The sequence below is a fragment of the Martinezella sp. CNPSo 3795 genome (assembly GCF_057784475.1).
The window spans coordinates 974,731-1,018,146 of record NZ_JBXSOQ010000002.1; the positions used below are offsets into that span (position 1 = coordinate 974,731).

Sequence of the window (43,416 nt, forward strand, 5' to 3'; positions counted from 1 at the left end):
TCACGGTAACCTCTGTAGCCATGATAGTAACCCGAACGGTCCTTACCCCGATAGGGCCCCCATCCAGGGCGTCCCGGTCCCCGAGGCGGCATCTTGCGATGAACTTCGTCGGGACGATCGCGATGATGACGGGGCCATTCCTGCGCGTTGGCGAAGGGCGCTGCCAGCGTTACGGCAGCCATGGCGAGAACAAAGATCTTTTTCATTGGGCTTCCTTCCTTTTCATCAGGAAACCTTAGTAATCCTAAGGTGAACAGAACGTTAACGCATTGCTACCTTGAATAGCTGATTGCACGGAATATCTTCCGAGATCCATCCGGCTCGTCGGCCCTCAGAGCATCGTCAAACTGGGCCGAATATGCGCATGCTTCAACCGGATCGGTGATATGGCAAAACCTAGACGCCGGCCGACTGGCGTAACGGTGTGGCCGCTTCCGCATCCCGACGCTTGACTGCCTCGATATCGCGATAGGCATTGGCCGGATGGGTCACCGGCAGATAAGGTCCGTCGCCAAAGAGCTTTTCGCGCAAGGTGCCCGGACGATAGGCGGTAGGATACACTCCGCGCTTCTGTAGTTCCGGAACAAGCAGATCGACCGCCGCCTCGAAGCTGTCCGGTGTCACCGCATAAGCGAGATTGAAGCCATCGATGTCCGTCTCTTCGACCCATTCCTGCAGGATGTCGGCGATAGTCGAGGGCGATCCGACGAATACGGGACCTGTTCCACCGATCCCGCCCCATTTGGCGAGTTCCTCGACTGTCCATGCCCGGTCTTTGCCGCCGAAGTTCTCGATCATCGAGACGATCGCATTGGTCTCGACCTTCTTCAATTCGTCGGTCGGCGCATATTGGCCGAAATCGATGCCGCTCCAGCCGGACATGAATACGAGCGAGCCGTCATAGGAGGCATAGCTCTGATACTCCTCGAAGAGCTGCTGGGCCTTTGCATCGGTCTCCGCGATGATCAGTGTCGTGAGATTATAGATCAGCACCTTCCGTGGATCGCGGCCAGCAGCCGCAGCCCTCTGCCTGATATCGGCGACATAGGCGCGCAGCAGGCTCTTGGTCGGAGCCGCGACGAACACGCATTCAGCATGGCCGGCCGCGAAGGCCTTACCAGGCCCCGATGCGCCTGCCTGATAAAGCACGGGCGTCCGCTGCGGCGATGGCTCGCAGAGATGGTAGCCTGGAACATCGAAATACTTGCCTTTGTGGCCGATCTCGTGGACCTTGGTAGGATCGGTGAAAATGCCGCGCTCGGCATCGCGCAGCACGGCGCCCTCCTCCCAGCTTCCTTCGAAAAGCTTGTAGAGGACCTCCACATATTCGGCGGCGACCTCATAGCGGTTGTCATGGGTCTTCAGGCCGCCCTGACCGACGTTCTTCGCGCCGCTCTCCAGATAGGAGGTCACGATATTCCAGCCGACACGGCCCTTGGTGTGATGATCAGCGGTGGCGAGCCGGCGGGCAAACGTGTAAGGATGCTCGAAAGAGGTGGAGGCGGTTATTCCTATGCCGAGATGTTGGGTCGCAAGCGCGATCGGCGCCGCGAGCTGAATCGGATCATTGACCGGTATCTGCGCGGCCTGCTCGATTGCATGGTAATTCGAGCCCTTGTAGACATCGTAATAGCCGATGACGTCGGCGATGAATATGCCGTCGAAAATGCCGCGCTCCAGCGTCCGCGCCAGATCCTGCCAATAGTCCAAATCCTTGTATTTCCACGACTTATCGCGCGGATGCCTCCATAGCCCCGGGGACTGATGCGCGACGCAATTCATGTCGAACGCGTTGAATCGAATATGCCTTGTCATGCCAGCTCCGGACGAATGAGACCGCCGATCAGGCTAGGGGCAGGAATGCTATTCGAAAAGTAAACGCATAATGTCTATATACTCTATGGAGAAATATTTTTCCCGTCGCTTGCCCGCAATCCGCTATTCAATGCCTGGATTGGTGAGCGATTGGCAGGCTTGATCTAAAGAGCAGCGTTGTATGCAGACCATGTCGGTGGCGCGATCCGGAAACCTCCGGCTCAGACCTGGCCAATGCCGCTTAGCCCGATCAACGCGCCAATGCCCAGAACGATGAGCGGATGGACGCGCGTCGTCGAAAGAACAAATGCGCCGGCTGCCGCTATGGCCGCCAGAATCCAGCCCTGAGTTGATGCCTCGGTGATGACGACCGCGCTGGCGGTGACGAGCCCGGCGGTCATCGGCACCAGCCCGGCCTGGACGATCCTTCGCCACGGCCTGTCCTTGAAACGGTTCCAGAGATGGAGCACCAGATAGGTCAGCACCGAAGAAGGCCCAAACTTTGCCACCGAAGTCACCAGCACTCCAGCCCATCCGGCAACGTGCCAGCCGACCAGGGGCACGACCATTAGGTTCGGACCGGGAGCTGCCTGCGCCAAGGCGAACAGCGCACCGAATTCCTGCGCCGTCATCCAATGCTGCACATCGACGATCTGACGATGCATTTCGGGGAGAATGGAATTGCCGCCGCCGAAGGCGAGCAGCGACAGCTGGGTGAAAATGATTGCGAGAGAAAGCAGGGTCGTGGTCATGCTTCAAGCTTCCAAATGGCGATGATACCGAGAGGTGCCAGAACCAGCATGGTCGGCAACAAGGGCAGCCCGACCACGGCGATGGCGGCAAAGCAAATGGCGGCAATGACCAGGGCGACAGGCCTGCGGCGCAGCGGCAGGATGATCTTGACGGCCATCGAGATCAGCAGACCGGCCGCGGCGGCGGCAAGGCCTGCAAACATGTGCTGGATGCGTGGATCGCTGTTGAACTGATCATACACGACGCCAAGGCTGATCACGATCGCCGTCGGCGCGACAATGAGGCCAAGGAGCGCCGAAAATGCCCCCGCCACGCCCTGAAACTTGGAGCCGATCGCAACCGCCATATTGATGATATTGCCGCCGGGCAGGAACTGACACAGCCCGAGCAGTTCGGTGAACTCCTCCCCAGTCAACCACTTGCGATCCTCGACCACCATGCGGCGTGCGAGCGGCAGAACCCCGCCAAAACCAATGAGGCCGAGTTTGAAAAAGCCGAAGAAGAGCTCCGCGACCGCTGGTCCTTCGCGTTGATCAGCATTGGAATGAGAAATAGCGTCCATGTCATGGCCTGTGTGTTTATGCCGAACAGGCGGTCAAAATAGGCTTTTACCGGTCATGCGTCCAATATATGGATTGAACAGTATCCATATGTTTGAGATATGTCATGATCGAACTTCGACACCTCCGTTATGCCGTAACCGTTGCCGATGAGGGCCATATGACCCGCGCTGCCGAAAGGCTCGGCATCCAGCAGCCACCGCTCAGCCAGCAGATAGCCAAGCTGGAGGCAATCGTCGGAGCCTCGCTGTTCAAACGCCTGCCGAGAGGTGTCGAGCTGACGGATGCGGGGCGGACGTTCGTAGAGAGAGCCAGGACCATCCTCAACGATGTCGATCTTGCGATAGAGGCGACGAGACGCAACGCCCGCGGGGAGGAGGGAAGCCTCGCCATCGGCTTTACCAGTTCAGCGGCCTTTCATCCGCTGGTCAGCTCAGCCGTCCGCTCGCTCGGCGAGGCGTCACCGGATGTCGCGCTCAAGCTTGAGGAAGCCAGTACGCCCGATCTGATCGCCATGCTGCATTCCGGTCTTCTCGACGTCGCACTCGTGCGCTCTCCCGTTGCACAGTCGAGCGGGCTGATAATTTCCCGAATTCTCGATGAAGAGATGCTGGTCGCTCTTCCAGATCGTCATCCTCTGGTGATAGCGAAAGGAGAGAAGCCTCGCCGCGCTCGATTGTCGGAACTCGCAAACGAAGCTTTCATACTTTACCGCCGTCCCTCGGGGCCGGGGCTATATGACAGTATCATAGCGGCCTGCCTTGCCGCGGGCTTCAGCCCAAAAATACGTCATGAAGCTCCCCGGTTGCTGTCGACGCTCAGTCTGGTCGCCGCTGGTCTCGGAATCTCCATCATTCCAGGATCGATCGCAGGGCTGGAGACGAGCGGCATCGCCTATCTGAGGCTTGACCCAGGAGACAATCTCGTGGCTCCGCTTTATCTCGCGCGAAAGGATGAGCAGCCAAGTGGCGCGCTGCAGCTATTCGCCGACATCGTTCAGCACGAGAAAGCCTCGATGAAATAGGGACGCTAAGCCGGCTATCCTCCTGTCAGGAAAGACCGACAGACTTGTGCCTGATCCTCATGTCACACCATTCGACCACACCGATGCCGCCTAGAAGCTCAAAGTCGCATCCTTCCAAAGGCGAAATCCTCCGAGAAACGCATTTTCGTTCTCGCCGATACGGCAGCCGGGGGGCAGTTCCTTGAGCTTTTCGGCATTGCCACCACCAATGACGATTTCATGCGGCAGCAAGGCCGCCCTCAATCTTTCGACGATATCCTCGACCGACTGCCGCCATTTTTTCTTGCCGTATTTTTCAAGGCCCCGTTCTCCGATGAAGTCTTCGAACGTGCCCCGCTTCTTGTAAGGCAGATGGGCGAGTTCCATGGGCAGGCAAACGTGATTGGCAATCATCGCCGAACCCAATCCGGTGCCGAGGCCGAGAAACAGCATATTGCCGTCCTTGTAGTTGCCGATTGCCTGCATCACGGCGTCATTGACAAGCCTGACCGGCTTGCCGAAAGCTGCGGAAAAGTCGAAATCCTGCCAGCCGCTGCCCAGATTGTGCGGTTCCATGGCGGGTCTATTGTTCGAAACCGGGCCTGGGTATCCCATGCCGATAACATCATATCGCCAATCGCTCGTCAGGTCCTTGACGGCCTGGACCATTTGCTTCGCCGACATTGCAGGCCCCGAGACGGCTGCCCGGCGGTCGCTACCGGAGCTGAGACGCATTTTGACATGCGAACCGCCGAGATCGATCGCCAAGACGATAAGCTCTTCTGTCGCAGCTGGTGCGGCGGCTTTCTTCAGTTTTACGTTCGTTTTGCGGCTCTCTAATACCTGACTCATATTCGTCCACTTTCTATCCGCACTGGCACAAATCCTACTAGGGCGCTTCAACGACCGAGACGGAGAAATCTTCTCCTTCCCAATGATCGGTGTCTGGCCAGTAAAAGGTAAAGGTAACCGACCCGCCTTTGGGCAGGTGTTCGCATGAAAGCTCGGCAACATGTATGCCGAAGCCGTTCTGGCTCGTTTCGGTATCGGTGGCGCCGACCCAACCATCAAAACTCCAGCGAATGATCGCGCGCGCCATGACCTCGATCCGCAGGCGTTTGCCAGCTGGAAGCTGCGACAGCTTGTTATTGAAACGCCACGGCACGAAGGGCGCAGTCACCTTGTTGGTCACGTAACGCTCGACACCCTGCGGCGGCATGTCGAAAACAGCCCCATCTCTCAGCGAGCGCAGGAGCTTGATATGCTCGGCGTGAGCCCAGACGAGCGGCATGGCGCTGCCGGAGGGTTTTCCGAGCATAAGCCCCAGCTCCGGCACATCGGGCTGGTCCCACACCTGTTCCGGGAGCAATCCGCCCTGACCGGCGGACTGCTCGAGTGTCTTGAGCAACTGAAGAGCCACGTCCGGACGGCCGGCCGCAAGCTCATAATGGGCGCGTTCGCCCGCAAGCAACGGCCATGGCCGCCCAATGCCCGTGCCGTCGAACGGGCCGCCATCTTCATGCTCACCATAGCCGTCGCCGGTATAGCGATACCATAGCGGCCCTTGCGGCAGGTCGCATTTGAGCTGGGAATCAATCACCCTGACGGTGTCGAGGATGCGAGGATCGTCGGCGGCCCGCAATCCGAAGCGCACCAGCGCCAAAGCATCGGGACTGACGACGCGGGCGGTCGGCAAGAAGGATTCAGCGGGCGGTCTGTTCTTGATCGGCACGAAACCGTCGGCAGGCGAGCTTCCGTCGGCGATCTCAGGCGGCGCGATACGGACATAATAACCCTTGATCCCGAGAGCAGCGCTCTCCGCATCGCTGCTGACATAGGTCCAGCGCTCGATCTGGTCGTTCCAGGCATCCGCGGTCTGCCGCAGATAATCCGCATTGTGCGTTTGACCGGCAATTTCCAGAATATCGGCTGCCGCAAGCAGGGCGGCGATCTCGACCGCCAAAGTGAAGGGAGAAAAGCCGCCATCCTCTTCCCAGCGGTCCTCGCCGGTAACGGGACCGTTGACGACGACGTAGCGTGCCGCGCTTTCGACCATCGGCACGTAAGACAGTAACAGATCGCCAGTGAGGACTCCCTCGCGACGCAGGGCATCGGCGAGCAGGATCGGAAAGGCGCACTCGTCCATCTGTATCCCGGTCCAATAGGGCTCGCCGTCCAGCCAGCAGTTCTGCGGCCAATGTCCATCCTCTTCCTGGATAACGCGCAGATAGGCCAGAATGCGCAGCGCATCCTGCGCGGCGCCCGCAGCCAGAAAGCCACCGGCCGTCTCGACCAGATCACGCGGCCATACCAGATGATAGCCGCCGAGGTCTTCGTCGCCCTTGGCAAAGCCCCATGGAATGGAAAGAGATGCAACAGCCGGTCCTTCGAAAGAAAGAGGCCGATGCGTCGCCAGCACGGCTGTCGAGATCCGATAGCGATTGACTTCGGGCGGCGGCGCTCTCGGTTCGTCCAAAGCCAGCAATCCGTCTTGCCATGTCCGCCAATCGGCAACATAGCTGCGCTCGGCGTTGTCATAGCCGGCTTGCAAGCTGGCAAGGGCATTGTAGCCGGCTTCCTTGGCGTGACTTCCAAAACCGAGCGATACGGTGACGGTGTCGCTGCCGCCGATCAGATCGATCTCACCGGTCAGCGCGACGTTGCCATCGGCGGCACGCGTAAAGGCCGGGTCCAATCGGGCCTCTTTCTGCAATTGCTGCCATCCGTCGGAAATACCGACATAGCCAGCGGATGCCGTCCGCCAACCACCGCTGACGGCAAGAGCCATCGAGACACCGCCCGTGCCCGTCGCAAAAAGCATCGGTGTGCCCTTGTAGTCCTCCACCCAGCCCGTATTGCCGTAACCGGCATTGACCAGATGTGGAGCGGCCAGCAGATAGAGACGATAATCGCGGATCGTGCCTTCCAGCGGCTCGAATGATATCTGCTGTAGCAAGCTGCTGCGCATGGGATCGACGATGATGCGCTTGATGATCCGATAACGGCCGTCGATCGCCGTGTTGATCAACCGATAGGCCGGAACGCCATCCTCGACCGTGGTGACGACGCTCTCCGTATCGCGCTTTTCCTCCGAAAAATAACCATCAGGACCTGTGACGATCAATCCGATGTCGCGGGTGCAAGCACTGTCGACGCGGGGATAATAGATTTCGTTGAGGATGCCGTGGCTGAGAGTGAACCAGATGCGGCAGGCTGGCGAAAGGGCTGTGCCAACTCCGCTCTTTGCACTGGACGTCCAGCGAGGTTCGATACCGTTCACGCTGGGGCCGGAAGCATCGTAAGGCGCCATGCACTATCTCCTCTGTCGCTGCAATCTGCTCCCGCCAAAATGTTTCGGCAAGACGGAACCTATGCGCATTCAAGCCAATACGCCCAGGTTTTACTGCCATTGACAGCCTCCACTCGTCCTGTATTCTGTTATAAAATTCTATATAACATAATTGTGGAACATAATTGGGAGTGTATCGATGAAGTTAGGACTCGGATTCCTGATTGCGGCTGCTTTGGTTGCGGCGCCCTCGCTGCTGATGGCTCAGGAAAAAGGTGGCGTCATCAATGTCGCGACGATCGGCGAGCCACCAACGCTCGATCCCATGACCTCCACCGCCGATCTCGTCGGTATTGTCACCCAACATATCTTCGAAACGCTCTACACCTTCGACAAGGGCTGGAACGTCACGCCACTGCTTGCGGAGAGCATGCCCGAGATCAGCGCCGACGGCAAAACCTACACGATCAAGCTCAGGACCGGCATCAAGTTCCATGACGGCAGCGTCATGACCTCCAACGATGTGGTCGCCTCGCTCAACCGCTGGACCAAGCTGGCGTCGCGCGGCAAACAGGCGGGCGGCTTCATCGAATCCATTACCGCCCAGGATCCGGCGACCGTCGTCATCAAGCTGAAGCAGCCCTACGCCCCCCTCACCTCGCTGCTTGCCTTCAACAACTCCGCCGCCATCATCATTCCAGCCAGCAAGCAGGCGGACACGATGACCGACTTCATCGGCACCGGTCCCTATATGCTGAAGGAGCGCAAGCCCGACCAATATATTCAGCTGGTGCGTTTCGACGGCTACACGCCACGCGATGGCGAAAGCAATGGTTACGGCGGCGCCCGGCATCAATATCTCGACGAAATCCGCTTCGTGCCGGTGCCCGACGCCAATACCCGCGTGGAGGCGGCCATTTCCGGCCAGTATGACTATATCGACAGTCTTCCAGTCGAGTCCTTCGACAAGCTGAAATCCGCTTCGGCGACCCAGCCGCTGCTCCTCAAACCGTTCGGCTATCCGGTTTTCGTCTTCAACACCGCCGACGGCATCACGAAGAATGTCGCGATCCGCAAGGCGATCCGACAGGCACTCAGCATGGAGGACATGCTGGCCGCAGCCTTCGGCAGCACGAATTTCTATACGGTCGACGGCAACATGTACCCTGCCCCCTTTACCTGGAGCACGGATGCCGGCGTCAAAGGGAATTACAATGTCGCCGATCCGGAAGGCGCGGCCACAGCCGCCAAGGCTGCGGGCTACAAGGGCGAACCGATCCGTATCCTGACCAGCCGCCAGTACGAGTTCCATTACAAGATGGCACAGGTCGCGGCCGAATATCTGAAACAGGCGGGCTTCACGGTGGACCTTCAGGTGGTCGACTGGGCGACGCTCACCCAACGCCGGGCCGACAAGGCGCTGTGGGACATCTACATCAGTCACAGTCCCTTCCTGCCGGAACCGGCGCTGATCGGCACGCTGTCGCCGAGCTCGCCCGGCTGGTGGACGACGCCGACGAGCAAGGCCGCGATCGACGCATTCAACACGGAGGTCGATCCCAAGAAGCGCATCGAGCTTTGGGCGAACGTCCAAAAGACCATCTATGACGAAGCTCCCATGATGAAGATCGGGGACTTCAACGCCGTCGCGGCGATCTCCACCAAGCTCCAGGGCGTCAACCCCGCGCCATGGCCCTACTTCTGGAACGCAGCGATCAAAAAATAAGCCTCCCAAGGCGCTCGGGCGCCGGTTGCGGCCGGCGCCCGTTCCCGTCCGTTTGCGGACCTAGAGCAATTCCAGATGCGCAGCGGTTTTCCGTTCGGAGTTGCGAGAGAGCAAAGAAATGGAGTGGCTCCGCGATTCGAAGAAAAGCGGCGCGCTCTGGGGACCGACGCAATGATACGCTACATCCTTCAACGTCTTGCTGGCATGATCGTCGTGATGTTTCTCGTCGTCACGATCGTTTTCGTGATCGTGCGCGTGACCCCCGGCGATCCAGCCGCCGTCATGCTAGGCCCGGATGCGACGGGGCAGGATATTGCCGAGCTGCGTACCCGGCTTGGCCTCGACCAGTCGATCTTCGTCCAATACCTGTTCTATATCGGGCAATTGCTGAAGGGCGATCTCGGCCAGTCGATCTTCCTCAATATCCCGGTCTCCTCCGCACTTCTTGAACGCGCCGAGCCGACCTTTTTCCTGACCCTGTTCTCGCTCCTCATCGCTGGCGTGATTGCGTTGCCGATCGGCATCTATGCCGCCTATCGGCGGGGATCGCTCGTCGACCAGGCTTCGATGGCGATCGGCATGCTGGCGGCGAGCATACCGAGCTTCTGGCTTGGCCTCATCCTGATGCAATTCTTCGCGGTTCGCCTGGGGATGTTTCCGGTTTCCGGCTATGGTGGGCCGGGCACGAGCTTCCTGGATCGCATGTATCATTTGACGCTGCCGGCCGTCGCACTTGGTCTCGTCTCCTCGGCGCTGATCCTGCGCTTCACTCGTGCCTCGATGCTCGACGTGCTTGGAGACGACTATATCCGCACCGCCCGGGCCAAAGGGCTGATCGAGCGCCGCGTCGTCCTCAAACATGCGCTGAAGAACGCGCTGATCCCCATTCTCACCGTTCTGGGACTGACGGCCGCGGTTCTCATTTCCGGCGCTGTCGTCACCGAGACCGTCTTCGGCCTGCCGGGTGTCGGAAGCCTCGTCGTCTCGGCGGTGCTGCGCCGCGATTATCCGGTGATCCAGGGGGCCCTGCTCGTGATCGCCGGCCTCTACGTCCTGATCAATTTTGCGATCGACATGCTCTACCTGCTGGTTGATCCGAGGGTACGCTACTGATGGCCGATATCGCAACCGATACACCAAAGCAGGTGCCAAGCGAGCGAAGCAAGTTCCTTCGCCGGCTTCTGAAGCGCAAGACCGTCGCCGCCGGTCTCATCGTGCTGGCAATCTTCGTCCTGCTCGCCGTGCTTGCGCCATGGATCGCGCCCTATTCGCCTTCGAAACTCTCGATCGTCAACAGACTGAAGCCGCCAAGCGGGGTTTACTGGTTCGGCACCGACGAATTCGGCCGAGATATCTTCTCCCGCACCATCTATGCAGGACGGCTATCGCTGCTCGTCGGAGCAGCCGTCGTGGCGCTGTCGGCGGCGATCGGCGTCACTCTCGGCTTGCTCGCCGGCTTTTTCCAGAAACTGGATACCCCAATCGCCCGCCTGATCGATGCGATGATGGCGTTTCCGGATATCCTGCTTGCCATCGCGCTTGTCGCCGCCCTCGGCCCGTCGCTGACGACGGTCATTGTCGCGCTATCGATCGTCTATTCGCCGCGGCTGGCCCGCATCGTCCGCGCCTCGACGCTTGTCATCCGCGAACTTCCTTATGTGGAGGCGGCCAGGGCTCTCGGCATCTCGACATTCCACATTATGACGCGGCACGTGCTTAGAAACCTCCTGTCGCCGATCCTGGTGCAGGGTTCGTTTCTCTTCGCCAGCGCCATGCTCGCCGAAGCCGGGCTTTCGTTTCTCGGCCTCGGCGTCAGCCCCGAAATCCCAACCTGGGGAACCATGATCGCCGCCGGCCGTCAATATATCGGCCAGGCCGACTGGATGACCTATTTCCCCGGCTTTGCCATCATTCTCTCCGTGCTCTCGCTGCAGATGGTCGGCGACGGCCTGCGGGACATGCTCGATCCAAGACTTCGAAAGGACTTGTAAATGACCGGTGAAAAAGCGGGCAAGCCGCTCCTCCTCACCAATGTGAAGCCCATGGCTTTCGGTGGCGATACCGCCGCCGGCGTCATCGACATCCTCGTCGGCGCCGACGGCAAGATCACCGCTTTCGGTCCACAGCTTGCCGCTCCCGGCGATATCGAGCGCATCGACGGCAAGAGCGCCTGGATTTCTCCGGGCTGGATCGATCTGCACGTCCACATCTGGCATGGCGGCACCGACATCTCGATCCGCCCATCCGAATGCGGCGCCGAGCGCGGCGTCACGACGTTGGTCGATGCGGGCTCGGCCGGCGAAGCCAATTTTCATGGCTTCCGCGAATATATCATCGAACCATCCAGAGAACGCATCAAGGCCTTCCTCAATCTCGGTTCGATCGGCCTCGTTGCTTGCAATCGCGTCCCCGAACTGCGTGATATCAAGGATATCGACCTCGACCGCATCCTCGAATGCTATGCCGAGAACAGCGAGCATATCGTCGGCATCAAAGTGCGTGCCAGCCACGTCATCACCGGCTCCTGGGGGGTCACACCCGTCAAGCTCGGCAAGAAGATCGCCAAGATCCTGAAGGTGCCGATGATGGTGCATGTGGGCGAGCCGCCCGCGCTCTATGACGAAGTGCTCGAAATTCTCGGACCGGGCGATGTCGTCACCCACTGCTTCAACGGCAAGGCCGGATCGAGCATCATGGAGGACGAGGACCTCTACAATCTCGCCGAGCGCTGCGCCGGCGAAGGCATCCGGCTCGATATCGGCCATGGAGGCGCCTCCTTCTCGTTCAAGGTCGCGGAAGCGGCGATCAAGCGCGGCCTGCTGCCCTACTCGATCTCGACCGACCTGCACGGCCATTCCATGAACTTCCCGGTATGGGATCTGGCGACCACCATGTCCAAGCTGCTCTCGGTCGGCATGCCATTCGACAAGGTGGTCGACGCCGTCACCCATGCGCCAGCCTCGGTCATCAAGCTTTCGATGGAAAACCGGCTGTCGGTCGGCGAGCGCGCCGATTTCACCATCTTCGACCTCGTGGATGCGGATCTAGAGGCGACGGATTCGAACGGCGACGTTTCACGCCTGCGGAAGCTGTTTGAGCCGCGCTACGCTGTCATCGGCGCGGAGGCGATCGCCGCCAGCCGCTACGTGCCCCGCGCCCGTAAGCTCGTCCGTCATAGCCACGGCTATTCGTGGCGGTAGTCGAAACATTAAGATCGAATGGCAGGAGCATACGTGAACACGTCCCCAACACAGGCCGCTTCAGCAGCGCAAACACCCTACCAGCGACTGGCTGCGCTCGGCATCGCGCTGCCGCCGCCGCCACCGCCGATCGCTAATTTCGTGACCCATGTCCGCGAAGGCAATGTGCTCTATCTTTCAGGTCAAGGGCCGCGGGAAGCAGACGGCCACCTCCATTCCGGCAAGGTCGGTGGTGACGTGGGCGTCGACCGGGCCTACCAGCATGCGCGGCTAACTGGCATCAACCTGCTTGCTGTCATGCACGGCGCGCTCGGCGATCTCTCCCGGGTGAAGCGAGTGGTCAAGCTGCTCGGCATGGTCAATGCCGTGCCGCATTTCGAGGATCATCCGAGCGTCATCAACGGCTGCTCGGACCTCTTCATCGAAGTCTTCGGCGAAGCGGGCCAACATGCCCGTTCGGCCGTCGGCTTCGGCTCGCTTCCCGGCAACATCACGGTCGAAATCGAAGCGATCGTATCACTTAACGATTAGTTTTTACGCAATTCCGGACGCAAAACCGCGTCGCGCTTTTGCTGGAATTGCTTTAAGGAGGACGAATTCAGTGGTTGCGCCAGCCCATCAGCTTTTCGATTCGCTCGGCGGCCGCGCGCACCTGTTCGCCATAATGGCTGCCGTCGGACACGGCTTTCTGTTCGGGAAGCACGATCGAAATGGTCGCGACACATTGACCATCCCGGTCCACGACCGGCGATGCGATGCAGGCAACCGCATAATCGGACTCCGCCACCTGGATCGACAAGCGCTCCTTAAAGGCCTTGCCCGCGGCCTCGGAAAGCACGGCGGCATCGACCTCGGCCCGACCGGTCGGCGAGGTGCGGGCACAGCGCTTGAAAAGCTCGATCCTTTCGCCTTCCGGCAAATGCCCCACCAGCAGCCGACCCGAGGCAGTCCAGTTGAGCGGCACGCGCGTTCCGACGCGAGAGGCGACCTGAAAATGGCTCGGCCCGTCCGCCATCGCCAGCACCAGCATGGAATCGCCGTCGCGGCCGCAGACTTGCACCGTCTCGCTCGCCTGCCGGCAAAGATCGTGCATTTCGCGGGTGGCGATGCTCATGAAATCGAGCGACCGGGCATAGGCGAGACCGTAGTGGTAAAGACGGGCGCCGAGCCAGACGGAACCGTCGCCATTGCGGCCAAGCATGTTCTTTTCGACCAGATCGTCGATGATCACATAGACGGTCGAAAGAGGCGCTTTGATCCCCTTGGCGATCGCGTAGGCGCCAGCCGGCGCGCCGGTTTCATACAGATAATCAATGACCTGCAGCGCGCGGTCGATGCCGCTGACGCGCGAACGGCGCGCGCCTTTGGTTTCCCCTTCCACGATAGAATCGGCGTCTTCAGGGGGTGCGGCGGGTAGGGTCTTGGCGTCCAAGTCAACGCTCCTCGTGAGATTTCGAGAAGCTATTACATTACTATGGCATAGCTGTCGATGACAATCGGCAGTCGTCACTTTGGAGAGATAGAATGTCCGATGATATCCGTAGCAAGATCGGCCTGAGGCCCGTCATCAACGTATCAGGTACCATGACGAGCCTCGGCGCATCGATCGTCGTGCCTGAAGCCATTGCGGCTATGACGGCGATCCTGCCGCAATTCGTCGAGATCAACGACCTCCAGCGCAAGGCCAGCGCCGTTATCGCCCGGCTGACGGGCGGCGAGGCGGGCTTCGTGACGGCATCCTGCTCCTCCGGCATCAGCCTCGCCGTCGCAGGCGCCATCACCGGCAACAACCTGCTCGCCATAGAGAAGCTACCCGATGCCGCACCGGACAAGAACGAAGTCATCGTGCAGATGGGCCATGTGGTGAGCTATGGCGCCCCCGTCGATCAGGCGATCCGCCTTGCCGGCGGCAAGGTCGTTCTGATCGGTCAAGCGACCTCGACACACCGCTTTCACATGGAAAATGCCATAAGCGAGAAGACGGCGGCAGCCGTCTATGTCGTATCCCATCATGTGGTCGATTACGGCTTGCTGCACCTGACCGAGTTCGTCGAGATCGCGCACGCCAAGGGCGTGCCCGTCATCGTCGATGCCGCTTCGGAGTACGACCTCAGGCTCTTCCTGGCGCAGGGCGCCGACATCGTGCTCTATTCCGGCCATAAGTTCCTCGGCGGCCCCACCTCCGGCATCGTCGCCGGCAAGAAGGAGCTGGTGCGCAACGCCTTCCTGCAGAACATGGGCATCGGCCGCGGCATGAAGGTCGGCAAGGAAAGCATCTATGGCGTGATGGCGGCACTGGAAGCCTGGGAAAAGCGCGACCATGCCGGCATCCGCGAACGCGAGACGGGCTATCTGAACCTGTGGAAGCGAACTCTCGACGGCCGCCCCGGCGTCACCGCCCTGATCGAGCTCGATCCTACCAACAACCCGCTCGACCGCATGCGGGTCATCATCTCTGCGCCGGAGGCGCATATCAGCGCCTGGGATCTTGCGGCAGCGCTTGCCCGCGGCAACCCCCCGGTAATCGTCCGCGACCATGAGGTGGAGCATCACTATTTCTATCTCGATCCATGCAACCTGCATCCCGGCCAGGAGGCCATTGTCGCGACCCGGCTTGCCGAGGAACTCGACAAGGCGCGCGCCTCCAACGAGATCATCGTGACACCGATCGAGAACCGCAGCCGGCATCGCTTCGACGGCGTGCTGAACTGGCCGGACTGAGCTGTGGCAGGGATCGCAAGAAGGGAACAAGCATGAGCACGTCGCAGGCAAAGGCCCCCGAACCCATCCTCTCCGTCGAAAACCTCACCACCTCATTCCTGGTGGACGGTGCATGGAAACCCGTCGTGCGCAATGTTTCCTTCTCGGTCGCGCCGGGCGAGACGGTGGCGATCGTCGGCGAGAGCGGCTCGGGCAAGAGCGTCACCTCGCTCTCGATCATGCGACTGCTGCAGAGCGATTCAAGCCGCATCGAAGGCAAGATCCTGCTTGGCGGCCGCGACCTGCTTTCTCTTCCCGAACATGAGATGCGCAAGGTGCGCGGCAACGACGTGTCGATGATCTTCCAGGAGCCGATGACGTCGCTCAATCCGCTCTTCACCATCGGTGACCAGATCTCAGAGGCCTTGCTCTGCCACAGGGACATGTCGGCTGCGGACGCCAAGGCCGAGACGATCCGGCTGCTCGAAAAGGTCCGCATTCCCTCGGCCGCCTCGCGCTTCGACGAATATCCGCACCGCTTTTCCGGCGGCATGCGCCAGCGCGTCATGATCGCCATGGCGCTCGCCTCGAAGCCGAGGCTGCTGATCGCCGACGAGCCGACCACCGCTCTCGACGTCACGATCCAGGGCCAGATCCTCGACCTCATCAAGATGCTGCAGGACGAGGAAGGAACTTCCGTCCTGTTCATCACGCATGACATGGGTGTGGTGGCGGAAATCGCCGATCGCACGGTCGTCATGTATCGCGGCGAGCAGGTGGAGACGGGCGCGACGGCCGACATCTTCCATGGCGGCCAGCATCCCTATACCCGCGCGCTACTCTCGGCGGTGCCGGTGCTCGGTTCGATGCAATCCTATGAACGACCGCTGCGCTTCCCCGTCGTCGATACGGCAACGGGAGAATCCGACACACCAGCCGAGGTGCCCGATACGGTCGCAAAGGAAAAACCGGCGCTGCAGGTCAAAAACCTCACCAAGCGCTTCGACATTCATTCGGGCCTCTTCGGAAAGCTCAAAGGCCGGGTGCATGCGGTGGAAAACGTCTCGTTCGATCTCTTTGCCGGCGAAACATTGTCGCTTGTCGGCGAATCCGGTTGCGGCAAGTCGACCACCGGACGCGCCATCATGCGGCTGATCGAACCGCAATCCGGCTCCGTCATCGTCGATGGCCGCGACGTGCTCTCGCTTGGTAAACGTGACATGCGCGAGATGCGTAAATCGGTCCAGATGATCTTCCAGGATCCCTTTGCCTCCCTTAATCCGCGCATGACGGTCGGCCAGGCGATCGCCGAACCCTTTCTCGAGCACAAGATGGGAACAGCACGGGAAGCGAAAGAGATCGTCGCCGATATGCTGCGTAAGGTGGGCCTGACCCCTGACATGGCAAGCCGCTATCCGCACGAATTCTCCGGCGGCCAGCGCCAGCGCATCTGCATCGCCCGCGCCCTGGCACTGCAGCCGAAGGTGATCGTCGCCGACGAAAGCGTGTCCGCGCTCGATGTATCGATCAAGGCGCAGGTCATCAACCTGATGCTCGACCTGCAGCAGAGCCTCGACCTTTCCTTCCTGTTCATCTCCCACGACATGGCCGTGGTCGAGCGCGTCAGCCATCGCGTCGCCGTCATGTATCTCGGCGAAATCGTCGAGATCGGCCCGCGCGCGGCCGTTTTCGGCAATCCGCAGCACGACTACACGAAGAAGCTGATGGCAGCCGTTCCTGTGCCGGACCCCGATCGCCGACGCGAAAAACGCATGGCAGCCAGTGAGGAGTTGAAAAGCCCCATCCGGTCCGTCGATTATCTGGTCAAGCCGCGCGCGTATCGAACCGTCTCTTCCGGCCATCTGGTTGCCGTCTGATACAGCAAGCCGGTCGACCGGAAGGTCCTTCGTCATCACCAACAGGCGCCACCATCGGCGAAACCGCGTTTCATCCTCGCGCAGTTAAAGACGCTCTTGCAAAAGCGCGCCGTGTTGATTAAACGATTAATCAAGGAAACCGGAGCGCGCTGTTGGAGAGTCAGACACGCCCTACCTCGATTCGGGAAATCGCAACCAAGCTGGGTGTCTCCACGGCAACGGTCTCGAATGCCCTGCGCGGTACGGGCCGGGTGTCATCAGCCCTTGCGGAGCAGATTCGCCTGGAAGCGGACAGGCTCGGCTATGTGCCTGACCATGCGGCCCGCGCTCTGCGCACCGGCAAGAGCAATACGGTCGGCCTGCTGGTTCCGAATATCGGCCAACCCTTGTTTCCCGCTTTTGCCCAGGCCATCGAGCGAGCCGCCAAGCGGCGCGGTCTTGCCGTTCTCATCGGCGACAGTCAGGGCGACCCGCAGCAGCAGGAATTCGAAATCAGGACCATGATCGCCCGCGGCGTCGATGCACTGATTGTGATACCGACGCGCGGCACGACCATTGCGCCTACGGATGTCCCGGTGCCGGTCGCCGTCATCGACAGCGCCGCCACGGTCGGCAACATCGCTGCCAGCGATCATCGTCAAGGCGGGCGCCTGATCGCACGCCATCTGCTCGAGCTTGGTCATGACAGCATCCTTATCCTCGCCGGCCCGGAAAATTCGCTGGTGGCGCGCGAGCGCGTCGAAGGAATGCGCGAAGTCTTCCGCCAGGCCGGCGTCGAACCCGCATTGCGACACAGCGATGCGACGTTCGAGGCCGGCAGCGCTCTCGGCCGCGAGCTCGATCTGCGGCATTTTACGGCCTGTGCCGCCGCCTATGATGCGCTCGCCGTCGGCTTTGCCATAACCCTCAAGGACAGCGGCTTCAGCATTCCGGAAGACATATCGCTCACCGGCTTTGATGATCTGATGTGGGCTCAAATCGTCTCTCCACCACTCACGACCGTCCGGCAGGATCTGGAAGCCGTGGCAAACCATGCCCTCGCCTTCGTTGCCGGAGAAATCGACATCAGCGGAATATTCCCGACGGAACTCGTCTTGCGGCAATCCACCGCGCGCCCATCCGCTTTCGCCAAGGGAGGCAGACATGCTGAATGAACCCCACGACCTCCATTCACCCGAGCTGCGCGATCGCGCCGTCCGGGCGGCATTGGGCCTTGAGCCGTTCGATGTGCTGATTGCCGGCGGAACGCTCGTCGATGTCGCGACCTCGGAAATGAGGCCAGCCGATATCGGCCTTGTCGGCCCCTTGATCGCAAGCGTCCATGCCTCGGGGACAAGGGAGGACGCAAAGCAGACCATCGACGCTTTAGGACGCTTCATCGCGCCCGGATTTATCGACACGCATATGCACGTCGAAAGCTCGATGGTGACGCCAAGGCGATACGCCGAAACGGTCGTTCCCCAGGGCACGACGACGGTCTGCTGGGACCCGCATGAAATCGGCAACGTCGCCGGCCTCGACGGTATTCGGTGGGCGCTAGAAGAAACACGCCAATCGCCGCTGCGCTTCCTGACCCTGGCGCCCTCCTGCGTCCCCTCGGCACCTGGCCTTGAGCTTGCCGGAGCGGAATTCCGCTCAGGCGAAATGGCAACCATGCTGAGTTGGCCGGAGATCTCCGGTGTCGCCGAAGTGATGAACATGCGAGGGGTCCTTGAGCGAAGCGAGCCGATGCGCGGCATCCTCGAGGCCGGACTTGCGAGCGGCAAGCGCGTCTGCGGTCATGCTCGCGGACTGGAAGGCGCGGAACTGCAGGCCTTTGCCTCCGCGGGGATTCAATCCGATCACGAACTTACATCGGGCGAGGACTTGCTGGCGAAATTGCGGGCGGGCCTTACCATCGAGTTGCGCGGCTCCCATGACTATGTCCTGCCCGGCGTCGTCGACGTGCTGAAAAAGCTGCCGCATCTGCCGCAAACGCTGACGATCTGCACCGATGACGTCTTCCCCGACGACCTCGTGAATGAGGGAGCGATGTCATCCGTTCTCAGACGCCTGATCGGCTATGGAATGAAGCCGATCGATGCCATCCGCGCCGCCACGCTCAACGCCGCCATGTGGCTGAAGCGCCATGATCTGGGACTGGTGGCACCCGGACGCCGCGCCGACATCGTCATCCTCTCCGATCTCGAAAAGATTGCGGTTGACCGTGTCTTTGCATCGGGACGTGAGGTCGCAAGAAGCGGCAGCCTCGTTGGAGCTAGCGAGTGCACGCCCTCGGATGCCTATCGCGACACTGTGGAGGTCGGAAGGCTTTCTGCTACCGATTTCGAGATCGAGCTGCCGGGCATGACTGATGCTCGCGTCAACACGATTGTCAGCCCACGGTTCACGAAATGGGGAGAGGCAACCGTCAAGGTCGAAAATGACAAGCTCGTTGTGCCTGACAATATGCTGCTGATGGCTGTTATTCACCGCCACGGAAGAAAAGAGTCGACACCCGTCATCGGCATCCTCGAAGACTGGGGTCACTGGAGCGGCGCGCTTGCGACGACGATATCGCATGACAGTCATAACCTCACCGTCTTCGGCCGGAACCCCGCGGATATGGCGGCGGCGGCCAATGCCGTCATCGAAGCGGGCGGCGGCATGGCAACGGCGGCCGGCGGCAAGGTCACAGCCCTGCTCGCCCTGCCCGTCTGCGGCTTGCTGTCGGATGCACCCGCAAAGGACGTGGCCGTCGACTTCGCCAGGCTGCGTGCCGCAGCCGATGCAATCGCCGACTGGATGCCACCCATTCGCACCTTCAAGGCGGTCGTCGGAGCAAGCCTTGCCTGTAACCCCGGCCCGCACGTCACCGATCTCGGGCTGACCGACGGAACCACCCAGGACATCAGACCGCTTCTGGCTTCAAGCCAAAATTGAGGTCACCAGCCAAACGGCGGCATCTGCCGACTTAGGAGATATAGACAATGACCTCAACTACGAATGTCGGGCAGCCGGGTGATACGTCAGAGCCGCGGTGGAAAACCTTTTTTCGCATGGGCGAGCGTAAGACCAATGCGAAGACGGAAATCATTGCCGGGATGACGTCCTTCCTGGCAGCGGCCTATCTCCTCGTCGTGATCCCTTCCCTGCTTTCCGCCGGTGGCATCGACCGCGCCGCCGCAACGACGGCAACCATCCTCGTCATCATCGGCGCGACCCTGTTCATGGCGCTTTATGCCAATATGCCCTTCGTGGTGGGGCCGGGCATTGGCGGCTCGGTTCTGGTGGGGCCGACGATGGCAGCCGTGGAGCATATTCCCTGGCAGACTGGCCTTGCCATCTCCTTCTGGTCGAGTGTCGTCTTCGTTCTGCTGACCGTCCTCGGTGTACGCCAGGTCATTGCCCGCATGGTTCCGGCCCAGATCAAGCTCGGACTGGGTGCGGCGATCGGATTGTTCATCGCGCTTCTCGGCTTCAAGAATGCAGGTCTCGTCGATGTCAACGCCAAGAGCCACGCGCTCATGCTCGGTTCGTTCAACTCGGGACAGGCGATCATTGCCGTCTTCGGCATCTTCCTCGCCGTCTTCCTGCGCGGGCGCAAAGTGCCGGGGCCGATCCTCTGGGCGATCCTGGGCAGCACGCTGCTCGGCATTCCGCTCGGCGTGACAAAGGTGCCCACCGCATTCTTCGGAGCGCCGCACGGCATCTCTGAGATCGGACTTCAGCTCGATTTCCTTGGTGCGCTGAAGATCGAATATTTCCCCTATCTCTTCGCCTTCTTCGCATCCGAATTCTTCTCGACCCTGGGCACGACGCTCGCCGTTGGCGCCAAGGCCGGCCTGGTCGATGAGGAAGGCAACATGGCGGACCTGGGCAAGCCGTTCCTCGTCGATTCGATTGCCGCCACGATCAGTCCGCTGCTCGGCATTCCCTCCGCCACGGCGCTGGTCGAGAGCGCGACAGGCGCGGAAGCCGGCGGACGTACCGGTTTTGCTTCACTTGCAACCGCAGCCCTTTTCGCGCTCACTTTGCTTTTTACGCCGATCGCGCTGATGATCCCGGCAGCCGCCACGGCACCCGCCCTGATCCTCGTCGGCATGTCGATGTTCAGCGCGCTGAAGCGTGTCGACCTGGAGAATTTCTCCGACGGTCTCTCTGCCCTGATGATGGTCCTTCTGACCCTGGTCTCCAACAGCTTTGGAACCGGCATCGCCGGAGGACTGCTGTTCTACGTCATCGTCAAGGTCTTATCGGGAGAAGCAAGGCAGGTGTCTATCGGCATGTATCTTCTCGCCATCCCGCTTGCCTATTATTTCTGGACCGTGGCCGCTCACTGAGCGGCCACAAATCCATAAGTTGTGCACCCGCGATCCGGCATGAAACGGCGGGCTGGCGACGTGACCGGCGGTGGCCATCAATACGGTTTGGGACGTCCTCTATTCTGTCACATCCATGTCATGAAATGCGCCGACACCTCATCCCAGATCAAGAGCGGGTATCGACATGGATTATTTCAGACGTTTCAACTTTCTGTTCGCAACGCCAACCTTCGACAATGAGGACCTGGAAGGCGCCCGCTATAATCAGATCGTCGAGGAGATCGAACGCTCAGGTTTCGAGGTGGTGCGCGCGCGCAATCTCGAAGATGCCGAGATCGCCGTGCAGACCGACGCGGCCATCGGCTGCATGCTGGTGGACTGGGGCAAGAAGGGCCTCGAAGGCAAGACGGCCGCCCTCATCAACCTCATGCGCCGGCGCGGCCTGGAATTCCCGATCATCCTCCTGATCCGCCGCAAGCGCTTCGAGGATGTGCCGGTCGAAGTCCTCGATTTCATCGACGGCTACGTCTTCCTCTCCGAGGAAACGCCCGCCTTCATCGCGAAAAGCCTCATCAGCCGGCTGAAGCAATATGCCGAGACGCTGAAGACGCCGTTCTTCGGCGCGCTGGTCGATTATGCCGAAGAGGGCAATCATCTCTGGACCTGCCCCGGGCACAATGGCGGCATCTTCTACAGCCGCAGCCCCATCGGCCGGGTCTTCATGGAGCATCTCGGCGAAGCGGTGTTCCGCGACGACCTCGACAACTCCGTGCTCGATCTCGGCGACCTTCTGACCCACGAGGGACCGGCTCTCGCCGCGCAGAAGGAGGCGGCCAAGATCTTCGGCGCCGAAAAGACCTATTTCGTGCTGAACGGCACCTCCACGTCCAACAAAGTCGCGCTCTCGGCCCTCGTCACCGACGGCGATCTCGTGCTGTTCGATCGCAACAACCACAAGGCCGCCCATCACGGCGCGCTAATGATCTCGGGCGGCATTCCGATCTACCTGCCGACCAGACGCAATCTCTATGGCCTGATCGGTCCGATGGATTTCGCCACCATGGACGAGGACGCGCTGCGCGAGCGCATTCGCACCCATCCGCTGGTAAAAGATCCGGAAGCCTACAAGAAGCCGCGTCCGTTCCGCGTCGCGGTCGTGGAGCAATGCACCTATGACGGCACCATCCACAATGCCGAGATGATCCTAAAGCGCATCGGACATCTGTGCGACTACATCCTTTTCGACGAGGCATGGGCGGGCTTCATGAAGTTTCACCCGCTTTATGCCGGGCGCTTTGCCATGGGCCTTTCGGACCTCGGCCCCGATGCACCCGGGATCATCGCCACGCAGTCGACCCACAAGCAACTCGCAAGCTTTTCGCAGGCCTCGCAGATCCACATGAAGGATAGGCACATCACGGGCCAGAAACGCCGCGTGGAACACCGTCGCTTCAACGAAAGCTTCATGCAGCACGCCTCGACCTCGCCCTTCTATCCGTTGTTTGCCTCGCTCGACGTCGGCGCGCAGATGATGAAGGGCCGTTCGGGCGAAGTGCTTTGGGACGACACGATCCGCCTCGGCATCGAACTGCGCAAGAAAATCCGCGCCGTACGGCGCGAATTCGAGGAGAAGGAACATCGTCCCGAACGCCGCTGGTTCTTCGAGCCCTTCGTGCCGGATCGGGTCGCGATTCCTGATGTGGCAAGCCCCGGTGCTGTGCACGATGTGCCTTGGGAGAGCGTCGCGACCGATCAGCTCGCCACCAATCCCGCCTTCTGGCACCTGACACCCGATGCGGCATGGCACGGCTTTTCCAGCATGGAGCCGGGTTTCGCCATGACGGATCCGAACAAGCTCACCCTGCTTACCCCCGGCTTTGATCGAGCGACTGGAAAATATACGGAACACGGCATTCCAGCGCCTGTCGTTGCGCAATATCTGCGCGAAAACCGTATCGTCGCGGAAAAGAACGACCTCAATTCGCTGCTCTTCCTGCTCACACCCGGTGTCGAAGCCAGCAAGGCCGGCACCCTGATCAGCGGCCTTGTCGCCTTTAAAAAGCTTCATGACGACAACGCGCTGCTGGAAGAGGCCATTCCGGAATTCTACCGCCGCCGTCCCGGCCGTTATGCGGGCGTGCGCCTGCGCGATCTTTGCGCTGACATGCACAATTTCTTTCGTCAGGCCGATGTCAGCGCCCTGCAGACGAAGCAATTTTCCGCAGAACACCTGCCGCCGATCGCCATGTCGCCGCACGATGCCGCGCGCTGCCTGGTGCGCAACGATGTCGACTATCTGCCGATCGACGCCATTGCCGGCCGCATCGCGACGACACCCTTCGTCGTCTATCCCCCGGGGATTGCAACCATCGTGCCCGGCGAGCGCCTGACGGAACAGGCAAAGCCCATGATCGACTATCTCAAAATGTTCGAAACCTGCTTCAACACCTTCCCCGGCTTCGAGGTGGAGATCCAGGGCCTCTATCGCGAGATCGATGCATCCGGCAAAATCCGGCTCTATACCTACGTTGTCGCGGAATAGGCTTGGAAATTCAGGTTCGGACATGAAGCAGGATAAAACAATCATCGTTCGCCCATCCCGGGAGAGCGACGTCGATGCCATGCTGGCTATCTATCGCCGTCATATTCACCGCGGGGTCGAAGCCGGGGTCGATGATAGCGACACGCCGCAGCCGGACGATCTGCGCGAACGGCGCAAGAATTTGAAGGACCGCCGCTTTCCGCATGTCGTCGCGATCGAGGGTGAGAAGGTCGTCGGCTATGCCTATGTGGTGCTGTTCCGCAAGCGCCCGGCCTATCGCTATACCGTCAAGCATTCGATCTATGTGCATCACGACCATGTCGGCCAGGGTGTCGGAAGCCTGCTCATGCGCGGACTGATCGACGCCTGCGCGGCGGCCGGCTTCCGACAGATGATCGGCTATATCGACGCGGACAACGTCGCTTCGCTCGCCCTGCACGAACGCTTCGGCTTCGTTCGCGTCGGCCTGCTGCCGGCTGTTGCCTATCGCTACGGCCGCTGGGCCGATACCGTGATGGTCCAGCGCTCGCTCGGTCCCGGCTCAACCACGCAGCCGCCTCCGCCGCCGCTCTCCACCCGCTGAAGCAGAAGGACCTGTTGTCGGCCGTAACACAACTCCGTGCTTAGACTGGATGCCGCATCGGGGCCGGCAGGAAGCCCAAAACAAAATCTATGACCTTCGACGAGGACATTTCGCAGGGCTTGAGGGTGAGGCTTGCTGCGGAGAGCATATAGAGATTGAAACTGACGACATCGGTCCCGCCAAGCTCCTCGCCATAGAGCCAGATCCGTTTGCCGTCGGTCGATCGCTTGACCGTCACACCCCAGGGGCGACCTTGAAAATGCCCCTCCGAATAGCCGTCAGGCAGCTTCGCAAGCGCATGTTCGAAGCCCGACAATTCGGCGGGCAGCAGCTGCGGCGCGCCGTCGATCACGGAGCCAGGCATTCGTCACATATGCCGCAGCCGTCTTCGTCCATCTTCCTCGCCGACCGCAGCCTGCGGCAGCACAGACACGCAGTGCCATCGGCTCGGGATTCCTCGTCACGCTCGGGCGGGAGGATCTCCATAAGCAAGTCGGAAAGTGGATCGGTAGCGATTTGGCCCATCTCAAGGCTCCGTATTGGGGGACGGACAAGAGATAAGAAGCCTTGCGCGCATCTCAAGGTAGCGTTTGCGGCATGGTTGGCCTGCGGCAATTTCCTCGCCTCTCCCTAGCAAGACAACCGAGCCGGTTTGATATCGTCATCGAGGATGATATGTTCCGCATTTGTTTCAGCTTCCGCAATAACGGACCGCGCTGAACCTACTGTGTAATGACCGAGACCGCCATGAACGACACCAGCTCGACCACTGTCCGGAAGATCATCCATGTCGATATGGATGCATTCTATGCATCGGTCGAGCAGCGGGACAATCCGGAGCTGCGCGGCAAGCCGCTTGCGGTCGGCGGGTCGGCTGCACGCGGCGTCGTGGCGGCCGCAAGCTACGAGGCCCGTGCCTTCGGCGTTCACTCGGCGATGCCTTCGGTTACCGCAAAACGCAAATGTCCGGACCTGATCTTCGTGCCGCCGCGCTTTGACGTCTACAGGGCGGTGTCGCAGCAGATCCGCGAGATCTTTGCTGAATATACTTCGATGATCGAGCCGCTGTCGCTCGACGAGGCCTATCTCGACGTCACCCAGAACCACAAGGGGATGGAAATCGCCACCGAGATCGCGCTGGAGATCCGGACCAAGATCAAGCAGGTCACCGGCCTCAATGCTTCGGCCGGCATTTCCTACAACAAATTCCTCGCCAAAATGGCAAGCGACCTCAACAAGCCGAACGGCCAGGCAGTCATTACGCCAAGGAATGGCCCGGCCTTCGTCGAAACGCTTCCCGTCAAGAAATTCCATGGCGTCGGGCCGGCGACAGCCGAGCGGATGCACAAATATGGGATCGAAACCGGACTAGATCTGAAATCGAAATCGCTCGCCTTCCTGCAGGAGCATTTTGGAAAGGCAGGCCCTTATTTCTACGGTATCGCCCGCGGCATCGACGAGCGCCAGGTAAAGCCGGACCGGGTTCGCAAATCCATAGGCGCAGAAGACACATTCGTTGAGGATATCGACGATCTAGAGCTGGCGACGGCGGAACTGCGGCCGCTTGCGCAGAAGGTTTGGCGCTACTGCAAAACAGGCGGTTTCAGCGCCAAGACGGTGACCGTGAAGATCAAATATTCGGACTTTACCCAGGCGACACGCAGTCGGACAAGCTCCCTGCCGGTCGCCGGCGTCGGCGCTGTCCTCGAAACAGCGTCGGCGCTTCTGGCAACCGTCCACCCGTTCACGCGGCCAATCCGGCTGCTCGGCATCACGCTTTCGTCTTTGACGAACGAAGAGACAGATAGTGGGAGATCACAGCCGCAGCTCGATCTCGGCATCTGAGGGATGATAATCTGCCATTCCACCGGTCAAGATGGCTGACTAACCTCTCCACCCAGAGCAACAAACAGGCGAAGACGGAAAGCCCGCTGTTCGTCCGATGGAGGAAACATACGGGCGAACCGCTAGTATGGAAACGGCAATAGTGCCAGCTAAGGGAACCGGAAGCCCGGCCATCAAAGCGAAAATCATCAAGGCCAGAGCCGCTCCTTCAGCCAGCCCGCCTTTTCACGCCGATATCGCAAGCGATGGTGGCGGCGCTCTGAATCGCCCTGCCAGAATTCGACCTCATGCGGCATGACGATGAAAAGCGCCCAATTTGCAGAAACAAGATCGGGCTCGTCCCGCAACCTCCGATGCTGCAGTGCCAATGCATCATCGAGCTCCTGCGACGAACGCAGAACCTCGCTCTGCCGCTCGGTCAGGGCAATGGCCTTGGCGCCCGGCGCGCGTGCACGGAAATCGACATGGCGCTCATGCGCCTGGGCCTGAAACGCCATTCCGCGCAATCGCACCTGCCGTCCGAGCTGCGGCCAATAGAAGGTGAGTGACACAGAGGGATTGGCGGCAATCTGTCGGCCCTTCGGCCCCCTGCCTGATGTTGCGAAATGCCAGCCACGCTGGTCGAGGTTCTTCAGGATGAGAACACGAGCATCCGGTGCGCCATCCTCGTCGATCGTGGAAAGCACCATGGCATGCGGCTCCTTGATATCAGCCTCGATGGCATCGCGCAGCCAGTCGGAAAACAGGTCTTGCGGACTGTCAGGTGTCAGATCCGCCTCGAACGAGGGAAACGGCCCGGCCAGGGACTTGAGTATGCGCAATTCGTCTCTCACGGCGCTCTCCTCATGGTCTGGCGATAATGAGACGCAGCGAGCCTTCGAAGAATGGCTGCGTGCGGAGGGCGCCATAACGGCGATCCCAGGATCCGTCGGTGAGATCACGGCCGAGCTCGGCGACAAAACGCTCGCCAACGGAGGCATCGACAAAGCTCCATGCCGAATTGGCAAGCCGCGCGCCGGGATCAAGCATTCGTTCCGGCCTGCCATAATAGGCTTCGCCGAAGCCATCGACGCAGTTCAACGGGATCGGCACCGCCTTGATCTCCACATTGCCGCCGAGTGCGGTCGCGATCCTGCCTATCTCCGGATAACGTCGTGCCTCGACCGCAATCATTTCAGGCGCATAGGTGTGTAGCCACGACCGTTCCAGCAGATGCGGATCGCAGCTCAACACCAGGACAGGGCCCCGGGTAACGCGCCGCATCTCGGCAAGCCCTCGGTCGAGATCAGACCATTGATGCACCGTGAAGGTCGCCATTGCCGCATCGAAACTCCGGTCGGCAAAAGGAAGATGTTCCGCCGTTCCGTCAATCGCGACCGGGAGATGCGCCGGTCGTTGGGCGCGCATGGACGCAGACGGCTCGACGGCCGTCACCTGTCGGTCGACCGGCTCATAGGAGCCTGCGCCGGCACCGACATTCAACACGGTTTTCGCATCGCCGAGAGCGGCGCGGATGAATTCGGCTATATGGGGGTCCGGCTGACGATAATTGGTATAGCCCGATCCGATCACGCCGTAATTCGCATCGCCCGCACTGCCGTCCTGATATCTGCCTTGCACTTCATGTCTCCGTTGCTTCGTCGGACAAAGCTTCGCCGGACGTGAAAATGCCATTGCATCGTCGCGTCATTGTTCGATGAATACGCTGTCCATTTCTCTCGGCATCAAAAAACATGTTATTTTCACGGAAGAAAAACGATATGTTCGAACAGTCAATGTTCGGAAAATGCACATGACTAGACGATTGCCCTCCCTGAATGCGCTGCGCGCCTTCGAAGCGGCCGGCCGGCTCGGCCGCATGACGCTTGCGGCAGACGAGCTCAATGTGACGCACAGCGCCGTCAGCAGGCAGATTCAGCATCTGGAGGAGGTACTTGGCGTTCCCTTGTTCGAAGGACCGAAAAACCGGCTGAGATTGACTGAAGGCGGGATGACCCTGTTGACCGGGCTGACGGGCGCATTCGACCAGATGGATCTGTCGGTGCGAGCCGTAGCCGATACGGAAGACGGTCAGCTCGACGTCTCCTGCCCCGGCACCTTTACGATGCGCTGGCTCATTCCCCGCCTCTATCGGTTTCAGGCGAAATACCCCAACATAGAAGTGCGCCTGTCGGCGTCTTCAAAGCCCGTCGATTTCAGCCGCGACGGCTTCGATGTGGCGATCCGCGTCGGAAGCGCGCCATGGCCTTCCGGCGCCGATGTGATTTTCCTGTTTCCGGAGCAAACCGGCGCGGTGCTCGCGCCATCGCTCTTTGCCGCGTCAACGCCAGAGTTCGATGGCCTGCCCCAGCTTCATACGCGCACAAGGCTGCGCGCATGGGGCGACTGGCTTGCCCGATCGGAAAGATCGGTCGCCACGGGACCGCACGTCGAATACGAGCATTTCTACTTCATGCTGGAGGCTGCGAGCGCCGGCCTCGGTGTCTGCGTCGCCCCCTGGCCCTATGTCAGCGACGACATCCGTTTCGGCCGGCTGATAGCGCCATATGGCTTTCTGGAAAGCGGCCACGAATATGTAGCGCTGCGCCGCGCCCGTCGGAACCGAAAATCCGTTCTCTTCTGCGAATGGCTGCAGAATGAGGCGGAGGTCTACACGCGCTCCAGCACGCCGCCGACTGGCTGATACTTGAAAAGACCGTGGCCACCATCTGCCTTGGAGACTAACCGACCCGAGAAAACCCGGACTTGTTGAGAATCTCCTGCCCGGTCTCCGATAGCAGGAAGTCCCGCAGAGACCTTGTTTCATCATCAGCGCCCTTACGAATTGCCATGCCATATTCAATAAGCGGCTGAAACTCGTCGGGTATGTCGATGACGCTGAAAGCCGGATCCCCTACCAAAAGACGCGCGTTCGAAGAATAGCTCATCATCAGATCGACGACGCCGTCGGCAATCAGATAGCCGCCGCGCTTGCCCGATAATTAGTTGCGCGGAACGGCTCCCTATCTCCTCGTTGGAGATGCGTCGCACCTTGCGCCGCTCGGGAAGCAATCCGCCACCGAGGCCGAAAGGCCGACCCGTTCGAGAAGATCGCCGCCGCGATCCTTTGCCTGCGAAGCGCTTGCTAGCCCGTGGCAATAATCGATTCGGCGATGCCTGACCGATACGCAGGCGTGGATTGAGGCTTTCGGACGAGTCCTGGAAGATCAGGCCGGTCCGATTGCCGCGGATCGCCTGCGTATCGGCAGGCAGCGGGGCGAGCAGATCCTACCCCTTTCGGAATCGGATGCGGAATCCGTGCTTTAGGCGCGAAGCGCACGCTGTTTAAGCTCGCTATACAAATGAAATCGCGCTCTGCGGCGGCACGTCGAAATTTTAGCGAGATGTCCGTTGAGACCGGACTCGGGATGCAAACATTACCGGTAATCCTCAAGTCAAAGCTGTTCGGCCTTCCCTATCCCCATCATCTCGGCCGGCTTCCTTCGATTCGTTTTCATCACATCGCGGTTGAAATCATTAACCGCCCAGCAAACACCGATAGTTTGGAGATGCGCGGTGTTTTCTATTCCAATTTTTATGAGAAAGGTCAGCCGCCCGGCCAGCGCGTTACGGCAATGCTCGCTGTTATCGAACCAGGGCTGACTGGTGACGTTGTCCAGCACCTTTTGGAGTGTGGCGACTTGCTTCGGCGATAGGCTGCCTCCTATAAGGTGGCGAAAGCGTTCCATCATGCCTCCTTCGAGGACCACTGCTACTGCGACACCACAGATGGACTCGCTCTTGCAAGTGAAACTACTCCGATACTATGCAGTCCGTTACTTCAGCTCTGCGCGACGGGCGATCCTTGACGGCAAGCCGCCAGCCAAACCGGCCATTGCTTATGTCTGCTGCCGGCACGTTAGGCAGGCTGCCGTTTAAAGCCTACGTCCATTTTTGACAGTGTCGGGACGCGCAATGCCCAACGAACGGGCGGAAACTGCCGCCAGTTCATTCGTGTGGTGATCGATCCCATGGGTTCTGCCGGCTTTACCGCTCAGCAAGCCCGCCTGCGCTTCATCATCGCGTTCAGCTTCTCCGCCCCGGCTTCGTCGACGGGTGTATAGACGATCATGCGGTCGTCATTGCTGGGGCTTGCCCACCAATTGTTGGATTGCAGCGCCAGAATAGTGCCATCCGCCAGCCGGAAACGCTTGACGGCATTCTCGATGCCTTTGAGCTGATAGCGATCCCACACGATGCGAAATTGGTCCGAAGCGCTCATATAGCGTTCCAATTGCCGCTCCCAGCTCGGATCGTCGAGATGCTCCGCCATGGAGGCACGAAACAGCGCTGCCATGTTAGCCAGCATCTCATCAGGATCGGCCTGGCTTGCGCGCCAGGCAGGATTGACGAGGGACAGATAGATGCAGTTCCGGTCCTCGGGCGGGACGGCATCGAGATCGACGCCGACGAGGCGGCGATAGGCCTCGTTGAAGCCACGTATATTGTAGCGTTTCGTCTGGATAAGAGCCGGATAGGGACAGAGATGATCGAGAATGCGCTGGCTTGCCTCGGTGAGCGGCTCGCAAACGCGCGGATTTTCGAGGCGAGGCGGGACCGGCAGATTAGCCAGTCTGAAAAGGTGCTCCGTCTCCACTTCGTTGAATTCCAAAGCATGCGCGACGGAGAGAAGCACGCGCGGCGACACGCGGATCGGGCGGCCCTGCTCCAGCTTGGTGTACCAGGTGATGCCGATATCGGCACGTGACGCCACTTCTTCCCGCCGCAATCCGGGTGTACGAATCCGCCCTGCCCGACCGAGTCCCAATCTTTGCGGGTCGAGGGATTCCCGCCGTCTTCGCAACATCTCGCCGAGTTCCTGTGCCCGCGAAAGCATTGGATTGGGGACGATATCGAGCGTGCCGTGCATTTCCATTCTCCAGCCTGACACTTCTTATACCAGTCTAATCAGGTATCTTGTACCAGTTTAACATAGGTGTAGAACGCTGTGGACTCAGTTTTGGAAATGCTTTGAGGTCCCCCATGTCATCCGCACCAATCCGGCTTGGCCAGTTCGGCCTGCTGATCCTGCTGGCCGGGCAATTGCTGCTGCAGCTCGATTTTTCCATCATCAATGTCGGCCTCGCCGCCATCTCCGCCTCGCTGCACGCCGGCGAAACGGAACTTGAACTTTTCGTCGCCGCCTATGGCGTCGCCTTTGCCGTCTGCCTGGCAATGGGTGCGCGCCTTGGCGACAATTTCGGCCGCCGGCGCATGTTCGGCCTGGCTGTCCTATTGTTCTGCCTCGCCTCTCTGCTCTGCGGGGTGGCGACATCAGTCGCCTTCCTCATCGTTGCGCGCGCGCTGCAGGGAATTGCGGCCGCACTCATGGTCCCGCAGGTACTGGCGACCATCCATGTCAGCCTGACCGGACGCGATCACGCCCGCGCCGTCTCGCTCTATAGCGCGATCGGCGGCATCGCCTTCATCGTCGGCCAGGTTCTCGGCGGCTTCCTGATCTCGGCTGATATTGCCGGCTCCGGCTGGCGTAGCATCTTCCTCATCAATCTGCCTGTTTGCATCCTGATCCTGCTCTGCGTGTGGCGACATGTTCCAGAAACGCGTGGACAAGGCAGGGTTCCGGTCGACTGGTCGGGCATGATCACGCTGGCGCTGCTGACGCTCTCGGTCCTGCTGCCGACCGCGCTCGGTCCGTCGCTCCACTGGAATTGGCTTTGCCTGCTCGGTTTCGTGCCGATCCTGCCACTGGTGGCACTTCTTTGGCGCATCGAGCGCGCCAAGGAGGCGCGTGGCGCCTTCCCGATCCTGCCGCCGTCGCTCACGCGCATCTCCAGCATGCGCTTCGGAGGCCTGATCGCCATACTCTTCTTCACCTGCTGGAGCGGCTTCATGTTCGTCTTCGCCCTTACCTTGCAGGCGGGCGCCGGGCTGACGCCGCTGCAGTCAGGCAATGCCTTGATCGCGCTCGGCGGCTCCTATTTCGTCTCGGCCGCTTTCGTTACACCTCGCCTTGCGAATATACGCCGGGAACTCATGTTGGCGATGGGCTGCGTGATTCAGATGAGCGGGCTTACGCTCCTCATCGTGACGCTCGAAACGGTCTGGCCGCGGCCGGGAGTCATCAACCTTATCCCATCCACGATCTTGATCGGCTTCGGTCAGGCACTGATCGTCAACACCTTCTATCGGCTGGGGCTGGCGGACGTGCCGCATGAACATGCCGGCGCCGGCAGCGCGATGCTCGCAACCATGCAGCAGGTGTCGTTGGGTCTTGGGCCTGCGATCCTCGGGGCCGTATTTGCCCAGGTGCTGCAATATTCCAGTGCCTATCTCTCCGCTGGAGTCACGGCGATCGCCGTCGAACTCGGGCTGATGGCCATCCTGCTGGCGGCCACGCTTCTGCGGCTGGCACGGCAGCGCAGCCGACCTGAAGAAGCCGAGATCGACGCCCTCATCGTCGCGCCCGAATGATCGGAAGGTCAGGATCAGTTGATCCCATAGCGAAGTCCGGCCTGTGACCAGGCCGGACTTGCAGCATGTAGCTCGCCTTTGACCAGATGCCGTTATGCCGGCAGCTGGAAAACCCAATTGGCGATCAGCACGATGGCAAGACCGCCGGCAAGCGCCAGATAGGGTAGAATACCCGCCTTCCTGACACCCAGATCCTGGCCGACCAGACCAAGATCATCCATGGCGCCGACCGGGAACTTGCCGCCATCGCGAACATAATGCCTGTAGGCAAAGACCGGCAGGATGAGAGCCGCAAAGGCAAAGCCGATCCAGAGCGCATTGGCATAGCCCCAAACCTTGGCGCCGGCGCCAAGGAAGAGCGCATTGACGAAGGCGAGGACGGTATTGAGGCCGATGAGCCAGGAGGGCGCCTTCCAGGGGCGCTCGACATGGCCGGAGTCCATGCGGTGGATCCAGCCCGAATTGAGGTTGAGGAAATTGAAGATGATGTATCCGACGTTGGAGACGGCGAGCACGAAGAAATAGCCGCTGGTGTCGGACGCAATCGCCAGAAGGAAGAGATTGAAGGCAAAATCCGTCCACATCGCCCTGGTCGGCGCGCCATGTTCGTTCACATGGTCGAGATATTTCGGCAGCCAGCCATCCTTCGAACCCTGATAGAGCGTGCGCGACGAACCGGCCATCGCCGTCATGATCGCAAGGAACAGCGCCAGGATCATCAGGATGACGAGCAATTGCGTTATAACACGACCAGCACCGATCAGGCCCCCGAGCGCTTCAGCAACGCCGGTGCCATCAACGATGCCAGGTGCCAGCATACCGGCATGCCCGAGCACGCCCTGGAAGGCAAAGGGCACTAGGAAGAAGAAGATGCAGCAGGCAAGGCCCGAGTAGAAGATTGCCTTGAACGTATCCGTCTTCGGGTTCTTCAGTTCGCGCGTGTAGCACACCGCCGTTTCGAAGCCATAGGTCGACCAGGCGGCGATATAGAGACCGCCAAGGAAAAGCGTCCAGCCGCCATTGCTCCAGGTTCCGTCGGTCGCGGCATAGGCAGCCGTCGGCGGCAGCAGGCCGGTGACGTTGGCGGAGAGGATCTGGCCGCTGACGATCGGATAGACACCGATGATGAGCAGCGGCACCAGCACGATGATCGCCAGCCACTTCTGCACGCTGGCCGTCTCGGAAATGCCGCGATGCTGGATCGCAAAAATGATCAGCATCAGGATGCCGCCGATGAAGAAGGTGGCATTGATATTGGCGGTTGCGAGAAAGGGAATGTTGAAGCTGACAAGAGACCAGTTGCGGATGGCCGGCGTAAAAGCTGCAACGCCATCGGCGCTGAGCAGCGCTTTTACCGCATCGTCGGGAGATGTACCGGCATGGGCCGCGATGTATTCTGCGACACGCGGACTATCGGCGGTGATCGATGTCGCATGAGCGCTGATCCAGCTCAGCACAGCCTGCGAATCCGCCGCCGGAATGGGGAAGAAGGCATTGAGGATATAGCCAGCCGCGATGGCGCAGCCGAGGGACAGCACCGGTGACCAGGCAAACCAGTTGCACCAGACCGAAAGCGGCGCGATGAATTTCGAATAGCGCAGCCAGGCGGTCGCACCATAGACCGAGGCGCCTCCGGACTTATTGCCGAACATGCCGGCAATCTCGGCATAGGTGAAGGATTGCAGGAAACCCATGATCATCGAGATGATCCACACGACGAAGGCAAGCTTGCCCGTGGTGCCGGCGATGCCGCCGATGGAGAAGAGAACAAGTGGCGGCACGCCCGCAGCCACCCAGAACGCGCCCTTCCAGTCCAGCGCGCGTATAAGCTTACCTTCGGTGCCGGCGGGAGCGCCGGCGTCCACGATGTCAGTCATTGGTGATATTCCCCATTTTGTTCCGGACGTATCTCTCGTACGTCTCCCTGAACGTGCCTCCCATGGCATTGCGGGGCTTGCTGGAGGTTTTCATGAGCCGAGTCTGCGCGCGGTTTCCAGATACATGCCCTTTATGCATAGTGAAGATATTTTCTTTTTAGTCAATATCCCTTTACTTTCGGATGGCATTTTGTCAGCATGATTCCCGTGCTTGACACGCCTCATTTCCCGAGAGGGTTTAATGCGAGAACTCCATCCGCCGACCGCCGGAATACGGCCGATCTCGGCGAGCATCATTCGCTATCCAGGCATTCCAGCCTTGCCGCAAGATACAGAACGCTATCGCTGCAAGGGCGGTGGGTCGCTGGTCGTGCGCGTCGAGCCTGGCGATCGGGTTTTGGTGACGGATAGCGAAGGTGGCCAGATCTGCGAGCTCACCTTCCTCGATGAGAAGGGCCGCTTTCAATCCGCGGGACTGGGGTCGGCATTCACCGGCGAAGCGACAGGTCTGAAAACCGTTCTTTCCTCGGAAAATGAAAGTGCGGCTCGCGTCAGGACAGCGCTGGAACGGCGCGGAGTAGACATGGCGTCCGCGACAGCATTGCACCTTTTCGGCGGGTCATCTCCTGCCGGCAGCACGGCGGAATTCACCATCGCGACCAAAGGTCTGCTGATCGCCTGCGCACCGGGAACGACCATGTCGCCGGAGGCGCAGGATACGGCAACGCCCATCGAGCTCAGAATACGCCGCACGACGATCCTGCGAGACTATGCCTCCGCATTGCCCGAACCGCTCGCCGATCCGATCGAGGACATCCGCATCAAGGCGGCAACCGCTTCGGCCTATTTTGTCCGGGCTGGCGAATATATCCAGATCATTGATGTCTATGGCCGGCAATGCACCGACTTCCAGGCCTTTTCCGCCCGCAAGGTCGACAAAGGCCTCGACCTTGCGCTCGATTCAACCGTCACCCGCACTCTGCTCGGCCGCAGCTATCCAGCGCCCGGGCTGCCGTCCAAGGCCTTCGACCGCGATTTCGAGCCGCTGGTGGAAATCGTGCAGGATACGGTCGGCCGCCACGACGCCTTCGCAACGGCCTGCAATTCGCGCTATTACGACGACATGGGCTATCCCGGCCACGTGAACTGCACCGACAATTTCAATGCAGCCCTTGCGCCCTATGGCATTGCCGGCCGAAAGGGCTGGGAGGCGCTCAACTATTTCTACAACACCAATGTCGATCACAATAACCAGCTCTATCTCGACGAACCTTGGTCGAGACCGGGCGACTACGTCTTGATGCGGGCACTGACGGATCTCGTCTGCGTCTCCTCCTCCTGCCCCGATGATATCGATGCGGCCAATGGCTGGAACCCGACCGATATCCATGTCCGCACCTTTTCCGGCAAAGAAAAATTCACACGAGCGGTGGCCTATCGCATGACCCCTGACGCCGACCCAGAACTGACGCGGGAGACCGCGTTTCACCCGCGCCTCTCCGCCCTAACCCGCGACTACACCGAATATCGCGGCTTCTGGCTGCCGAACCGCTTCTCCTCGGAAGGACCGGTCGAGGAATATTGGGCCTGCCGCGAACGAGCCGTGGTGATGGATCTCTCGCCGCTGCGCAAGTTCGAGGTGACAGGGCCCGATGCCGAGGAATTGCTGCAATATTGCCTGACGCGCGACGTGCGCAAGCTCTCGACCGGCCAGGTCGTCTATTCCGCCATGTGCTACGAACACGGCGGCATGATCGACGACGGCACGCTGTTTCGCCTCGGCGACAAGAACTTCCGCTGGATCGGCGGCGATGACTATAGCGGCATCTGGCTGCGCGAGCAGGCGGAGAAGAAGGGCTTCAAGGCCTGGGTGCGCTCCTCCACCGATCAGATGCACAATATCGCCCTGCAAGGCCCGAAGAGCCGCGACATCCTCAAGGAGATCATCTGGACGGCGCCGCGCCAACCGACGATCGGCGAGCTGGAGTGGTTTCGCTTCACCGTCGGCCGCATCGGCCATTTCGAGGGAGCACCGGTCGTCGTCTCGCGCACCGGCTATACCGGCGAACTCGGTTACGAAATTTTCTGCCACCCGAAGGATGCATCAACCGTCTTCGATGCGGTCTGGAAAGCCGGCGAGCCTTACGGGCTGAAGCCGATGGGCCTGGAGGCGCTTGATATGGTTCGCATCGAGGCGGGCCTGGTCTTTGCCCATCATGAATTCGACGATCAGACCGATCCCTTCGAGGCCGGCATCGGCTTCACCGTTCCGCTGAAATCCAAGCAGGATGATTTCATCGGACGCGAGGCGTTGGTCAGGCGAAAGGAAAACCCACGGCATCTGATGGTCGGACTTGATATCGAGGCCAACGAGGCCATCGGACATGGCGATTGCATCCACATTGGACGCGCGCAGATCGGCGTGGTCACCAGCGCGACACGATCGCCGATCCTCGGCAAGACTATTGCGCTTGCGCGGGTCGACGTCACGCATGCCGGGGTCGGCACCAAGGTTGAGATTGGCAAACTCGATGGTCAGCAAAAGCGGCTTCCCGCCATCATCGTGCCGCTTTCTCACTACGATCCGCAGAAGACGCGGCCGCGATCTTAATCCGACTTCTTCTGCGCGGCCGAGATCGCACGCGCCGCCTCTTCCGAGGAGTTGGCAAGCGTGCGCATCTCTGCCGCCAGCACCGCAAAACCAGATCCGGCCGTGCCTGCTCTTGCAGCCTCGATGCCGGCATTGACGGCAAGCAGCTTCAAGTAGCGCAGCGACTGCAGAATTTCGTTGGTCTTCGATGCCGTGACCCGCATGTCCGCGGTCTGCTCGTCGAGGCGCTGGTAGAGCGATTCGATATTCAGGATACTGCCTTCGAGATAAAGAAGCTCCCCGGCCTCGTCCCATACGCCGCCGCCCGTTTCCGTTACCCAGAGGAAATGGCCGTCGCGATGACGGATGCGATACTCCATCGTCCAGTCGGTGTGACTTTCCAAAGCCTTGCCGACAAGCTCATCCATGAGCGGGATATCCTCTTCGCACATGATCGAAGTAAAGGTTCGCGAACGGTTGCCGATAATCTCGTCAGCGGGATAGCCGAAGATGCGCTCGATGCCGTCGGTCATCTCAAGCATCGTATAGCTTTCGTCCGCCCTACAGCGATAAAGGAAACCGGCCATACGGCCGAGAACGCTTGTCTGGAAATCCATGGAAGCCATGCCCGAAAAGAAAGTTGCGGATGAACTCGTTTCGTCTCAACACATAAAAATCCGGCAAGGGCTGCTCGACGCCTCCCTTGCCGGTCAGGTGGGGAAGTGAGCATGGATCAATTGCGCAGATATTCCTCCATGGAATCGTCGAGCGCGTCGACCCAGGGCGTATGATGTGTCGGCGACATGGTGCCGGTCATCAGTGAGCGGTAGGCGTGGTCGCGGAAGCCCATGATGTTTTCCGCCTTGTGATGCTCCCATTCCATGAAGGTCCTGTTCGTGCCTTCGATATCGAAGCTCGGATAATCGGTCTCGGCGAGCAACTCCTTCACATAGTCGCCCTGATACCAAATCATCTGCTCGGCATCCTCAAGCGTTTCCTCGCGGGCGCGCCACTTGTCGAAGTTCGCCTGCAGTTCCGCTTCGGGCGGCAGCTTGATGCGGCCCATCATGACATCGCGCGCCCACCAAGCCTGCACGTCGAACATGTTGAAGGTGTAGAACTGATCCTGCATGCCGATATAGAAGAGCTGCGGATTCTTATCGAAGATCACACCCTTGTAGAGGTGGTCAGCCCAGAGGCGATTTGCCGTCTTCAGCCGAAGATCATCCGGCAGGAAGGGGAAATGGTGCTGATAGCCTGTGCAGAGGATTAGCGCGTCGACATCCTTCGATGAGCCATCGAGGAAATAGGCCGTCTTGTTTTCAAGACGCGTCAACAGCGGCCGCTCCTCGAAATTCTCAGGCCATTTGAAGCCCATCGGCTTGGAGCGATAGCTCGTCGTCACCGACTTTGCCCCGTATTTCCAGCATTGCGAGCCGATATCCTCGGCCGAATAGCTGCGGCCGACGAGCAACACGTCCTTGCCCTTGAACTCGAGCGCATCGCGAAAATCGTGGGCATGCAGCACGCGGCCGTTGAAGGTCTTCACCCCTTCGAAATAGGGCACGTTCGGCGTCGAGAAATGACCAGAGGCAACGACGACATAGTCGAACACCTCGTCATACATCCGGTCCTGAGGGCGATCATGCGCGGTTACCGTGAACTTCTTCGTCTCTTCATCGAAGCGCACCATGCGCACCGGCGTGCTGAAGCGCACCCATTTGCGCACGTCAGCCTTCTCAACGCGGCCCTTGATATAGTCCCAGAGCACGGCGCGCGGCGGATAGGAGGCGATCGGTTTTCCGAAATGCTCCTCGAAGGAATAATCGGCAAATTCCAGGCATTCCTTCGGGCCGTTCGACCATAGATAGCGATACATGCTGCCATGCACCGGCTCGCCATATTCATCGAGGCCTGTGCGCCAGGTATAGTTCCAAAGGCCGCCCCAATCCGCCTGCTTTTCAAAGCAGACGACTTCCGGGATATCAGCACCCTTCTTTGCGGCCGATTGAAAGGCCCTTAGCTGGGCAAGGCCCGAAGGGCCGGCACCGATAACGGCAACTCGTGTCATGTGGCATTCCCCTTCTCGATTATGTCGAAGTTCTTATCGCATGCAGTTGTTTCGCGCCGTGTCAGCATCAATCCGGAAAAATGCCGGGACTGGTCGGGGCGCCGTCGTCATATTTCGATAGCCAGTCGATCGTGGTCTGGCGGAAGCGCGTCAGGCCCTTGTAGTCGATGAGCTCCGGCGGCAGGGTTTTCAGCACGCGCGGGAAGCGGCGCGCCCATTTCGGCACTGTCACCAGTTCATTCATGTTCATCAGATAGCAGCGGATGACGAAGAGAATGGCATTCGAGCGCGGCAGGCGCCACAGGCTTTGCAATTCTACGCGCAGGTGCACCTTCTCGCCGACATTCTCGGGCGTCACCGTTGTGCGATCCGGACCCCATTTCGGGTAGTTTTCGGGGCTGGTATCGAGGCGCGGGTTGATTGTCATCGTCCAGTTGAACCGGCGCGTCGGCTTGCCCTGCTGCAGGTTCAAGAGGAATTTCAGCGCGCGGTCGAAGACGCCGATCTGGTGGGCGAGCGGCACCGGCCCATGCCATTCCATGAAATTCATGCCGATATCGAAATCAAGCGACCAGTCGGCCTGGGTTGTGACCATACCCGCATCCATCCAGAGATTGCCGTCACGCTGGTCGACAATGCAGAAATCACCCTGCGCCTGTCGGGTGATGTATTCGAAGGGCTCATAGGGCAGCGTCGACGCATCGCCGAAGGTGAAGGTGTCGTCTATGCCGAGAGGACGGTTGATCCAGCGCCATTGATCGCCATTCTTGGTGAGCGTGAAATGCTCGGGATAACCGGCCGCCTGCTCTTCCATCAGCAGCTCCAGCGTATCCCATTGCGCCGTCATCATGTGCGGAAGTGCCTGATAGCGCAAAGGGTCTTCCTTCAGCACCAAAGCCCGGTCATGCATTTCGGCGACATAATGCTCATCGACGTCGATCAGGCTTTCGTAGACCGTGTTCTTCCGCCCTTTCACATGCGGTTCCATGTTGACCGAATACATGTATTCGTCGCGATCGAAGGGGAACGGAAAACGCCGGATATTTTCCGGACTGTTGCGGTAGGTAAAGTCGTCCCGAAACGTTTCCTGCTTGAAGGCGATTGCCATGCCCATTCTCCTGGATATTGGCCGGATGCTTAGAGGTCTAGATGCAGCGCGCTTCCCTCGAAGCGGGAGACGCAGATCATCACCTTTCGGCCAGAGGCCTTTTCTTCATCGCTCAGATAGACGTCATTATGCAGAAGCTTGCCGTCGCAGACGGCAACAGCCGTCTCACACTGTCCGCAGGCGCCGCCGCGACAGAGGAAGGGCGCATCGATGCCGGCAGCCTCGATCGCCTCCAGCATGCTTTCGTGATGGCCGACGTGAACGGTCTTGCCCGACCGCGTCAGCTTGATGGAAAAGGGCTTGCCAGGCTGCGACGACAGGAAGCGTTCGGAATGCAGGTTCTGTTCCGGCCAACCGGCCTCGATGCCCGTTTTCAATACGCCGTCGATCATGCCGGCCGGACCGCATACGTAGAGATGCGTGCCGAGCGGCTGACTTTCGAGCAGACGGGCGACGGGGATGAAATTGCGATCGGCATCGCAATAGATCTTCACGCGCTGCGATCCATATTGCTCGATAAGTTCCCGGCAATAGGCGCCGCGATCGATCGAACGAACGGCATAATGCAGCTCGAAATTCGCGCCCTCGCGCGAGAACTGCTGCATCATCGCGATGAAAGGGGTGATGCCAATGCCGCCGGCAATCAGCAGGTGCTTGCGCCCGCGCCAGTCCGGCTGGAACAGATTGACAGGATAGCTGACCTTGAGCTCGTCGCCCTCGCGCACCTTCTCATGCATGAAAGCGGAACCCCCTCGCGAGTCCTCGACACGCAGCACGCTGATCTCATAGGCCGAGCAATCATGCGGCGGCGACATCAGCGAATAGGCGTTGCGGCGAACATGGCCTTCATCGTTCATCGAGACGATGACATGGGCGCCGCCGGAAAAGTAAGGCATCGGCGCGCCATCGAGACGCTCGAAGCGGAAACGCTTGATACGATCGGCGACCGGCGTCACCTTCGCGACACGAACCGGAATTTCCGTACCACCGCTCACAGGAACAACTCCTCGGGATCAGGCGCAGTGCCGGGCTCTTCCGCATCGATGTTGACGCCCTGAAAGGCGCCGAGGCGGCGCGAATAGTGGTCGCGCACCAATAGCGGAAGCCCGCAATGGCTGCAGGTAAAGGGACTATGCGTGACATCGTCGGTGATGCCCTTGCAGTGGACGCATTGCACGCGGCGAGCCAGCGAACCGCGATGCTCCGTGATGATCGAGGCATGATCCATGCCGTAGTCGAGCGCCACCATCATCGCCTGGCCGATAAAGCCCTCGGTGCCGGCGATATAGAGCCGCGTGCCCATATGCGCCGTTGCAAGCGAGCCTCTCAGGCGGAAGAGCAATGTCGCGATGGTCGGCGCCGTGAAGAACATGTCGGCGCCGAGCCCGCGTAGGGCCTCATCATGACCCCTGCCCTGTGAGCCGCGCGCGACATAGAGGATTTCGCTGCGCGACAGGATGGCATCGTCAAGCCCGGTCGCCTGGTCGAGGAGAGCGTTGGCTCCCTCGCCTTCCAGCGCGAGCAGATGCCGCCGGGCATGCGGCTGGATGGAGAGCCCTTTGTAGACCGGTCGGCTCTTGATGCCTTCGACAAGCATGAGCGCCTCCTTAACCGATAGCCGTCCTCTTCTTCTTTTCCGGATCGTCAAACGGCAGCGTATGGGCAATCGCGCTTGCGTTCAGGCTCTTGCCGCGTACTTCCAGCTTCGTGCCCTGCACGGCCTTGTCGACATCGAGGCGGGCGATCGCCATCGATTTCTTTGTCAGGGTCGAATAGCAGGGGCAGGTGATGACACCGACCTTTTTACCCTCGGCATAGACCTCGTCGCCGAGATCGGCCGGACCGTCCGCATCGATCAGCATACCGAAGATCTTGAAGCGTTCCTTGCCCTTGAGGCGCGCATGTTCTTCGGCGCCGCGGAAACCCGTCTTTCCCGGGCTGACCGTGAAGTCGAGGCCGAGCTCCCAAAGACTATCGCCGGGCGGCTGGTCCGCGAAGGGGTACATCTGCGAGTTATCGTAGGGATAGAAGAGCAAATAGCTTTCGACGCGCAGCATGTCGAGGACGCTGAAGCAGCAGGGGATGATCCCCATCTCCTTGCCTTCCGCGACGATGCGATCCCAGACCATCGGCGCATCCTGGCCGCGCACGAAGATTTCATAACCGCGCTCGCCGGTATAGCCGGTGCGCGAGATCATCACAGGCGCGCCGAATAGCGTCGTCTGCATGTGATGGAAATATTTGAGATCGCGGATGCCGGGTACATATTTGGCCAGATAATCGACGGCGACCGGGCCTTGCAGCGACAGATCGTGCAGATCGTCGTCGAAGAGGACAGCGCAGTTGCGGCCGGTCGCCTGCTTGAGCACTTCCTCGTGGCCTGAGCCCGAACCATGTACCAGCATCCAGGAATTCGGACCGGTGCGGTAGACGATGCAGTCGTCGGTGAAGTAGCCGCGATCGTTGAGCATCGCGGCATAGACCGAGCGGCCGGGATAGATCTTCGACATGTCGCGGGTGGTGATATAGTCGAGCACGGCAATGGCGTGCGGTCCAACCAGATGCACCTTCTTGAGGCCGGAAACGTCCATGATGCCGGCCTTGGTACGGATCGCGACATGCTCCTGCGACATGTCCTTCTCGTAGGTCCAGGCGGTTCCCATGCCGCTCCAGTCTTCGAGTTTCGATCCGAGAGCACGGTGCCGGTCCGCCAAGGCGGAGAAACGCCATGATAATGCCATTTCGTTCCCTCTTTTTCTTCTACGGAATATTTATTTCCTGACTATAATCGTCTTTCACGCCTTGGCAAGCCGATCCGAAGGGTTTTTCTTGGCCGTCCGGATGGTATTTCGCTCTCAAAACCTCGGCGGCTTCTGACCAGCGGCGCGATGGGCAGCGATGACGGTATTGGCCATCAGCATGGCGATCGTCATCGGTCCGACACCGCCTGGAACTGGCGTGATCGCGGCGGCGACTTCGGATGCTTCACCATAGGCGACATCACCCACCAGCCGGCTCTTGCCCTCGCCGTGCTCCGGCGCATCGATCCGGTTGATGCCGACATCGATAACGGTGGCACCCGGCTTCACCCAATCGGCCTTG

The 43,416-nt window shown here is 60.2% G+C and carries 38 protein-coding genes and 1 pseudogene (1 of these 39 only partly in view); 18 read left to right on the forward strand and 21 right to left on the reverse strand.

Annotated elements, in window-relative coordinates; all coding sequences use genetic code 11:
- The 4 genes from AC13QY_RS09400 to AC13QY_RS09415 form a co-directional block, all read right to left on the reverse strand.
- A protein-coding gene (locus AC13QY_RS09400; protein ID WP_113355740.1) for a hypothetical protein crosses the window boundary here: on the reverse strand, positions 1-206 show its 5' portion. The gene continues 97 nt to the left of window position 1, outside the view; the window shows 206 of its 303 coding nt (coding positions 1-206); its start codon is at positions 204-206; its stop codon lies beyond the left edge, outside the window.
- Between the two features lie 190 nt (positions 207-396).
- Complete coding sequence (locus tag AC13QY_RS09405; RefSeq protein ID WP_488493358.1) at positions 397-1,815, reverse strand: LLM class flavin-dependent oxidoreductase; 1,419 nt, start codon at positions 1,813-1,815, stop codon at positions 397-399.
- A gap of 221 nt (positions 1,816-2,036) precedes the next feature.
- A complete protein-coding gene (locus tag AC13QY_RS09410; RefSeq protein ID WP_113391174.1) occupies positions 2,037-2,567 on the reverse strand; it encodes a chromate transporter in 531 nt (176 codons plus the stop codon).
- Positions 2,564-3,130 (reverse strand): chromate transporter, encoded by a 567-nt coding sequence (locus tag AC13QY_RS09415; RefSeq protein ID WP_113355737.1) that lies wholly within the window; start codon positions 3,128-3,130, stop codon positions 2,564-2,566. Before AC13QY_RS09415 ends, AC13QY_RS09410 begins: the two co-directional genes overlap by 4 nt.
- Before the next feature lie 104 nt (positions 3,131-3,234).
- On the opposite strand from AC13QY_RS09415, the gene AC13QY_RS09420 reads away from it, so the two are divergent.
- Positions 3,235-4,152, forward strand: coding sequence for a LysR family transcriptional regulator (locus AC13QY_RS09420; RefSeq protein WP_113332106.1), 918 nt, complete (start codon positions 3,235-3,237; stop codon positions 4,150-4,152).
- Positions 4,153-4,242: 90 nt separating this feature from the next.
- Here the strand turns inward: AC13QY_RS09420 and AC13QY_RS09425 are convergent, their stop codons facing one another.
- Together AC13QY_RS09425 and AC13QY_RS09430 are read right to left on the reverse strand one after the other, a co-directional pair.
- Complete coding sequence (locus AC13QY_RS09425) at positions 4,243-4,983, reverse strand: ROK family protein (protein ID WP_488493359.1); 741 nt, start codon at positions 4,981-4,983, stop codon at positions 4,243-4,245.
- Between the two features lie 37 nt (positions 4,984-5,020).
- Positions 5,021-7,441 (reverse strand): glucan 1,4-alpha-glucosidase, encoded by a 2,421-nt coding sequence (locus AC13QY_RS09430; protein ID WP_488493360.1) that lies wholly within the window; start codon positions 7,439-7,441, stop codon positions 5,021-5,023.
- Between the two features lie 178 nt (positions 7,442-7,619).
- On the opposite strand from AC13QY_RS09430, the gene AC13QY_RS09435 reads away from it, so the two are divergent.
- From AC13QY_RS09435 to AC13QY_RS09455, 5 genes are all read left to right on the forward strand, one after another.
- Complete coding sequence (locus AC13QY_RS09435; RefSeq protein ID WP_488493361.1) at positions 7,620-9,146, forward strand: ABC transporter substrate-binding protein; 1,527 nt, start codon at positions 7,620-7,622, stop codon at positions 9,144-9,146.
- A 171-nt stretch (positions 9,147-9,317) separates the two neighbouring features.
- Positions 9,318-10,259, forward strand: coding sequence for an ABC transporter permease (locus AC13QY_RS09440; RefSeq protein ID WP_488493362.1), 942 nt, complete (start codon positions 9,318-9,320; stop codon positions 10,257-10,259).
- Positions 10,259-11,137 carry an ABC transporter permease gene (locus AC13QY_RS09445; protein ID WP_488493363.1) on the forward strand — a complete coding sequence of 293 codons (879 nt, stop codon included), beginning with the start codon at positions 10,259-10,261 and terminating at the stop codon, positions 11,135-11,137. Before AC13QY_RS09440 ends, AC13QY_RS09445 begins: the two co-directional genes overlap by 1 nt.
- Positions 11,138-12,346 (forward strand): amidohydrolase/deacetylase family metallohydrolase, encoded by a 1,209-nt coding sequence (locus AC13QY_RS09450; protein ID WP_152095270.1) that lies wholly within the window; start codon positions 11,138-11,140, stop codon positions 12,344-12,346.
- A gap of 18 nt (positions 12,347-12,364) precedes the next feature.
- Positions 12,365-12,877: a RidA family protein gene (locus tag AC13QY_RS09455; protein WP_112724315.1), complete on the forward strand. Its 513-nt coding sequence runs from the start codon at positions 12,365-12,367 to the stop codon at positions 12,875-12,877.
- 67 nt (positions 12,878-12,944) lie between these two features.
- On the opposite strand, the gene AC13QY_RS09460 is transcribed toward AC13QY_RS09455, so the two are convergent.
- Positions 12,945-13,778 carry an IclR family transcriptional regulator gene (locus AC13QY_RS09460; RefSeq protein WP_152095271.1) on the reverse strand — a complete coding sequence of 278 codons (834 nt, stop codon included), beginning with the start codon at positions 13,776-13,778 and terminating at the stop codon, positions 12,945-12,947.
- A 92-nt stretch (positions 13,779-13,870) separates the two neighbouring features.
- Here AC13QY_RS09460 and AC13QY_RS09465 point away from each other — a divergent pair, with 92 nt between their 5' ends.
- The 7 genes from AC13QY_RS09465 (at position 13,871) to AC13QY_RS09495 (ending at position 24,352) form a co-directional block, all read left to right on the forward strand.
- Entirely contained in the window at positions 13,871-15,067 is a 1,197-nt protein-coding gene (locus AC13QY_RS09465; protein WP_488493364.1) for an aminotransferase class V-fold PLP-dependent enzyme, read from the forward strand.
- Between the two features lie 32 nt (positions 15,068-15,099).
- Positions 15,100-16,923 carry an ABC transporter ATP-binding protein gene (locus AC13QY_RS09470; protein WP_488493365.1) on the forward strand — a complete coding sequence of 608 codons (1,824 nt, stop codon included), beginning with the start codon at positions 15,100-15,102 and terminating at the stop codon, positions 16,921-16,923.
- A gap of 152 nt (positions 16,924-17,075) precedes the next feature.
- On the forward strand, positions 17,076-18,077 hold the full coding sequence (locus tag AC13QY_RS09475; protein WP_488493366.1) for a LacI family DNA-binding transcriptional regulator: 1,002 nt from the start codon (positions 17,076-17,078) through the stop codon (positions 18,075-18,077).
- On the forward strand, positions 18,067-19,845 hold the full coding sequence (locus AC13QY_RS09480; RefSeq protein WP_488493367.1) for an adenine deaminase: 1,779 nt from the start codon (positions 18,067-18,069) through the stop codon (positions 19,843-19,845). Before AC13QY_RS09475 ends, AC13QY_RS09480 begins: the two co-directional genes overlap by 11 nt.
- Before the next feature lie 47 nt (positions 19,846-19,892).
- Positions 19,893-21,245, forward strand: coding sequence for an NCS2 family permease (locus AC13QY_RS09485; RefSeq protein WP_488493368.1), 1,353 nt, complete (start codon positions 19,893-19,895; stop codon positions 21,243-21,245).
- Between the two features lie 166 nt (positions 21,246-21,411).
- On the forward strand, positions 21,412-23,769 hold the full coding sequence (locus AC13QY_RS09490) for an Orn/Lys/Arg family decarboxylase (protein WP_113332118.1): 2,358 nt from the start codon (positions 21,412-21,414) through the stop codon (positions 23,767-23,769).
- A 22-nt stretch (positions 23,770-23,791) separates the two neighbouring features.
- Positions 23,792-24,352, forward strand: coding sequence for a GNAT family N-acetyltransferase (locus AC13QY_RS09495; protein WP_113332119.1), 561 nt, complete (start codon positions 23,792-23,794; stop codon positions 24,350-24,352).
- A gap of 40 nt (positions 24,353-24,392) precedes the next feature.
- Here AC13QY_RS09495 and AC13QY_RS09500 read toward each other — a convergent pair whose 3' ends face one another.
- The gene (locus AC13QY_RS09500) at positions 24,393-24,716 is read right to left on the reverse strand and encodes a hypothetical protein (protein WP_488493369.1); all 324 of its coding nucleotides are present in this window, start codon (positions 24,714-24,716) and stop codon (positions 24,393-24,395) included.
- 383 nt (positions 24,717-25,099) lie between these two features.
- On the opposite strand from AC13QY_RS09500, the gene dinB reads away from it, so the two are divergent.
- Positions 25,100-26,197 carry a DNA polymerase IV gene (dinB, locus tag AC13QY_RS09505; RefSeq protein WP_488493370.1) on the forward strand — a complete coding sequence of 366 codons (1,098 nt, stop codon included), beginning with the start codon at positions 25,100-25,102 and terminating at the stop codon, positions 26,195-26,197.
- 188 nt (positions 26,198-26,385) lie between these two features.
- Here dinB and AC13QY_RS09510 read toward each other — a convergent pair whose 3' ends face one another.
- Complete coding sequence (locus tag AC13QY_RS09510) at positions 26,386-27,030, reverse strand: pyridoxine/pyridoxamine 5'-phosphate oxidase (protein WP_488493371.1); 645 nt, start codon at positions 27,028-27,030, stop codon at positions 26,386-26,388.
- Between the two features lie 10 nt (positions 27,031-27,040).
- The gene (locus AC13QY_RS09515) at positions 27,041-27,817 is read right to left on the reverse strand and encodes a class I SAM-dependent methyltransferase (RefSeq protein WP_488493372.1); all 777 of its coding nucleotides are present in this window, start codon (positions 27,815-27,817) and stop codon (positions 27,041-27,043) included.
- Positions 27,818-27,989: 172 nt separating this feature from the next.
- Here AC13QY_RS09515 and AC13QY_RS09520 point away from each other — a divergent pair, with 172 nt between their 5' ends.
- Complete coding sequence (locus AC13QY_RS09520; RefSeq protein WP_488493373.1) at positions 27,990-28,880, forward strand: LysR family transcriptional regulator; 891 nt, start codon at positions 27,990-27,992, stop codon at positions 28,878-28,880.
- Between the two features lie 37 nt (positions 28,881-28,917).
- On the opposite strand, the gene AC13QY_RS09525 is transcribed toward AC13QY_RS09520, so the two are convergent.
- From AC13QY_RS09525 to AC13QY_RS09535, 3 genes are all read right to left on the reverse strand, one after another.
- Positions 28,918-29,154, reverse strand: coding sequence for a substrate-binding domain-containing protein (locus AC13QY_RS09525; protein ID WP_488493400.1), 237 nt, complete (start codon positions 29,152-29,154; stop codon positions 28,918-28,920).
- Positions 29,155-29,631: 477 nt separating this feature from the next.
- Positions 29,632-29,925, reverse strand: a complete 294-nt coding sequence (locus AC13QY_RS09530) for a hypothetical protein (RefSeq protein WP_488493374.1) — start codon at positions 29,923-29,925, stop codon at positions 29,632-29,634.
- A 305-nt stretch (positions 29,926-30,230) separates the two neighbouring features.
- Positions 30,231-31,106 (reverse strand): helix-turn-helix transcriptional regulator, encoded by an 876-nt coding sequence (locus AC13QY_RS09535; protein ID WP_113332125.1) that lies wholly within the window; start codon positions 31,104-31,106, stop codon positions 30,231-30,233.
- A 113-nt stretch (positions 31,107-31,219) separates the two neighbouring features.
- Here AC13QY_RS09535 and AC13QY_RS09540 point away from each other — a divergent pair, with 113 nt between their 5' ends.
- Complete coding sequence (locus AC13QY_RS09540; RefSeq protein ID WP_488493375.1) at positions 31,220-32,668, forward strand: MFS transporter; 1,449 nt, start codon at positions 31,220-31,222, stop codon at positions 32,666-32,668.
- 92 nt (positions 32,669-32,760) lie between these two features.
- Here the strand turns inward: AC13QY_RS09540 and AC13QY_RS09545 are convergent, their stop codons facing one another.
- Entirely contained in the window at positions 32,761-34,545 is a 1,785-nt protein-coding gene (locus tag AC13QY_RS09545) for a trimethylamine N-oxide permease (RefSeq protein ID WP_488493376.1), read from the reverse strand.
- On the opposite strand from AC13QY_RS09545, the gene AC13QY_RS09550 reads away from it, so the two are divergent.
- Positions 34,535-34,747, forward strand: a complete 213-nt coding sequence (locus AC13QY_RS09550) for a hypothetical protein (protein WP_152094144.1) — start codon at positions 34,535-34,537, stop codon at positions 34,745-34,747. The two genes, AC13QY_RS09545 and AC13QY_RS09550, sit on opposite strands and share 11 nt — an antisense overlap.
- Before the next feature lie 39 nt (positions 34,748-34,786).
- The gene (locus AC13QY_RS09555) at positions 34,787-37,156 is read left to right on the forward strand and encodes a trimethylamine N-oxide demethylase (RefSeq protein ID WP_488493377.1); all 2,370 of its coding nucleotides are present in this window, start codon (positions 34,787-34,789) and stop codon (positions 37,154-37,156) included.
- Here AC13QY_RS09555 and AC13QY_RS09560 read toward each other — a convergent pair.
- From AC13QY_RS09560 to AC13QY_RS09590, 7 genes and pseudogenes are all read right to left on the reverse strand, one after another.
- Positions 37,153-37,752: a PAS domain-containing protein gene (locus AC13QY_RS09560; protein WP_488493378.1), complete on the reverse strand. Its 600-nt coding sequence runs from the start codon at positions 37,750-37,752 to the stop codon at positions 37,153-37,155. The genes AC13QY_RS09555 and AC13QY_RS09560 overlap by 4 nt on opposite strands.
- 116 nt (positions 37,753-37,868) lie before the next feature.
- On the reverse strand, positions 37,869-39,206 hold the full coding sequence (locus tag AC13QY_RS09565) for a trimethylamine monooxygenase (protein ID WP_113355712.1): 1,338 nt from the start codon (positions 39,204-39,206) through the stop codon (positions 37,869-37,871).
- 67 nt (positions 39,207-39,273) lie between these two features.
- The gene (locus AC13QY_RS09570; RefSeq protein ID WP_488493379.1) at positions 39,274-40,314 is read right to left on the reverse strand and encodes a heme-dependent oxidative N-demethylase family protein; all 1,041 of its coding nucleotides are present in this window, start codon (positions 40,312-40,314) and stop codon (positions 39,274-39,276) included.
- Between the two features lie 29 nt (positions 40,315-40,343).
- Complete coding sequence (locus tag AC13QY_RS09575; RefSeq protein ID WP_488493380.1) at positions 40,344-41,309, reverse strand: PDR/VanB family oxidoreductase; 966 nt, start codon at positions 41,307-41,309, stop codon at positions 40,344-40,346.
- The gene (locus AC13QY_RS09580; protein ID WP_113332132.1) at positions 41,306-41,911 is read right to left on the reverse strand and encodes a dimethylamine monooxygenase subunit DmmA family protein; all 606 of its coding nucleotides are present in this window, start codon (positions 41,909-41,911) and stop codon (positions 41,306-41,308) included. The genes AC13QY_RS09575 and AC13QY_RS09580 overlap by 4 nt, the downstream gene beginning before the upstream one ends.
- A 10-nt stretch (positions 41,912-41,921) precedes the next feature.
- Positions 41,922-43,055, reverse strand: a complete 1,134-nt coding sequence (locus tag AC13QY_RS09585) for an aminomethyl transferase family protein (protein WP_113391199.1) — start codon at positions 43,053-43,055, stop codon at positions 41,922-41,924.
- 114 nt (positions 43,056-43,169) lie between these two features.
- Positions 43,170-43,416 (reverse strand): annotated as a pseudogene (locus AC13QY_RS09590) (bifunctional methylenetetrahydrofolate dehydrogenase/methenyltetrahydrofolate cyclohydrolase); the annotation flags it as partial.

Coding starts and splice junctions, on each gene's coding strand:
- AC13QY_RS09405 (WP_488493358.1), bottom strand. CDS start 1,815: ATGACAAGGCATATTCGATTCAACGCGTTCGACATGAATTGCGTCGCG.
- AC13QY_RS09410 (WP_113391174.1), bottom strand. CDS start 2,567: ATGACCACGACCCTGCTTTCTCTCGCAATCATTTTCACCCAGCTGTCG.
- AC13QY_RS09415 (WP_113355737.1), bottom strand. CDS start 3,130: ATGGACGCTATTTCTCATTCCAATGCTGATCAACGCGAAGGACCAGCG.
- AC13QY_RS09420 (WP_113332106.1), top strand. CDS start 3,235: ATGATCGAACTTCGACACCTCCGTTATGCCGTAACCGTTGCCGATGAG.
- AC13QY_RS09425 (WP_488493359.1), bottom strand. CDS start 4,983: ATGAGTCAGGTATTAGAGAGCCGCAAAACGAACGTAAAACTGAAGAAA.
- AC13QY_RS09430 (WP_488493360.1), bottom strand. CDS start 7,441: ATGGCGCCTTACGATGCTTCCGGCCCCAGCGTGAACGGTATCGAACCT.
- AC13QY_RS09435 (WP_488493361.1), top strand. CDS start 7,620: ATGAAGTTAGGACTCGGATTCCTGATTGCGGCTGCTTTGGTTGCGGCG.
- AC13QY_RS09440 (WP_488493362.1), top strand. CDS start 9,318: ATGATACGCTACATCCTTCAACGTCTTGCTGGCATGATCGTCGTGATG.
- AC13QY_RS09445 (WP_488493363.1), top strand. CDS start 10,259: ATGGCCGATATCGCAACCGATACACCAAAGCAGGTGCCAAGCGAGCGA.
- AC13QY_RS09450 (WP_152095270.1), top strand. CDS start 11,138: ATGACCGGTGAAAAAGCGGGCAAGCCGCTCCTCCTCACCAATGTGAAG.
- AC13QY_RS09455 (WP_112724315.1), top strand. CDS start 12,365: ATGGCAGGAGCATACGTGAACACGTCCCCAACACAGGCCGCTTCAGCA.
- AC13QY_RS09465 (WP_488493364.1), top strand. CDS start 13,871: ATGTCCGATGATATCCGTAGCAAGATCGGCCTGAGGCCCGTCATCAAC.
- AC13QY_RS09470 (WP_488493365.1), top strand. CDS start 15,100: ATGAGCACGTCGCAGGCAAAGGCCCCCGAACCCATCCTCTCCGTCGAA.
- AC13QY_RS09480 (WP_488493367.1), top strand. CDS start 18,067: ATGCTGAATGAACCCCACGACCTCCATTCACCCGAGCTGCGCGATCGC.
- AC13QY_RS09485 (WP_488493368.1), top strand. CDS start 19,893: ATGACCTCAACTACGAATGTCGGGCAGCCGGGTGATACGTCAGAGCCG.
- AC13QY_RS09490 (WP_113332118.1), top strand. CDS start 21,412: ATGGATTATTTCAGACGTTTCAACTTTCTGTTCGCAACGCCAACCTTC.
- AC13QY_RS09495 (WP_113332119.1), top strand. CDS start 23,792: ATGAAGCAGGATAAAACAATCATCGTTCGCCCATCCCGGGAGAGCGAC.
- AC13QY_RS09500 (WP_488493369.1), bottom strand. CDS start 24,716: ATGCCTGGCTCCGTGATCGACGGCGCGCCGCAGCTGCTGCCCGCCGAA.
- dinB (WP_488493370.1), top strand. CDS start 25,100: ATGAACGACACCAGCTCGACCACTGTCCGGAAGATCATCCATGTCGAT.
- AC13QY_RS09520 (WP_488493373.1), top strand. CDS start 27,990: ATGACTAGACGATTGCCCTCCCTGAATGCGCTGCGCGCCTTCGAAGCG.
- AC13QY_RS09530 (WP_488493374.1), bottom strand. CDS start 29,925: ATGGAACGCTTTCGCCACCTTATAGGAGGCAGCCTATCGCCGAAGCAA.
- AC13QY_RS09535 (WP_113332125.1), bottom strand. CDS start 31,106: ATGCACGGCACGCTCGATATCGTCCCCAATCCAATGCTTTCGCGGGCA.
- AC13QY_RS09540 (WP_488493375.1), top strand. CDS start 31,220: ATGTCATCCGCACCAATCCGGCTTGGCCAGTTCGGCCTGCTGATCCTG.
- AC13QY_RS09550 (WP_152094144.1), top strand. CDS start 34,535: ATGTCAGTCATTGGTGATATTCCCCATTTTGTTCCGGACGTATCTCTC.
- AC13QY_RS09545 (WP_488493376.1), bottom strand. CDS start 34,545: ATGACTGACATCGTGGACGCCGGCGCTCCCGCCGGCACCGAAGGTAAG.
- AC13QY_RS09555 (WP_488493377.1), top strand. CDS start 34,787: ATGCGAGAACTCCATCCGCCGACCGCCGGAATACGGCCGATCTCGGCG.
- AC13QY_RS09560 (WP_488493378.1), bottom strand. CDS start 37,752: ATGGATTTCCAGACAAGCGTTCTCGGCCGTATGGCCGGTTTCCTTTAT.
- AC13QY_RS09565 (WP_113355712.1), bottom strand. CDS start 39,206: ATGACACGAGTTGCCGTTATCGGTGCCGGCCCTTCGGGCCTTGCCCAG.
- AC13QY_RS09570 (WP_488493379.1), bottom strand. CDS start 40,314: ATGGCAATCGCCTTCAAGCAGGAAACGTTTCGGGACGACTTTACCTAC.
- AC13QY_RS09580 (WP_113332132.1), bottom strand. CDS start 41,911: ATGCTTGTCGAAGGCATCAAGAGCCGACCGGTCTACAAAGGGCTCTCC.
- AC13QY_RS09585 (WP_113391199.1), bottom strand. CDS start 43,055: ATGGCATTATCATGGCGTTTCTCCGCCTTGGCGGACCGGCACCGTGCT.